The organism is Nocardia noduli (genome assembly GCF_019038455.1).
Lineage (GTDB): Bacteria > Actinomycetota > Actinomycetes > Mycobacteriales > Mycobacteriaceae > Nocardia > Nocardia noduli.
Map to the genome: position 1 here is coordinate 1 of NZ_JAFMPL010000024.1, position 56,960 is coordinate 56,960.

Annotated in this window: 51 protein-coding genes, 2 tRNA genes and 1 other RNA gene (1 of these 54 running past the window's edge); 23 read left to right on the forward strand and 31 right to left on the reverse strand. The window is 66.8% G+C overall.

The window, feature by feature from the left end; genetic code table 11:
- On the reverse strand, nt 1-1,202 hold a 1,202-nt coding region (locus tag JZ792_RS15935; RefSeq protein WP_216911247.1), incomplete at its 3' end, for a DNA polymerase III subunit gamma and tau.
- Nucleotides 1,203-1,648: 446 nt separating this feature from the next.
- Between JZ792_RS15935 and JZ792_RS15940 the strand changes: the two genes are divergently transcribed.
- The 4 genes from JZ792_RS15940 (at nt 1,649) to JZ792_RS15955 (ending at nt 6,837) form a co-directional block, all read left to right on the forward strand.
- Nucleotides 1,649-2,482 carry a hypothetical protein gene (locus JZ792_RS15940; protein ID WP_254189903.1) on the forward strand — a complete coding sequence of 278 codons (834 nt, stop codon included), beginning with the start codon at nt 1,649-1,651 and terminating at the stop codon, nt 2,480-2,482.
- 73 nt (nt 2,483-2,555) lie between these two features.
- A complete protein-coding gene (locus JZ792_RS15945) occupies nt 2,556-4,793 on the forward strand; it encodes an MMPL family transporter (RefSeq protein WP_216911249.1) in 2,238 nt (745 codons plus the stop codon).
- Nucleotides 4,790-5,470, forward strand: coding sequence for a TetR/AcrR family transcriptional regulator (locus tag JZ792_RS15950; protein WP_216911250.1), 681 nt, complete (start codon nt 4,790-4,792; stop codon nt 5,468-5,470). Before JZ792_RS15945 ends, JZ792_RS15950 begins: the two co-directional genes overlap by 4 nt.
- A gap of 89 nt (nt 5,471-5,559) precedes the next feature.
- The gene (locus tag JZ792_RS15955) at nt 5,560-6,837 is read left to right on the forward strand and encodes an ammonium transporter (RefSeq protein WP_216911251.1); all 1,278 of its coding nucleotides are present in this window, start codon (nt 5,560-5,562) and stop codon (nt 6,835-6,837) included.
- Here JZ792_RS15955 and JZ792_RS15960 read toward each other — a convergent pair.
- Nucleotides 6,834-7,442: a TetR/AcrR family transcriptional regulator gene (locus tag JZ792_RS15960; protein WP_216911252.1), complete on the reverse strand. Its 609-nt coding sequence runs from the start codon at nt 7,440-7,442 to the stop codon at nt 6,834-6,836. The two genes, JZ792_RS15955 and JZ792_RS15960, sit on opposite strands and share 4 nt — an antisense overlap.
- Before the next feature lie 63 nt (nt 7,443-7,505).
- On the opposite strand from JZ792_RS15960, the gene JZ792_RS15965 reads away from it, so the two are divergent.
- The gene (locus JZ792_RS15965; RefSeq protein WP_216911253.1) at nt 7,506-8,486 is read left to right on the forward strand and encodes an SDR family NAD(P)-dependent oxidoreductase; all 981 of its coding nucleotides are present in this window, start codon (nt 7,506-7,508) and stop codon (nt 8,484-8,486) included.
- Here JZ792_RS15965 and JZ792_RS15970 read toward each other — a convergent pair.
- Both JZ792_RS15970 and JZ792_RS15975 read right to left on the reverse strand, forming a co-directional pair.
- Nucleotides 8,450-9,256 (reverse strand): acyl-CoA thioesterase domain-containing protein, encoded by an 807-nt coding sequence (locus tag JZ792_RS15970; RefSeq protein ID WP_216911254.1) that lies wholly within the window; start codon nt 9,254-9,256, stop codon nt 8,450-8,452. The genes JZ792_RS15965 and JZ792_RS15970 overlap by 37 nt on opposite strands.
- A 64-nt stretch (nt 9,257-9,320) precedes the next feature.
- Nucleotides 9,321-10,469 carry a neutral zinc metallopeptidase gene (locus tag JZ792_RS15975; RefSeq protein ID WP_308165319.1) on the reverse strand — a complete coding sequence of 383 codons (1,149 nt, stop codon included), beginning with the start codon at nt 10,467-10,469 and terminating at the stop codon, nt 9,321-9,323.
- Nucleotides 10,470-10,625: 156 nt separating this feature from the next.
- Here JZ792_RS15975 and JZ792_RS15980 point away from each other — a divergent pair, with 156 nt between their 5' ends.
- The gene (locus tag JZ792_RS15980; RefSeq protein WP_216911255.1) at nt 10,626-12,257 is read left to right on the forward strand and encodes a DUF2207 family protein; all 1,632 of its coding nucleotides are present in this window, start codon (nt 10,626-10,628) and stop codon (nt 12,255-12,257) included.
- Between the two features lie 54 nt (nt 12,258-12,311).
- Here JZ792_RS15980 and JZ792_RS15985 read toward each other — a convergent pair whose 3' ends face one another.
- From JZ792_RS15985 to JZ792_RS15995, 3 genes are all read right to left on the reverse strand, one after another.
- Nucleotides 12,312-13,580, reverse strand: coding sequence for an ROK family transcriptional regulator (locus tag JZ792_RS15985; protein ID WP_216911256.1), 1,269 nt, complete (start codon nt 13,578-13,580; stop codon nt 12,312-12,314).
- Between the two features lie 449 nt (nt 13,581-14,029).
- Nucleotides 14,030-14,740 (reverse strand): DUF8020 domain-containing protein, encoded by a 711-nt coding sequence (locus tag JZ792_RS15990; RefSeq protein ID WP_216911257.1) that lies wholly within the window; start codon nt 14,738-14,740, stop codon nt 14,030-14,032.
- Nucleotides 14,741-14,854: 114 nt separating this feature from the next.
- On the reverse strand, nt 14,855-15,439 hold the full coding sequence (locus tag JZ792_RS15995) for an HhH-GPD-type base excision DNA repair protein (RefSeq protein WP_216911258.1): 585 nt from the start codon (nt 15,437-15,439) through the stop codon (nt 14,855-14,857).
- Nucleotides 15,440-15,638: 199 nt separating this feature from the next.
- On the opposite strand from JZ792_RS15995, the gene JZ792_RS16000 reads away from it, so the two are divergent.
- On the forward strand, nt 15,639-16,445 hold the full coding sequence (locus JZ792_RS16000; RefSeq protein ID WP_216911259.1) for a methyltransferase domain-containing protein: 807 nt from the start codon (nt 15,639-15,641) through the stop codon (nt 16,443-16,445).
- A 57-nt stretch (nt 16,446-16,502) separates the two neighbouring features.
- On the opposite strand, the gene JZ792_RS16005 is transcribed toward JZ792_RS16000, so the two are convergent.
- Together JZ792_RS16005 and ffs are read right to left on the reverse strand one after the other, a co-directional pair.
- Nucleotides 16,503-17,792 (reverse strand): aspartate aminotransferase type Ic, encoded by a 1,290-nt coding sequence (locus JZ792_RS16005; protein WP_216911260.1) that lies wholly within the window; start codon nt 17,790-17,792, stop codon nt 16,503-16,505.
- A gap of 185 nt (nt 17,793-17,977) precedes the next feature.
- An RNA gene (ffs, locus tag JZ792_RS16010) (signal recognition particle sRNA small type) lies at nt 17,978-18,072 on the reverse strand.
- A 226-nt stretch (nt 18,073-18,298) separates the two neighbouring features.
- Between ffs and JZ792_RS16015 the strand changes: the two genes are divergently transcribed.
- Nucleotides 18,299-18,386: transfer RNA gene (locus tag JZ792_RS16015), tRNA-Ser, on the forward strand.
- Between the two features lie 109 nt (nt 18,387-18,495).
- Here JZ792_RS16015 and JZ792_RS16020 read toward each other — a convergent pair.
- From JZ792_RS16020 to JZ792_RS16030, 3 genes are all read right to left on the reverse strand, one after another.
- Nucleotides 18,496-18,993, reverse strand: a complete 498-nt coding sequence (locus tag JZ792_RS16020; protein ID WP_216911261.1) for a hypothetical protein — start codon at nt 18,991-18,993, stop codon at nt 18,496-18,498.
- A gap of 21 nt (nt 18,994-19,014) precedes the next feature.
- Nucleotides 19,015-19,797, reverse strand: coding sequence for an ArsR/SmtB family transcription factor (locus tag JZ792_RS16025; RefSeq protein WP_216911262.1), 783 nt, complete (start codon nt 19,795-19,797; stop codon nt 19,015-19,017).
- A gap of 161 nt (nt 19,798-19,958) precedes the next feature.
- Nucleotides 19,959-20,276 (reverse strand): hypothetical protein, encoded by a 318-nt coding sequence (locus tag JZ792_RS16030; protein ID WP_109522787.1) that lies wholly within the window; start codon nt 20,274-20,276, stop codon nt 19,959-19,961.
- Between the two features lie 258 nt (nt 20,277-20,534).
- Here JZ792_RS16030 and JZ792_RS16035 point away from each other — a divergent pair, with 258 nt between their 5' ends.
- Nucleotides 20,535-21,377, forward strand: a complete 843-nt coding sequence (locus JZ792_RS16035; RefSeq protein WP_216911263.1) for an ADP-ribosylglycohydrolase family protein — start codon at nt 20,535-20,537, stop codon at nt 21,375-21,377.
- A 96-nt stretch (nt 21,378-21,473) separates the two neighbouring features.
- Here JZ792_RS16035 and JZ792_RS16040 read toward each other — a convergent pair whose 3' ends face one another.
- Complete coding sequence (locus tag JZ792_RS16040; protein ID WP_216911264.1) at nt 21,474-22,919, reverse strand: condensation domain-containing protein; 1,446 nt, start codon at nt 22,917-22,919, stop codon at nt 21,474-21,476.
- A 361-nt stretch (nt 22,920-23,280) separates the two neighbouring features.
- Complete coding sequence (locus JZ792_RS16045) at nt 23,281-23,490, reverse strand: DUF397 domain-containing protein (protein ID WP_216911265.1); 210 nt, start codon at nt 23,488-23,490, stop codon at nt 23,281-23,283.
- A gap of 419 nt (nt 23,491-23,909) precedes the next feature.
- Between JZ792_RS16045 and JZ792_RS16050 the strand changes: the two genes are divergently transcribed.
- Genes JZ792_RS16050 through JZ792_RS16060 form a run of 3 tightly spaced genes read left to right on the forward strand, consistent with a single transcriptional unit; the run spans nt 23,910 to nt 26,150 of the window.
- A complete protein-coding gene (locus tag JZ792_RS16050; RefSeq protein WP_216911266.1) occupies nt 23,910-24,413 on the forward strand; it encodes a DUF309 domain-containing protein in 504 nt (167 codons plus the stop codon).
- Between the two features lie 51 nt (nt 24,414-24,464).
- Complete coding sequence (gluQRS, locus tag JZ792_RS16055) at nt 24,465-25,382, forward strand: tRNA glutamyl-Q(34) synthetase GluQRS (protein WP_216911267.1); 918 nt, start codon at nt 24,465-24,467, stop codon at nt 25,380-25,382.
- Nucleotides 25,383-25,436: 54 nt separating this feature from the next.
- Nucleotides 25,437-26,150 (forward strand): RDD family protein, encoded by a 714-nt coding sequence (locus tag JZ792_RS16060; protein ID WP_216911268.1) that lies wholly within the window; start codon nt 25,437-25,439, stop codon nt 26,148-26,150.
- 69 nt (nt 26,151-26,219) lie between these two features.
- Here JZ792_RS16060 and JZ792_RS16065 read toward each other — a convergent pair whose 3' ends face one another.
- Complete coding sequence (locus JZ792_RS16065; protein ID WP_216911269.1) at nt 26,220-26,747, reverse strand: DUF4190 domain-containing protein; 528 nt, start codon at nt 26,745-26,747, stop codon at nt 26,220-26,222.
- An 85-nt stretch (nt 26,748-26,832) separates the two neighbouring features.
- Here JZ792_RS16065 and JZ792_RS16070 point away from each other — a divergent pair, with 85 nt between their 5' ends.
- Complete coding sequence (locus JZ792_RS16070; protein WP_216911270.1) at nt 26,833-27,585, forward strand: queuosine precursor transporter; 753 nt, start codon at nt 26,833-26,835, stop codon at nt 27,583-27,585.
- Between the two features lie 303 nt (nt 27,586-27,888).
- Here the strand turns inward: JZ792_RS16070 and tgt are convergent, their stop codons facing one another.
- From tgt to JZ792_RS16095, 5 genes are all read right to left on the reverse strand, one after another.
- The gene (gene tgt, locus JZ792_RS16075) at nt 27,889-29,136 is read right to left on the reverse strand and encodes a tRNA guanosine(34) transglycosylase Tgt (RefSeq protein WP_216911271.1); all 1,248 of its coding nucleotides are present in this window, start codon (nt 29,134-29,136) and stop codon (nt 27,889-27,891) included.
- 81 nt (nt 29,137-29,217) lie between these two features.
- The gene (locus JZ792_RS16080) at nt 29,218-31,134 is read right to left on the reverse strand and encodes an ABC transporter ATP-binding protein (RefSeq protein ID WP_216911272.1); all 1,917 of its coding nucleotides are present in this window, start codon (nt 31,132-31,134) and stop codon (nt 29,218-29,220) included.
- Nucleotides 31,131-32,864 (reverse strand): ABC transporter ATP-binding protein, encoded by a 1,734-nt coding sequence (locus JZ792_RS16085; RefSeq protein ID WP_216911273.1) that lies wholly within the window; start codon nt 32,862-32,864, stop codon nt 31,131-31,133. The genes JZ792_RS16080 and JZ792_RS16085 overlap by 4 nt, the downstream gene beginning before the upstream one ends.
- Before the next feature lie 90 nt (nt 32,865-32,954).
- Nucleotides 32,955-33,422: an RrF2 family transcriptional regulator gene (locus tag JZ792_RS16090; RefSeq protein ID WP_216911274.1), complete on the reverse strand. Its 468-nt coding sequence runs from the start codon at nt 33,420-33,422 to the stop codon at nt 32,955-32,957.
- Between the two features lie 98 nt (nt 33,423-33,520).
- Nucleotides 33,521-34,063 (reverse strand): TetR/AcrR family transcriptional regulator, encoded by a 543-nt coding sequence (locus JZ792_RS16095; protein ID WP_308165320.1) that lies wholly within the window; start codon nt 34,061-34,063, stop codon nt 33,521-33,523.
- 252 nt (nt 34,064-34,315) lie between these two features.
- On the opposite strand from JZ792_RS16095, the gene JZ792_RS16100 reads away from it, so the two are divergent.
- Nucleotides 34,316-36,610, forward strand: a complete 2,295-nt coding sequence (locus JZ792_RS16100) for an MMPL family transporter (RefSeq protein WP_216911276.1) — start codon at nt 34,316-34,318, stop codon at nt 36,608-36,610.
- Between the two features lie 212 nt (nt 36,611-36,822).
- Nucleotides 36,823-39,111, forward strand: a complete 2,289-nt coding sequence (locus JZ792_RS16105) for an MMPL family transporter (protein ID WP_216911277.1) — start codon at nt 36,823-36,825, stop codon at nt 39,109-39,111.
- Between the two features lie 27 nt (nt 39,112-39,138).
- On the opposite strand, the gene JZ792_RS16110 is transcribed toward JZ792_RS16105, so the two are convergent.
- The gene (locus JZ792_RS16110; RefSeq protein WP_438804336.1) at nt 39,139-39,387 is read right to left on the reverse strand and encodes a hypothetical protein; all 249 of its coding nucleotides are present in this window, start codon (nt 39,385-39,387) and stop codon (nt 39,139-39,141) included.
- A 442-nt stretch (nt 39,388-39,829) separates the two neighbouring features.
- Nucleotides 39,830-40,045 carry a hypothetical protein gene (locus tag JZ792_RS16115; RefSeq protein ID WP_216911278.1) on the reverse strand — a complete coding sequence of 72 codons (216 nt, stop codon included), beginning with the start codon at nt 40,043-40,045 and terminating at the stop codon, nt 39,830-39,832.
- 129 nt (nt 40,046-40,174) lie between these two features.
- Here JZ792_RS16115 and JZ792_RS42665 point away from each other — a divergent pair, with 129 nt between their 5' ends.
- Nucleotides 40,175-40,510 (forward strand): DUF6191 domain-containing protein, encoded by a 336-nt coding sequence (locus tag JZ792_RS42665; RefSeq protein WP_216911279.1) that lies wholly within the window; start codon nt 40,175-40,177, stop codon nt 40,508-40,510.
- Between the two features lie 394 nt (nt 40,511-40,904).
- Here the strand turns inward: JZ792_RS42665 and JZ792_RS16125 are convergent.
- The 3 genes from JZ792_RS16125 to JZ792_RS16135 all read right to left on the reverse strand — a co-directional run bounded on the left by JZ792_RS16125 (nt 40,905) and on the right by JZ792_RS16135 (nt 42,065).
- A tRNA-Ser gene (locus tag JZ792_RS16125) sits at nt 40,905-40,995 on the reverse strand.
- Between the two features lie 55 nt (nt 40,996-41,050).
- A complete protein-coding gene (locus JZ792_RS16130; RefSeq protein ID WP_254189912.1) occupies nt 41,051-41,485 on the reverse strand; it encodes a nucleoside deaminase in 435 nt (144 codons plus the stop codon).
- Nucleotides 41,486-41,525: 40 nt separating this feature from the next.
- Nucleotides 41,526-42,065, reverse strand: a complete 540-nt coding sequence (locus tag JZ792_RS16135; RefSeq protein WP_216911280.1) for a tRNA adenosine deaminase-associated protein — start codon at nt 42,063-42,065, stop codon at nt 41,526-41,528.
- 58 nt (nt 42,066-42,123) lie between these two features.
- Here JZ792_RS16135 and JZ792_RS16140 point away from each other — a divergent pair, with 58 nt between their 5' ends.
- On the forward strand, nt 42,124-43,074 hold the full coding sequence (locus tag JZ792_RS16140) for a prephenate dehydrogenase (protein ID WP_308165321.1): 951 nt from the start codon (nt 42,124-42,126) through the stop codon (nt 43,072-43,074).
- Nucleotides 43,075-43,081: 7 nt separating this feature from the next.
- Here JZ792_RS16140 and JZ792_RS16145 read toward each other — a convergent pair whose 3' ends face one another.
- From JZ792_RS16145 to JZ792_RS16155, 3 genes are all read right to left on the reverse strand, one after another.
- Nucleotides 43,082-43,678, reverse strand: a complete 597-nt coding sequence (locus tag JZ792_RS16145; protein WP_109522806.1) for a putative glycolipid-binding domain-containing protein — start codon at nt 43,676-43,678, stop codon at nt 43,082-43,084.
- Between the two features lie 110 nt (nt 43,679-43,788).
- Nucleotides 43,789-45,594, reverse strand: coding sequence for an ABC transporter ATP-binding protein (locus JZ792_RS16150; protein WP_254189913.1), 1,806 nt, complete (start codon nt 45,592-45,594; stop codon nt 43,789-43,791).
- Between the two features lie 98 nt (nt 45,595-45,692).
- Nucleotides 45,693-47,591, reverse strand: a complete 1,899-nt coding sequence (locus JZ792_RS16155) for an ABC transporter ATP-binding protein (RefSeq protein ID WP_216911283.1) — start codon at nt 47,589-47,591, stop codon at nt 45,693-45,695.
- 158 nt (nt 47,592-47,749) lie between these two features.
- On the opposite strand from JZ792_RS16155, the gene JZ792_RS16160 reads away from it, so the two are divergent.
- On the forward strand, nt 47,750-48,028 hold the full coding sequence (locus tag JZ792_RS16160) for a putative quinol monooxygenase (protein ID WP_216911284.1): 279 nt from the start codon (nt 47,750-47,752) through the stop codon (nt 48,026-48,028).
- A 223-nt stretch (nt 48,029-48,251) separates the two neighbouring features.
- On the opposite strand, the gene fadD32 is transcribed toward JZ792_RS16160, so the two are convergent.
- The gene (fadD32, locus tag JZ792_RS16165; RefSeq protein ID WP_216911285.1) at nt 48,252-50,171 is read right to left on the reverse strand and encodes a long-chain-fatty-acid--AMP ligase FadD32; all 1,920 of its coding nucleotides are present in this window, start codon (nt 50,169-50,171) and stop codon (nt 48,252-48,254) included.
- Between the two features lie 121 nt (nt 50,172-50,292).
- Entirely contained in the window at nt 50,293-51,543 is a 1,251-nt protein-coding gene (locus tag JZ792_RS16170) for a KasA/KasB family beta-ketoacyl-ACP synthase (RefSeq protein ID WP_216911286.1), read from the reverse strand.
- Nucleotides 51,544-51,853: 310 nt separating this feature from the next.
- On the opposite strand from JZ792_RS16170, the gene JZ792_RS16175 reads away from it, so the two are divergent.
- The 3 genes from JZ792_RS16175 (at nt 51,854) to JZ792_RS16185 (ending at nt 54,363) form a co-directional block, all read left to right on the forward strand.
- Nucleotides 51,854-52,987: a DNA cytosine methyltransferase gene (locus tag JZ792_RS16175; RefSeq protein WP_216911325.1), complete on the forward strand. Its 1,134-nt coding sequence runs from the start codon at nt 51,854-51,856 to the stop codon at nt 52,985-52,987.
- Nucleotides 52,984-53,394, forward strand: a complete 411-nt coding sequence (locus JZ792_RS16180) for a very short patch repair endonuclease (protein WP_216911287.1) — start codon at nt 52,984-52,986, stop codon at nt 53,392-53,394. The genes JZ792_RS16175 and JZ792_RS16180 overlap by 4 nt, the downstream gene beginning before the upstream one ends.
- 270 nt (nt 53,395-53,664) lie before the next feature.
- Nucleotides 53,665-54,363, forward strand: coding sequence for a DUF998 domain-containing protein (locus JZ792_RS16185; RefSeq protein WP_308165322.1), 699 nt, complete (start codon nt 53,665-53,667; stop codon nt 54,361-54,363).
- On the opposite strand, the gene JZ792_RS16190 is transcribed toward JZ792_RS16185, so the two are convergent.
- Nucleotides 54,350-55,981: an esterase-like activity of phytase family protein gene (locus tag JZ792_RS16190; protein WP_308165323.1), complete on the reverse strand. Its 1,632-nt coding sequence runs from the start codon at nt 55,979-55,981 to the stop codon at nt 54,350-54,352. The genes JZ792_RS16185 and JZ792_RS16190 overlap by 14 nt on opposite strands.
- Before the next feature lie 81 nt (nt 55,982-56,062).
- Between JZ792_RS16190 and JZ792_RS16195 the strand changes: the two genes are divergently transcribed.
- Together JZ792_RS16195 and JZ792_RS16200 are read left to right on the forward strand one after the other, a co-directional pair.
- On the forward strand, nt 56,063-56,455 hold the full coding sequence (locus JZ792_RS16195; protein WP_216911289.1) for a RidA family protein: 393 nt from the start codon (nt 56,063-56,065) through the stop codon (nt 56,453-56,455).
- Between the two features lie 39 nt (nt 56,456-56,494).
- Nucleotides 56,495-56,960, forward strand: the 5' portion of a protein-coding gene (locus JZ792_RS16200; protein WP_216911290.1) for a maleylpyruvate isomerase family mycothiol-dependent enzyme. 260 nt of this gene lie beyond the right edge of the window; the window shows 466 of its 726 coding nt (coding positions 1-466); it begins with the start codon at nt 56,495-56,497; the stop codon falls past the right edge of the window.

The window sequence follows — 56,960 nt, forward strand, 5'->3', positions numbered from 1 at the left end:
GGGGCAGAGGCGGCGGGGGCAGAGATGGCGGCGGGAGCGATCGCACCGGTGGCGACACCACGCTCGAGGCGCTCGAGGCGTTGGAGGGTGGCGGATTCGGTGTCGGCGACCGAGGGCAGCAGCATGCGTGCGCACACGATCTCGAGGAGCAGTCGCGGGGCGGTGGCGCCGCGCATCTCGCCGAGCCCCTCGTGCAGCAGTTCGGCGTAGCGGGTCAGGGTGGCGGGGCCGATGCGTTCGGCCTGTTCGTTCATCCGCGCGAGTACGTCGCCGGGGCCGGAGACCAGACCGCGGTCGGTGGCGTCGGGGACCGCGCGCATCAGGATCAGATCCCGGAAGCGTTCCAGCAGATCGACCGCGAATCGACGCGGGTCGTGCCCGGCCTCCATCACCCGGTCCACGGTGCCGAACAGGGCGGCGCCGTCCTCCGAGGCCAGCGCGTGCACCGCGTCGTCGATCAGCGCGACATCGGTGACGCCGAGCAGCGATACCGCGCGCGTATAGGTGACGCCCTCCGGACCCGCTCCTGCCAGCAGTTGGTCGAGCACGCTGAGACTGTCACGCGGCGATCCGCCGCCCGCGCGAATCACCAACGGGTACACCGCGTCTTCGACCGGTACGTTCTCCTGTTCGCAGATGCGCGCGAGCAGTCCGTGCATCGTCGTCGGCGGCAACAGCCGGAACGGATAGTGGTGGGTGCGCGAACGAATCGTCGGCAGCACCTTGTCCGGTTCGGTGGTGGCGAAGATGAAGATCAGATGCGCGGGCGGCTCCTCGACGATCTTGAGCAGCGCGTTGAACCCCGCGGTGCTGACCATGTGCGCCTCGTCGACGATGAATACCCGGTATCGGGATTCCGCCGGCGCGTAGAACGCGCGATCACGCAGTTCGCGGGTGTCGTCGACACCACCGTGGCTGGCGGCGTCGAGTTCGATCACATCGAGATTGCCCGGACCGCCGGGACCGAGCGCGACGCAGGACGAGCAGACGCCGCACGGTGTCGACGTCGGGCCCTCCACGCAGTTGAGGGAACGCGCGAGGATGCGCGCGGAGGAGGTCTTACCGCAGCCGCGCGGGCCGGAGAAGAGGTAGGCATGACTGATCCGCCCGGTGTCGAGCGCGGTACTCAAAGGGTCGGTGACGTGCTCCTGACCCACTACCTCAGCGAACGTTGCCGGTCGGTACTTCCGGTACAGAGCCACGGCCAGAGGTTACCGGCGTGGGCCGACAAAGAACATTCCGCCGACGGCCACGGTGCGACACGGCCGAGCCGGACCCAATGAGTGATATAGATCACATAATTCACGTCGCCTTCTTCGCGCCGCTCGAACCACATTCGCGATGGCTACCCAAGGGCAATCACAAAAGAAGAGGCGACCAGATTCCCGCACAAGCACTCTCGTCGGCGGATAAACAGAGCTAGACATACTCACGCCCCGTTTTCGGGCGTCGAAATGGATGTAACGAATCCATCACCATCAGTGACATCCATGCAAGCTGCTGGCTACCGTGGTTATCGGCAACTTCGGTAGCCAAACCTTCATCAGGTTGGTGGCCCCGGTCGGTCCCTCATCCCGACCGGGGCACAACCTGGAATCCCATGATCCTCGGGCGTCATCGCCGAACTCCCACCGACTTCCCCGGAGGAATGTTCCACGTGCCGTCTTGTGACGACATCGCCACCGCACTGCTCTCCAGCACCGACTTCGCGGGCGACCCGATCGCGGTCGACCTGCTGAGCCGGGCCATCAGTCCGCGGGATTTCGCGCTGAAACGCGATTCACTGCCGGTGGCCGCGACCGCCGACCCGGCGACCGCCTCGGCGATTCTGGAACTACTCGAACGCGGCCAGGTACCGACGATGGCCGCCATCCGCACCCTGACCGCACAGAACGAGATGCGCCACGAGGCCGAACGGATCGAACGCCTCGGCCGCCGCGCCCAGCGCAGCATCGATGAATTCGGTCGCACCCTCGCCCGCCTGGCGCACGAGCACTGGACCGAACACGGCACCGGCCCGATCCGGCGCGACATCCTCAATTCCGAACCGGTCATGGCGCTGATCCAGGAGCGAATCGGCGAAGTTCCGCCGAGCGCGGTCAAACACCTGTGGTTGATCGAACGCGCCCAGCGCGCGGGATGGATCGCCTCGAATGCCAATCCGCAGTCGCTGTGCGCGGGGCGGCGATTCCATGCCGCGAAGTACGGCAATCGGGTCTCACTGCGACCGGTGAACTCCATCGGCACGCTGGTCGCGGGTTTCCTCGCCGAATACCGCGAGGGCCACGGACGTTCGCCGCGCTGGTCGGCGGTCGCTCACGAACTGCGCGACGACCGGGCCCGCCGCGTGTTCTTCGACACCGCCGACGCGACGACCCAGCAGTTGTGGCTCTGTACGGCCGAATGGGTCGACATCGTCGACGGAATGCCCGTTCCGGGCCGACGCGGTCAGCGCGCACTGGCCAAACAGGCGCGCCGCTGACCCGATCGAGCTCTCGACTTTCGTAGGTTAACAGCGTTACTCTAACGTCGTTAACCTACGGAGGGGATCTCGGATGCTGACCAGAATCGCCCATCTCGCCACCGGAAGACCGCGCACCGTACTCGCCGCGGCCCTGGCCTTCGCGCTGTTCTGCGGCATCTTCGGCGCCACCGCGGCGGGCCATCTCAAATCCGGCGGATTCACCTCCGACGACGCCGAATCGTCCCGGGTCACCCGGTTGCTCGCCGACGATTTCGACGGCGCCGCCCCCAATTTCGTCCTGTTGGTCGAATCCGACGCGGGCGCCGACGACCCCGTCACCCGCGCGGCGGGGCTGTCCCTGGTCGACACCTTGCAGTCGCGATCGGACGTGCGTGGCACCCGGTCCTACTGGACCGCACCGCCGACGCTCGCCTCGGCGCTGCGCGGCACCGACGGCAAGAGCGCGCTGATCGTGGCCTATCTGGTCGGCGACGAAACCGAAATCCAGCGGGTCGCGGGCGACCTCGCCGACGAGCTCACCGGAACCACGGACGGCGTCACGGTCAGACAGGGCGGAATCGCCGCGATCTACCACGACGTCAACACCCAGACCACCCGCGATCTCGCGGTCGCCGAATCCGTGGCGATACCGCTGTCGATGATCGTGCTCGTCCTGGTCTTCGGCAGTCTCGTCGCGGCCTCCCTGCCGCTGATCATCGGCCTGTTCGCCATCGCGGTCACGCTGGCGATCCTGCGCCTGTTCACCGTCTTCACCGATGTCTCGATCTACGCGCTGAACCTGACCACCGCGATGGGCCTGGCACTGGCCATCGACTACGCCCTGTTCATCGTCAGCAGATATCGCGAGGAACTCGGCAACGGCCTCGAACCCGTCGCCGCCACCATCCGGGCCGTGCAGACCGCCGGTCGCACGGTGCTGTTCTCGGCGCTGACCGTCGCGCTGTCGATGGCGGTGCTGAGCGTGTTCAACCTCTACTTCCTCAAATCCTTCGCCTATACCGGCGTCGCGGTCGTCGCCGCGGCCGCCGCCGCGTCGATCCTGGTGCTGCCCGCCGCGCTCGTGCTGCTCGGGCACCGGGTCAACGCCGTCGACCTGCGCGTACCGCTGCGGCGCCTGTTCGGCCGCGATCCGCACCCCGGCCCGATCACCCCCGAGCAGAGCGGCTGGTACCGCCTGGTCCATTGGGTCATGCGCCACGCGGTGCCGGTGTCGGTCGTCATCATCGCGATCCTGCTCGCCCTCGGATCACCGTTCCTCTCGGTGAAATTCGGCTACCCCGACGACCGGGTGCTGCCGACCAGCGCGCCCGCCCACCAAGTCGGTGACACCCTGCGCGAGGAATTCCCGCAGGCCGATCCGGGAGCCGTCACCACCGTCGTACTCGACGACTACCGGGGTGACACCGCCGCGATCGGCGCCTACGCCGCCCGGCTGTCCGCCATCGACGACGTGCCCGCGGTGCTCTCCGCGGCCGGTGTGTACGTCAACGGTCAGCGCGTCGCCCCGGCCCCGCCCGGCATGTCCAACGACACCGGCACCTACCTCAGCGTCTCCACTCGCCTCGATCCCTACTCCCCCGGCGGACAGGACCAACTGAACGAGATCCGCGCCGTCGACGCGCCCGCGCCCGCCCTCTACGGCGGCGCGGCCGCGGTCAACGCCGACTCGCTCGCCGCGCTCGGCGCGCGAATGCCGTTGGCGCTGGCGCTGATCGCGTTGACGACATTCGTGGTGCTGTTCCTGTTCACCGGCAGCGTGGTGCTGCCGATCAAGGCGCTGCTGCTCAACACCCTGTCGCTGGCCGCGGCCTTCGGCGCGATGGTGTGGATCTTCCAGGACGGACATCTGTCGGGTCTGCTCGGCTTCACACCGGTCGGGCACATGGTGCCGACCATGCCGATCCTGATGTTCTGTCTCGCGTTCGGCCTGTCGATGGACTACGAGGTCTTCCTGTTGTCGCGCATCCGTGAGGAATGGCTGCTCACCCACGACAACACCCGCGCGGTCGCCATCGGCGTCGCCAGGACCGGACGCATTTTCACCGCCGCGGCCGTGCTGATGGCTATCGTCATGGGCGCGATGATTACTTCCAAAGTGGCGTTCATGCAGCTGATGGGGCTGGGTCTGACCCTGACCATCCTGGCCGACGCGACCATCATCCGAGGTCTGCTCGCCCCCGCCCTGATGCGACTGCTCGGCCCGCTCAACTGGTGGGCCCCGAAACCGCTGGTGCGTCTGCACACTCGCATCGGCCTGTCGGAGGAGGTAGAGCCCGACCGCGAACCGGTCGCCGCCGCACGCCTATGACCGCATCACCTCGTCCACGTTCACCTCGCGGTTCCGGAGCTCGACTCCGTGCCGAAATCCTCGACGCCACAGCCGAATTGCTCGCCAACGCCGGGCATTCCGAGGCGGTGTCGATCCGGGATGTCGGCAGGATGGTCGGCATCAGCGCGCCGTCGATCTACCGGCATTTCGCCGACAAGGACGAATTGATCGAAGCGGTGGTCGCCCGCGCCTTCGAAGATCTGTCCGGCGCGATGCACGCGGCGAGCGATCCCGCGCTGTCCGCCATGAGCAGGTTACGAGCCCAGGGCATGGCCTATGTCCGCTACGCGCTGGAACATCCGGCGCAGTACCGGGTCGCCACCGCGCCCACGACCGAGAGCGGCGCGGTGGACCGGGTACTGAGCAGCGGCGCGTTCCGACTGTTCGCGACGACGGTGCGCGAATGCATGGACGAAGGCGTCATGACCCCGGGCGACCCGACGCCCATCGTCCTCGAACTCTGGGCCGCCGCGCACGGTATCGCCTCCCTGTTGATCGCCAAACCGTTCCTGCCGTGGGGTGAGGTGGAGGCGAGCGCGGACCGGGTGCTGTCGGCGGCCTGTGTCGGACACGCGGTGCTCGACATGATCGGGGACGCACCGGGGCCGGACGAGATCACCGACTGGCTGGACCGGCTCAGGCGTGATCCGCCCTGAGTCCCGCTCGCGGCGGACCTGTCCGGCTCGGTGGCCGTGCGGATTCGGTAACTTCCTTGCAACGCCCCGAGGTGTCAGAAGGAGTCTCCATGCCACCGACCATCGATCCCGCGGCCACCGCCTGGTTGCTCGTGAGCACGGCGCTGGTGCTGCTGATGACTCCCGCGCTGGCCATCTTCTACGGCGGCATGGTGCGCTCCACCGGTGTGCTGAACATGCTGATGATGAGTTTCATCTCGATACCGCTGGTCACCGTCGTCTGGCTGCTGCTCGGCTACAGCCTCGCCTTCGGCGACGACGCGGGCGGCGGCCTGATCGGCGATCTCTCGCACGCGGGCATGGTGGGCATCGACCCGAACACCGTGCACGAGACCGCGCACGGCGGGGTGCCGGAACTGCTGTTCGCGACCTTCCAACTGACCTTCGCCGTGCTGACCGTCGCGCTGGTCAGCGGCGCCATCGCGGACCGGGCGAAATTCGCCGGGTGGATGGTGTTCGTCCCGCTCTGGACGCTGGTGGTCTACGTGCCGATCGCGCACTGGGTGTGGGGTCCCGACGGCTGGCTGATGTCGTTCGGCGCACTCGATTACGCGGGCGGTCTGGTCGTCGAGGTCGCGTCGGGCTCCTCCGCGCTCGCGCTGGCCCTGGTGCTCGGCCCGCGCGTCGGCTTCAAGATCGACGCGATGCGTCCGCACAATCTGCCCTTCGTCCTGCTCGGCGCGGGCCTGCTGTGGTTCGGCTGGTTCGGATTCAACGCCGGATCGGCACTGGCCGCCGACGGCATCGCCGCGGCCGTCTTCCTGAACACCCTCGTCGCGGGCTGTCTCGGCATGCTCGGCTGGCTCGCGGTGGAACAGGTCCGCGACGGACGTCCGACCACCTTCGGCGCGGCCTCGGGCGTGGTGGCGGGTCTGGTCGCGATCACGCCGTCCTGCGGTTCGGTCAACACCCTCGGCGCCGTCGTCGTCGGCACCGCGGCGGGTGTGGTGTGCTCGTTCGCGGTCGGCTGGAAACACAAGGCGGGCTACGACGATTCGCTCGACGTGGTCGGTGTGCACTTCATGGGCGGCGTGGTCGGCACCGTGCTGATCGGCCTGTTGGCCGCCGAGGTGATGACCGGCGGCGTCGAAGGACTCTTCTTCGGCGGCGGCCCCGCTCAGCTGGGCAAACAGGTTGTCGCCGTACTCGCGGTCGCGGCCTACGCCTTCGGGGTCACCTACGCGCTCGGCTCCGGCGTCGCCAAGGTCGTCGGCTTCCGCGTCAGCAGGGAGGACGAGACCTCCGGCATCGATTTCGCGCTGCACGCCGAAACCGCGTACGCCGAAGGCGTGCACGGACACTCGCCCCGGCGCTTGGACGAGAGCTAGCCCGTCGCCCGCGCCTCGACGCAGGCGACGGCGGCGTCGAGCGCCGCTTCCAGGGGCTCGGGTGCGCGCTGCGCCCTCGAGACGAGCATGCCGCCCTCGTACGCGGTGACCACGACCAGGGCCAAGCGGTCGATGTCGGTGTCGGACAGCAGTTCTCCCGCATCGCGCATGGCGGTCAGGCCCGTGGCGACGGCGGCGGTCAGACGGCGCAATCCGGCGGCCACCAGTTCGAGGAGTTCCGGATCGGAATCCGGGATGTCCTCGGCGAACGACGCCAACGGGCAACCGACGCGGCACCCGGTCGCGCGCGCCGCGTCGACCACCGCGTCCCGCCAGGCGCGCAGATCCCGCAGCGAACGCATCTCGAGCAGCCGGGTGTTGGCGAGCACGATCTCGGTACTGGCCTGGATGACGGCCGCCAGCAGATCCCGTTTGTTGTCGAAGTAGTGGTAGAGCTGGGAGGCACTGACTTCGGACTCGTGCTGGATCGCCTCCATCGTCGTGCCGTGCGCACCGTTCGCGAGGATCAGGCGGGTGGCGGTATCGACGATTCTGGTGCGGGTACGCAGTCCTTTGGCGGTCAGTGTGTCGACGGATGCTGGCATCGGCTTCTCCGGACTCGATTTTTTGGTATTGGCATTCCATTCTGGACTCCCACAATGAGAGCAATGGACACAACGAACCGATCGGCGGTCCCACCGGCCTCGACCGCCTTGGTGACCGGCGCGACCGGCGGTATCGGATTCTCGGTCGCCCACTCCCTGGCACGCCTCGGCTGGACCGTCCTGGTGCACGGGCGTAGCGCGGAGCGTGCGCGGGAGGCCACCACGCGGATGGGCGACGTGCCGGGTCGTCTCGTTCCACTCGACGCCGACCTAGAAACGCGGGCGGGGGTCGCTCGCCTGGTCGAACAGGTGCACGGTGCCGCCCCGGCCGGTCTCGATGTCCTCGTGAACAACGCCGGTGCCGCCTTCGATCGGCACCGGCTCACCCCGGACGGTGTCGAACGGACGGTAGCGGTCAACCATCTGGCGGTCGCCGAACTCACCCGGGATCTCGGACCACTGTTGGAATCGGCTCGCGGACGGTCGGATTCCCCCGCACGCGTGATCATGATGACCTCGTACCTGGAAGCTCGGGCCCGCCCACCGGAGGACTGGTCGTATCCGAGCGAATGGACGCAGCTGCGCGCGTACTCGGCGAGCAAACTCCTCAACCTCGCCTACACCTACGCGCTGGCCGAGCGGTGGGGCGAGCGCGCACGGGTGTACGCGGTGGATCCCGGTGCCGTGCGTACCGGATTCCAGCGCAGCGCGGGCGGTGCGCTGCGGGTGATCGGCCTCGTCGGCGCGCCGGTGATGACATCCCCGCGGCGGTGCGCGCGCACGGTGGTCGCGGTCGCCACGCGACCGGTCGCGTACCCCGGCGGCAGCTATATCCGCGCGGTCCGCGCCGTGGATACCGGACGGGTGACGTTGTCATCGGCCCGTTCCCGCGATCGCGCCTATCAGCGCGATGTGTACGACGCGACCCACCGCTACCTCGGCACCGGGGCCGTACCTCCGGTCACCGCCACGGGATCACCACGGGAGGCCCGGAGCGTCGACGTGGATCAGCCCGCGCGCTCGGACACCCGGAACTGCGAGTAGTCGATCTGACGTCGGGCGTTCGACAACGTGCTCACCACGCAGGTTCCGAGTTGGCCCGCGCGATCGTAGAGGGTCGCGGTGCCGATCGAGATCCCGTCGGCGGCAATGGTGTTGTCGGCGCGCAGCCCGAGTTCGAAGCCGGTGGGCAGCCGCGAGAGGGTCAGGGTCATATCGGCGTTGATATAACCCGCGCCCTCCGAACCCCAGTGACAGATGTGATTGGTGGTGTCGCCCACCATCGCCGCGTGCTGGAACGGTGTCAGCGGCTCGTCCTCGACGAGTGCGGGCATGGCGTGCCAGGAGATCTTGCGGTCGGCGTTCTGGTTCACGGTGAAATCGCCGCTCCAGTCCCGATCGCCGCTCTTGAACAGCGGTGGCGCCCCGTTCGGGGATACGCATCCGGGCGGCGGCATGGGCAGATCCGGCGTCGGACTCCACACCCGGCCCGGTGGCTCGGTCCCGGTGGCGAGGAATACCGCCGTCGCGCGGACCCTCGTCTTGCCGCCCTGGGCGATGGACGCGTCCGCGACGGCGATCCTTGTACCCCTGCGCACGATGTCGCTGTCGACCTCGAGCGGCACATTGCTCACCGGACTGAACAGGTCGACGGTCAACCGGGCCGGAACGAATCCGGCCGGACAGTGCGTCTCCAGTCGCCGTGCCAGCACACCGCACACGCCGGGACCGCTCAGCTGATCAGCGGACCAGTGGCTGATCGCGAGCTCCCGCGCGACCAGTCGGTGCCCGTCCCGCGCGAAGAAACAGACCATCGCCAACGCCTCACACTCGAATCGACCGAAGTGCAACACGTTACAGGTCAGCGGCGGGCCGGGCTCATTCGACCGAATCCGCCGACGCGGTGAACGTATTGCACCGCGAGGTCAGATTCCTCTCCAATCCGAGTTCGAACCAGTCGCCGCTGTTCTCGGGGGTGCCGTGATCGCGGGAATCGGAGGGCGCGTCACCGCGGCCGTTGGCATCGCGTTTGGCGATGGTGATCTGCGAGTTGGTCAGCGAGCCCGCATCGGCCGACGAGCCGACGTACATGCCGTTGAAGCACTGGGCCTGCAATTCGACGCGGCGCGAGAGTTCGAGACCACGGTCGCTTCGGGTACCGGCGTCGACCCGTTCGGCATTGGCCTTGCGCAGGATTCCCGACATGGCCTGCACGTGATGTCCGTACTCGTGCGCGAACACCGACAGGTATACGACCCAGTTGTCCTTGAACAGATCCGTCTGCAACTGACTGATCGGCATGTAGATGGTCTTGTTCGCCGGGCAGTAGAACGCGGCGAAATTCGTGGTGGAACCGGTGCAGGGGGTGGTGATGCCGGTGGTGTTCGCACTGACGTTCACCGTCGGCGGCTCGAACGGCAGATCCGCCTCGGCGAGTACCGGTTTCCACGCGGACTCCAGGCAGTCGGCGGCGCTGTCGAAGAATTTGCGTGCCGTCTCGACCTGGGTGCCCCACGCCGAATAGCTGCAACGGGCCGGAACCAGGGTCGCGTCGGTATCGGTGAGCAGCGGATTGTTCGCGGTCTCCGCCGACGCCGAGGTGCCGTCGGACGGAAAGGTCAGACTCGGGTCGGGACCGGCGGACGGATCGTCGACGACGCTGCGCGCGGCGTTGAGCACCAAACCGCCCGCCACCAGCACGATCACCACCACCAGCAGTGCCAACAGGCCGCCGCCACCACGTTTACGCGGACGCTGCGGCGCACGGCCCGGCGGTCCGTAGGGCATGGGCGCAGGCATTCCCTGGCGATATCCGGACGGCGGATACCCCTGCGGCGAACCGTAACCCGGCTGCGGACCGTATCCGGGCCGGTTGGCGGGCTGCCCGTATCCGGGCTGCTGGCCGTATCCCGGCTGCGGTCGGTAACCGGGCTGCTGACCGTATCCGGGCGGTGTGCCGTATCCCGGTGGCGGCCCCGGCCGCCCGCCGGGTGGAACCGGTCCGGATCCGTACGGTGGTTGCGTCACTCCCCCGTACCCCCTCGTCTCGATTGGTCACCGACAGTGTTGGTATCAGCAGCGCGCGTCAGGCCCCCGTGTGGTGACGCTGCGCTGCTGCCGCCGGGCCCGTCGCTCGCGCCGTGCCGCTGACGAAGGATAGCAACTTGTCTAGAGTAGGCAGCCATGCTGACATTTCGGGGGGCCGCCGCGAGCGCGCTTGTTCTCGCAGGCCTTGGAATGGCGGCGGCCGTACCCGCATCCGCCCAGCCCGCCGCTTCGGGTGTCACGATCACCGCGGATCTGACCCTGAACCGCGAGGGTGTCCTCGATGTGGTGGAGACCGTGAATGTGCCCGAGGGCGGCCACTTCACGATGGCGCTGCCGCTGCGCCTCCAGGTGAGCGACGATGTCGAGCGGGTCTTCCAGGTCACCGATGTCGATACCACCGGCGCGGGCACCGCGACCGTCGCCGGTGACCGGTTCACCATCGACGCCGACCCCGGCGAATCGACCTTCACCTACTCCCTGCACAACACCGTCAGGGACGCGCCCGGCACCCAGGTCTTCCGCTGGATCGGGGTGATGAGCACCGATATCGCCTCGATCAGCGCCTCGGTGATCGCCCCGAGTTTCGAGATGGGCATCGTCGACTGCAAACTCGGCCCGCCGGGCAATATCCGGCCGTGCGCCGACGTCCGCGTCGAGGCGACCGGGGCGCTGTATCTCGAACAGACGGACCTGCGCAAGGGCGACACCATCGACCTCACGCTGCAACTTCCGCCGGGGACCGTACCGGCCAACGCCGATATCCGCGTGGACGAACCCGGCCCCTTCGCCCTGACCGGTCCGGTGTGGCTCGCGTTCGGCGTCCTGCTTGCCGTCCTCGCCGGATTGGCCGCGGTGGTGCTGCGCGCCCGGCGCGAGAACGCCTCGGCCGGATCCGGATCCGATGTCGCCGACCCGCTGGAACGCGACGGCGACCAGGTGCGATTCATCTCGCCCGACGCCATCCTGCCCGGCGAGGCCGGTCTACTGCTCGACGAGCACGCCGATCCGATCGATATCGCCGCCACCGTGGTGGATCTCGCGGTACGCCGCTATATCTGGGTCACCCCGATCAGCGCGGCCACCGGCACCCCGGGAGGTAACGACTGGCGGATCACCAGGGTGAACGCCACCGACGACCAACTGCGCGACTACGAGAAGGCCGTCTACGGCGCGCTGCTGCCCGACGGCGTCGACGCGGTCACCGTCAGTGAACTGCGTGCGCCGGACCGGGTTTCGGTGGACGCCATCCGCGCGGCGATGATCGCCGACGCCGTCGAGCGCGGGGCCTTCGCCGATCGCTCCGGTCCCGGCCTGGCGCGCCTGATCGGCGGCGGGCTGATCGTGGCCGGTATCGCCGCGACGCTCGGCCTCGCCTTCTCCGCCGGGCACGCCCTGGTCGGCGTCGCCATCGCCATCGGCGGTGCCGCGGTCTTCCTGCTGCCCGCCTATCTGCCCGTGCGCACCGGCTACGGCCGCGAACTCACCGGCCGGGTGCGGGCCTTGCAGCGCGGACTCGAGGCGACTCGGCGCGAACAGATTCCGGACAGCGACCAGGAGACCGTGTTCTCCCGCGCGCTGCCGTTCACGGTCGTCAACGGGCGCGCCGACAATTGGATCCGCGTCTTCCGCGACCTCAATCCGGCGGCCGACTCCCAGCCCGGCCTGTACTGGTTCGGTGGTTTCGAGCGCGACGCGAATCTGCAACGTTTCGCCGGACATTTCCCGTACTTCATCACCGCGATGGAAGGTCTCTTCGGCCGCGGCTGACCCGAAACGACAACGGCCGGGTCCGATCGGACCCGGCCGTTGCTGTAGGCGGTATCAGTCGTTGAGCGACAGTCGGCGCATCGCGGCGAGCGGATCGGCGTAGATGGCGCTCACCGACGTGACGACCGCGGCGAATTCCTGCACCTTGCCGCCGAATCCGCTGATCCGGATATCGGTCGGCGGCAGGGTCGAACCCTGCCGGAACGCACTCGCCACGTGGGCGACGGCGGGTCGGTAACCAGTGAACGCCTGTCCACCGAGGATGACCCGATCCGGATTGAGCATGTCCCTGACCATCGCGACCGTGTGCCCGAGCATCGTCGCCCGCTCGGCGAGCAACTCACGCGCGGATTCCGAACCGGCCTCGGCCGCCCGGTACAGATCGGAGATGGTCGATCCGGCGGTTCCGTTGTACGCGGGGATGATTCCGCGGCCGACGGCCCGTGCGTGCAGCGCCCGGTCACCGACGGTGACCTCCAAGCAGCCGCGACGGCCGCAGGTGCAATCGACATTCGAGCCGGTGGGCAGATGCGCGATGGAACCGGGGCCGTTACTCGGCGTATGCACCCGGCCGTCCAGAGTCACCGCGATTCCGGCGGTTTCACGCACGTAGAAATACAGGCTGCTACCGCGTTCCTGACCTTCGCGCGGTTCCGGCGTCGGCAGCAGCAGTTCGGACGCGGCCATCGCCTCGACGTGCGGGGCCACCGAAACCGGCAGTTCCAGCACCTCGCCGAGGACGGCGCCGACGGGCGCGCCGTGCCATTCCAGTTTGGGGTGATCGACCACACCGGTCAGCGGATCGACCCGGCCGCCGATGGCGACACCGGCCCACAGTGGTTTACGCCGGTGCCAGCGTTGCAGGAAGGCCTTGGCGCTGCGGGCGACGGTGGTGGTCGCGAACTCCTGGCCGGTCTGCGGGGTGGCGATGGCGAGGCCGCCGAGGATCCGGCCGCGCAGATCGGCCGCGACGATCTTGGTGACGGCGGCGCCGATGTGGATTCCGAGGGTCAGGTACGCCTCGTGATCGATCTCGAAGGGCACCCGGGGACGCCCCACCGCTCCGGAAGCGGTCAGGTCAGGTCGCTCGCGCAGCAGTCCGGCGGCCAGCAGCGCGGAAACTTGACGATTGACGGTGGCGATACTCAGACCCGTTGTGCGCGCGGCATTGTCGCGGGAGACCGGGCCACCGGTCGCGGCCCGCAGCACGGCCGCGGCGGGGTTGTCGGCGATACGGAGTTCGGGGGCGATGACTGGACGCTGGACACGGACACGACCGGTGGCGGCCCGCGAGGCGGGACGCTCCAGGATGGGGAGGGCCATATGAAGATTCCTTGCTGAAGTCCCGAAATCGAAACGGGACGTGCCTACACCTACGGCGACGAGGCAGCCGGGAGCTGAAAGAGGGTGCTCAGCTCAGCTGCAGCGGAAGGAACAACACAGTTCGCGAGTCAACGGCAACCGCAGGCCCAGCGCGGCGGTCACGTAGGTGACCCGCGGGGCGGTGGGGCGGTTGCTGGACATAAAAAAACGGTAACACCCGGTTGGTCGGTATACCAACACAATGGCAGATTTCAGTGTGGAAGCCCACATGATCTCCGCAGGTCACGGCGATATCCCACGGCGTGTCACGGAAGCGACACGGCGGGCGTCCGCCGGTTAGCGACCGGGTAGGCCGGTACGAAGCACAAACGAAACGGACGTCACCCGCCGCCTTTCGACAGCGGGTGACGTCCGTGTGTTCCGAACCGGGAAGAGTCTCCCCGGTCAGATCACTTCGCCGGCGCCGGGGCCGGAGCGTTGATCGTGGTGAAGTACTGGACCGCCGCGGCGATCGCGACCGGCGCGGTGATGAGGATCTGGCCGATCAGGGTGCCGAGGAAGCCGACCGTGCTGGCGCCGACGAGGCAGCCGACCGCGGCGGCGGGGATGAACGGACCGAACAGCCCGACGATGGTCGCCGCGGCGAAGGTCCCCGCCGTGAGTGCGCCGACCACGCAGCCGATGCCGCCGCCCGCGATGCCGCCGACGAGGGTGCCGATGGTCGCGCCCGCCGCGATGCTGCTGGTCAGACGGGTCCAGGCCGCGACCTCACGGTCGTACTCGTTCTTCCAGGGCGCCTTGTCCTCGTAGGGCAGCGCGACCGGCTTGTACACGGCCTGGGCCGCGTCGAGCTGCGGGGTCAGGGTCGCGGTATTTCCCGCGATCTGGGCGGCGATCGGGAATTCGAACTCGTCGACCCGGAACTTCAGTTCGGTGCCCGCGACGACGGTGCCGTCGGCGGCCTTGATCTTCAGGGTGTCGTTTTCCACGACGATGGAGCCCGCGTCGGTGGTGACGATCGACTGGGTGTCGGTGGCTCGCGCCGTGAAATTGATGGAGGCGGGTTCGGCCGCCTCGGGTGCCGCGCCCGCGGTCCCCGCGGCGACACCGGTCGCCACCGTAAGCAATGCGGCCACAACGGCCAGTTTCCTCATCCGCATGATCGTGCAATCCCTCATCTCGGTCCAGCTTTCGAGGGAAAGCATCACCGAGAATTCCCGAGTAGACGAGGAAAAAACGCAGCACGATTCGAACCCGCAAACGTGCGGGAAACCCTATTTTCCTGCCGTTTCCTTCGCGGCCGCCTTCATCTGCTTTTTGAAAGCGCGAACCTCGAGCAACGACTCACCGTCGACGATGTCGGCCGCCGAACGACGTGATCCCTCCTCCGAATACGCGCCCGCGGCCTTCTCCCACCCCGCGGGCCGCACCCCGAGCTGTTTCCCCAACAGGGCCAAGAAGATTCGCGCCTTCTGATCGCCGTAGCCCGGCAGCGCCTTGAGTCGGCGCAGCACCTCTTTGCCGTCCGGATCGCCCTCGGTCCAGATCGCCTCGGTCCTGCCGCCGTAATTCTCGACGACATACCGGGCAAGTTCCTGAGTCCGGCGCGCCATGGAACGACCGTAACGATGGATGGCGGGCGGTGTCGCACACAACTCTTCGAAAACCTCGGGGTCGGCGTCGGCGATCTTATCGATCGCGAAACCGTCCATCCGGTCGGCGATTTTCTTGGGGCCGCGGAATGCGTGTTCGAGCGGGAATTGCTGATCCAGCAGCATTCCGGTCAGCAGCGCGAAGGGATCCGTGGAGAGCAGTTCGTCCGCTTCCGGTTCCTGCGCGAGACACAGTTCGACGGTCACCGTGGATCCTTTCGCCGTTTGCCACTCGGACTACATCCGATCATCGCACCGCGGCCGCGCGAGCGGATCATCCACCTCGCACCGCCCACTTCCGGAACGTGACACAGCTCACACCCCTGCCGTGCGGGGCGATGCGCCCCCCGGTAGGCTACCGGCCATGCCCCAGACGACGGCGATAACCAGGGACGGACGCGGGCCCATGGATACTTACTCCCCCCGACCGGATCGCTTCGACAGCGCGGGCCAGGACCAATTCGTCGACGTCCGCGACCTACAGGCCGCCCTGCCCGCCATCCGGCGCTTGCGCACCTGGGCCCACGAGGCGCTCGCCCTGCGACTCGGTGAAGCCGCCGTCGACATCGGCTCCGGCACCGGCTCCGAAGTTCTCGCGTTCGCCGAAGCCGTCGGACCGAGCGGCACCGCCATCGGCGTCGAACCCGATCCCAATCTGCTCGCCTCCGCCGAGCGGCGGGCCGAACAGGCGGGCTCGTCGGCGAAATTCCATTCCGGCGACGCCTACGGCATACCGTTCGGCGCCGAGACATTCGACGCCGCGCTGTGCGAGCGGGTGTTCCAGCATCTGACCGCGCCGGGACGCGCGGCGAACGAGATCGCCCGCGTGCTGCGGCCGGGCGGCCGTACCGTCGTGGTCGATGTCGACTGGGGCACCGCGATCGTGCACCCGGGCGAACTGTCCGTAGTACGCCAGGTCGTCGATACCCTGGCCGCCGCGACCACCAATCCGCGCTCGGGCCGCAGGCTCCCGGGACTGCTCACCAGGGCGGGCCTTGTCATCGATGACATCGGCTCACACGCACTGGTCCAGGAGCGCACCGTCGGCGCGGGCTCGCTGGTCACCAGGATTTCCGCCATGGCGGTGGCGCGCGGTGCGATCACCGAGACCCAGCGCGATCAATTGCTCGCCGACCTGCGCCGCGGCGCCGAGAACGGCGATATCCACCTCTCGGTCACCATGTTCGCGGTACTGGCCCACAAGCCGCGCTGATCCCGTTCGAAAACGGCGGGCCCCACCGGATTCCGGTGGGGCCCGCCGTTTCCTCCGTTATTCCGCCAGCGCTTTCTCGGTCGCGGCGAGCAGCACACAGGTCGCGAGGCCGTCCATGGCCTTCTCCAGTTCGGGCAGCTTCGGGAAGCTCGGCGCGATCCGGATATTCTTGTCTTCGGTGTCGTTCCGGTACGGGAAGGCCGAACCGGCTGCGGTGAGCGCGATTCCGGCGTCCTTGGCCAGCGCGATCACGCGAGCGGCGGTGCCCTCCAGCACGTCGAGGCTGATGAAATAGCCACCCTTCGGCTCCGTCCAGGACGCCACCTTCGACGCGCCGAGCCGGTCCTCCAGGATCTTGCGCACCAGCGCGAATTTGGGTTCGAGGATCTCGCGATGCTTCTGCATATGCGCCCGCACCCCCTCGGCGTCACCGAAGAAACGCAGGTGCCGCAGCTGATTGATCTTGTCGGGACCGATACTGCTCTTGGCCGCGTGCCCCAGGTACCAGTCCAGATTCGCGGTCGACGCACCGAGGAAGCTGACACCCGATCCGGCGAAGGTGATCTTCGAGGTGGAGGCGAAGACGATGGGGCGGTTCGGGTTTCCGGCCGCCGCCGCGTGTCCGAGAACGTCGATGACGGGCTCGGCGGTATCGGTCAGTGGGTGCACCGCGTAGGCGTTGTCCCAGAACAACCGGAAGTCCGGCGCCGCGGCGCGCATCGAAACGAGTTCACGGACAACGGCTTCGGAGTAGACCGTGCCGGTCGGATTGGCGTAGTTGGGCACCGCCCACAGGCCTTTGATCTGCGGGTCGGCGGCGACCAGCTCGGCGATGGCGTGGGTGTCGGGCCCGTCGTTGCGCATCGGGATCGGGATCATCTCGAAACCGAGCGCCTCGGTGATGGCGAAATGCCGGTCGTATCCGGGGCTCGGGCACAACCATTTGATCGTCGATTCCTCGACCCAGCGCCGCTCGGAATCATTGGTGCCGTACAGCATCGCGTAGGTGATCACGTCGTGCATCAGTTGCAGGCTCGCGTTGTTGCCCGCGATCAGGTTCTCCACCGGAATGTTCAGCAGTTCGCCGAAGATCGCGCGCAACTCCGGGAGACCGTGCTGCCCACCGTAATTACGGCAGTCGACCCCGCTGCCGTCGCGGTAGTCGCCCGGACCCGGTAGCGATAACAGCCCCGCCGAAAGATCCAGTTGTTCGGGCGAGGGTTTACCCCTCGTCAGGTCCAGCGTGAGCTTTTCGGCCTGGAGCGTCACGTAATTCGCGGTCTGGGTCTCGTGTTCGGACACGAGCTCCTCGTGGCTCATCACACCGATTTGCGTTTGCCGGGGCATCCTGAAAGGCCTTTCGAAGCAGCGTAAGGGGGTGTTTCGACGTCCTGGCCGAAGCCTGTGGCGACCGTCGGCGGACCGCTGTTCACGTTACCCGGCCGTCGCTCCGAAGTGGGGGGCATATGCGGGCCGAATCCGATCCACCCCGGCCCGAACTTCACGGGAGGGAATCGGCCGAGTGCCGGAAATTAAGGGGACCCCGCGCACCCGGCAGAGCCCGTTGACCCTTGCTGCCTTCCGGCCCTGGGGGAGTTCACAGGATGCGCGCCGCGCGGGATCCGTCGGCAAGTGTAGCCGGTTGTCGATCGCCCGTACGAATCCGGGGCATACCGAATCTGTCCGCACTGGTCAGAGCGACGCGGTTCCGAAACCTGGGCGAACCGACCGGCTCCGAAACGTCGGTTCCCGGACGAACCGACGGCGGCGGGCCCACCGATCCCACCGCCGACGATCATGCGCCCGACCCCCGGTTTGGCATGTCGAGGGGTGGAGCCGCTATGCTGCTCCACGGAGGATTCGCCTAGTGGCCTATGGCGCTCGCCTGGAACGCGGGTTGGGTTAACGCCCTCAGGGGTTCAAATCCCCTATCCTCCGCCACGAGAACGGCCGGGGTGGATACGTACACACGTATCCACCCCGGCCGTTCCGCTTCGATAGCGCCGCTCACCGGAGGGAAGTCGGTCGCTTCGACTCTCCGCGCCGAACGTCAGGCCGTGACCACCGCCGGTTCCGGGAGCAGGGCCATGAGCTGTTTCGTATGACCGGGTAGTTCCACTTCCGTCAGACCGGTGATGATGTCGCGCAGCGGAACGGGACGGTCGAGCAGCAGCGTGGTGCCCGACAGCAGTCGGGTCGATACGGGGATGTCGAGTTCGGTCTCGCTCAGCGACGAGCCGACCAGTGCGCACATGGCGTCCGCTTGGCCGCTGATCCGGGCGCGTAGCCCGGCGGAGCCACCGGCGAGGGTGATGGCGCGGTCGATGGTCCAGTGGTCGAGCGTGAGGCGGGTGTCGTAGACGGTGTGGGATCCGGCGGTGACCGCGGCGACCACGCCGATGGTCGTGGCGTCCACGAGGGTGACGTGCGCCAGGATCTGGTCGGCGTTCCATTCGCCGGGCGGCGGCGAGGTGGCGGTGTCCGCGACGGTGTCGGCGGCGTCGAGCAGCGCGTCGTAGGCCGCGCGCAGTGCTGTGGTGTCGAACATGTCGGCTTCCTTCCGTGATCGTCAGGCGTGCGAGTCGGTCATCTCCCACGGCGCCTGCGGGAGGACGTGCCCGGTCTCCAGCAGCGATTTGAGGTTGGCGAGCACCGCGGGCCAGCCCTGCGAGATACCGTCGCGCATATCGGTGTTCGGGAACTTCTCGTGGGTCACGGTGAGCCGGACGATGTCGCGGTGCGGTTCGACCAGGAAGGTGACCACCGACGGTTCCCTCGTCTTCTCCGCGTCCGGGACATCGTCGAAGGTGACGACGAGACGGGCGGGCGGTTCGGCTTCGAGCACCGTGCCGAAGACGTCGACCTTGTCCGATCCGTCGACGCGGCGGTGCTCCCACTCCGAGCCCGGCTGCCAGTCCGACACGTTCGCGTGCCCCCAGTACCGCGCCGTCAGATCGGCATCGGTCAGGGCCTGCCACACCTGTTCCGCACTGGCCTTTATATAGGTGACGTAGACATAGCTCGGTATGGATGCACTGGTCATGGCGTACTCCTCTGCCTGATTCTTGATGGCGTTGATCATCTGTAAGCGGGGGCGGTCGAATATCGCGATCCAGCGCTGTTCGATGTCGTGGATCGGCACCGGATTGAGGTAGTGCAGCCGTTCGCGGCCGCGCCGCACGACGGTGACGAGACCGGCGCGCACGAGGATGTCGAGATGCTGCGTCACCGACTGCCGCGCCATATCCACGCTGTCGCACAATTCGCGCAGGGTCTGCCCGTTGTGTTCGCGCAGCCGATCGAGCAGTCGCCGCCGAGTCGAATCGGCCAGCGCCTTGAAAACCGAGTCCATCTCTGTCGCCTCGCCACTCACCGCACAATTATGCAGGCATTTACCTGCCTATTGCAACAGCCGCGTTCCACCGGAGCGGACGGTTAGAGGGACCGGGCACGAAAGAGGGCTCCGATCGGATGTACCGATCGGAGCCCTCTACCAGGCGAAATCAGAGCGTGTCAGAGGCACTCACCGTTGGCGACGGTGCCGCGGACCCACACGCCGAAGCCCGCGTCCCTGGTGCACTCGGTGCCGTCGGGCAGGTTGACCTGGACGTAGCGGCCGTCGGGCATCAGGCACCCCGCCTTGCCCGCGAACTGGCCGGGAACATTGAAGTAGTTCTGCGGGTAGGTACCGCCGATGGCCGCGCAGGCTGCTTCCACCTGTGCACGCAACTGCGCCTCGTTCTGCTCGGCCGCGGCTACACCTCCCGCGAAGACCGTCATCGCAGTAGCCGCCAACGCCGCGAAACCAGCGGCCAGAACTCGAACACCCATACCGGAAACTCCTTGTTGTCCAACGCCGTTGTGATCGAAATTCACAGTAGATGGCTCGGTTGTGATTAGCCAAGTACGCGATCTTGTCGTTGATAGGACAAAGGCGGGACGCAATGTCCTCTCGCAGGTCACGGCGGAGAAAACGGTACGCGATATCAATTCGCGGTGCGCCCCGATAGAAATCCCTTCGCGCGAATGGTCGCGCGATGGCATGCTGACAGGGTTCGGGGTGGTGAGGTGCGATGCGATGGGGGAAACATGCTGGTCGAGTTGGCGGTCGGTGACGCGTACGGTGCCGGTTTCGAGTACGCGGAAGCGGCTTTCGTCGCCGAGCACAACACCCTCGCCGGATATGTCCAGCATCCGACGCATCTCGGCATCCGACCCGGCGCCTACACCGACGACACCCAGATGACGCTGGCGGTCGCGGAGTTGCTCGTGTCGGGGAAGCCCTGGGACCGTGCGCATCTGGCCGAGTATTTCGTGCGCGCCTACCGCAGGGACCCACGCGACGGCTACGCCGGACGGTTCCAGCAATTCCTCGACACCGTCGACACCGGGGCCGATTTCCTCGCCCGCATCGAACCGGCCAGCGACAAGAGCGGCGCGGCGATGCGCGCGGGCCCGATCGGTCTGCTGCCGACAGTCGAGGACGTCCTGCACTACGCACGGGAACAGGCGCGCCTCACCCACGACACCCCGGACGGGATCGCCGCCGCCCAGGCCGCGGCCCTCGCGGTGCACTACTGCCACCACGGGATCGGCCCGGTCACGGAATTGCCCGGCTGGATCGGGTCGCGACTCGGCGCTTCGTGGGCGCGACCGTGGCGGGGGAAGGTCGGCTCGAAAGGCTGGATGAGCGTGCGCGCGGCGCTCACCACGCTCTCGACCAGCACGAGTCTGCGTGAGGCGTTACGCGGCGCGGTGGCCTGGACCGGCGACGTCGACACGGTCGCGACGATCGCGCTGGCCGCCGGATCTCGCACTCCCGAATTCGCCCACGACCTGCCGGAGATCCTCACCGACGACCTGGAGAACGGCGCGTTCGGACGAGACTATCTGCGCGACTTGAACTCTCGCCTGCTCGCGGCGTACTCCTGAGAGTGAGGACGCATCCGAGCGGGTTGTGCGGGCGCTCGGGAAACCGGTGCCGTCGGAGACCGCGCCGCGCACGAGCGTGATCCCCCGGGGTGCTCGTCAGCGCGGTTCGATGGCCGACACCCGGTTCAACGCGACCCGCAGGAGTTCGGTGTAGACGTCGATATCGGGGAGCACCGCCGCGTCGGCGTGCACCGAGATCGTCACCGTATCGCCGAGGCCGTGAATCCCGTGGGTCAGGTGCATCACCGAACCGATCGCGGGAAATCCGCCGGTGAACCGCACGGGACCGCCGAAGTGGAGATCGGCCGCGCCCCGGTGCACGCTGGAGACGACGGTATGGCCCGCGATGGAGTCGGGAGTGTCGAGCGGATAACTCTCGGTGTCGCGCCGCAGAACCCGCGCCGGCGTCACCGCCGTCACCCGCTCCTGCGCTCCCAACAGCGGATGACCCGCGCGAATCCGGCGTTCGGCCAATTCGTCGGCGATACGGTCGGCACGGTGGGACAGATCCGGTTCGTCCACGTGGAGATCGACGCCCAGGCCGCGATAGTTGTTGCGCACGTGTGCGCCGGCGGGCATCGCCATGGGCACCTGTGCGCCGAGCCGATCCATCGATTCGCCGCGGAGGCTGAGGTATTCGGTGAGTGCGACCGATACCGCGGTAAGGGCCAGTACCGTCACGGTACGTCCGGTGAGCCGCATGTCGTCACCGTCGGTCACGATCACGCGCACCGCGTGCCGCGAAATACCCTCGGCCGCAGATCGGTTCAGCGGGGTGGGCGTGAACCCCGACGGGGGCGCGGGTACCGCGCCTGCGGCGGTCAATCGTGCCAATTCCCGCTGGGCCCGGTAGGCGCGCACACCGCGCGTCACTGTCTGCGCCACGTGTACGGGTGTAGCGATCAATCCGACCACGGCGTCGACGGGTTCGCTGCTCCCGACTCCGCGAAGAAAGCCCACCGCACGGTTCCCGAGCGCGCGAGCCTGCCCGAATACCGAATCCCGGGATGAATCGGCATCCGAGTCCGATTCCGCCATGACCGCTTCCGCGCCGACCCCGGGCGACGCGAACAGCGCACGCGCGACCGCGGAAGCACGTCGTCCGTCCACCAGGGCGTGCGACATCTGTAACAGCACGACCGTCGCCGGTTCGGATTCGACTCCCGGCGCGGGTGCGCCTTCCACCACGCGAAATACGTGAACGCGCCACGGCCGGACCGCGGCATCCACCGAGGTGTCGAGTAGTTCCCCGACGGCGTCCAGCAGATGCGGCCAGTCCGGGCGGGGCAGGTGGTGTTCGACGAATTGGTCGTCGCGGAAATCGCACGGCACCCAGGCCGGGTAGTCGAGATCACCGCGAACCGCGCGCAGCCGCACGCGCAGGTCGGCGATCTCGGCGCTGCGGGTTTCGACGAGCGCGCGCAGCACCGAGGTCGGCACGCCCTCGTCGGCGAAACTGAAGAGCAGGAACAGATCGTTGCGGGTACGCGCGGACAGCCAGAACATCGTCGCGTCCTGCGCGGCGACCCTGTTCACCCGCATACCGCGCCGCCCGCGGCCGACAGGGTGCCGTGAGACGCGGATCCGAGTCCCCCGGCGCGTTTTCTCACAGCTCCGATACCACCGCTGTCCGACCGCTCACTCACGGATCCGACCATATCGACCGAATGCCGCCGCGGTGCGTAGGTGATGGCCTTCGAGGCCGAAATCCGGGGTGGATGGGGTCCCGAGAAGAGGGGAAAGTCCGCGCGTCGATGCGCGGACGTCACGAGCGGGGGTGGCAGGTGCCACACGATTTCGCCGCAGGCGATGAAAAGTGGTGCGGAACAGTAGGTTCGCAGACGCGACGACCCCGAGTTTGTGCCTACCCGGGGCCATGCTTACCGTTCCGACGCCCGAGGACTCAGGAACGCCCGAACGCCCCGACCGAAACCTCTGTTAGGAATGCGTCCCATTCACCCGGAGCGAATGCCAGCACCGGGCCGTTGCCATTATCTTTGGTGTCACGAACTGCTACTTTGCCGTTGCCGAGAACCGCGACTTCCACGCAGTTCCCATCGGGGCCGCTGTATGTGCTCTTGTGCCACACAGCACCCGTCAAATCAACCTCCACGGCACTAGCTCCTTTGCTGCGTCGAGAACGAGAATTCATTGGACATCGTTCTAACTAGCACCGGAATCCAGCGAGGAAGCGCCGAATCCCCGTGGTGCGCCTAGCGTTAGCGCGCTGCTTTCACGGTGCGTCGTATCGCACTGTCGTTCGAGGTGGAATACACCCCCGGGGTCGTCCCCGCGCGGTAAACACTAGCAGCTCCGCTCATAGTTTGCCGACCTCCGGATTATTCGATCACCATTTTTGCCAATCTTGCGAAGATATGATGTTGCGGGAACATTGCCAGCACCGAACTGGGAAACAAGTGGACCTCGGATGACTAACTTCCGAATGGGCGTGATTGGTCCGTGATGCGCCAATTGGTCCACCGCCGATCCACATCCGCGACACGGCCGACACGAAGCGTGGATCATGGAGACATGCTGGAACGCCCCCGCGACGAGGCAGGTCGCGCCCGTAACCCCCGTCCTCGTGATCGATTCGGACGTCCACTACCGCACGGTAGTGTCGGAATTCCCCGAATTCCGGACGACCTGAATCTGCCACCCCAGCAAACTCTTACCTTCGCCCAGCAACTGCTGGACGACGGTTTGGCATTCAACGCACACGAGGTATTAGAGGCCGCGTGGAAGAACCAGCCGTTCGCCGAAAGGATGCTGTGGCAAGGGTTGGCCCAATACGCGGTCGCTCTGACACACATCCAACGGGGCAATCCGAAGGGTGCGCGTACCCTGCTCGGCCGTGCGGTAACCCGTCTGGAGAGCTACGAGCCAGGTGATAGCCCGGCATCCACCGACGCCGCGGGCTCCTACGGGGTGGATCGGCGAGGGCTGATAGCGCACGCGAACGCACTGTTGCGAGCACTCGAGGCGGGAACCCCGATCACGCCCGACGAGTTGAAGCCTCGACTGTGCGGCCGATGACCCGCACTACCATGGCGATCGTGTCCGCGCGCTCCGAGACAGATCCGACCCGTGGCTGAGCGGGCCGCGGGTAGATACGCCCCGAGCCCCTCCGGTGACCTGCACCTGGGCAATCTCCGCACCGCCCTGCTGGCCTGGCTGTTCGCGCGATCGACCGGAAGACGTTTCCTGATGCGCGTCGAGGATCTCGATCGCGTGCGCCCCGGCGCCGAGCAGCGCCAGCTCGCCGATCTCGCCGCGCTCGGCGTGGACTGGGACGGACCGGTGGTGCGACAGAGCGAACGTCTCGACCTGTACGACCAGGCCATCGACCGACTCCGCGCACAGGGCCGCACCTACGAATGTTTCTGCACCCGCAAGGAAATACAGCAGGCCGCGACCGCCCCGCACGGTCCGATGGGCTCCTACCCCGGCACCTGCCGCACCCTCACGACCGCCGACCGCGCCCGGCTGCGCGCCGAAGGCAGGCCCGCCGCGCTCCGATTGCGCGCCGACATCACCGAATACGAGATCGTCGACGAATTGCACGGCGTCTATCGCGGCCCGGTCGACGATGTGGTGCTCCGTCGCGGTGACGGCCTGCCCGCCTACAACCTGGCGGTCGTCGTCGACGACGCCGACCAGCACATCGACCAAGTGGTGCGCGGTGACGACCTGCTGCCGTCGACCCCGCGGCAGGCGTACCTGGCCGCGCTGCTCGGGCTGCCCGTCCCGCGCTACGCGCACGTCCCGCTCGTACTCAACACGGCCGGGCAGAGATTGGCCAAAAGGGACGGTTCGGTCACGCTCGCGGACCGAACAGCCCTCGGCGACACCGTCGAAGACGTGGTCAGCGCGTTATCATGCTCGCTGGGCTATAGCGCTCGTACACCGGCGCACCTGCTCCGACAATTCGATCCCGCCGTGCTGCCACGTCGGCCGTCGACCTTCGATGAGAATGGGTTGTTGCAACCCGACGGATGTCCGTAACGTACCCAGTCGACCGATCTATTGATCTACTGATCACAACGAGGACTAAACACTATGACAAGCGGTGGCTACGACCCCAACCAGAATCCGCAGGGCGGCCAGCCGTACGGCGAACCGTATCCGCAAGGTGGACAGCAGTACCCGCAGCAGGGCTACGGCCAGCAGCCCCCGCAGTACGGCCAGCAGCCCCCGCAATACGGGCAGCAGCCGCCGCAGTACGGGCAGCAGCCTTACGGTCAGCAGCAGCCGCAGTACGGGCAGGACCCGTACGGCCAGCCGCAGCAGCAGTACGGGCAGGACCCCTACCAGCAGCAGGGCTACGGCCCGCAGGGCGGAGGATCCGGTGTCGGGGCCGATATCGGCGTCCGCATCGGCGCGCGCGTCATCGATCATCTGATCGTGGCCATCCCGGTCGTGATCATCGTTTCCGTCCTCTTCGGTCTCGGCACCGGAGGACAGATCATCAACGGCGTGCTGTCGACCGTCGCGCTGCTGGGCTACTTCGTCGGTATGGAGACCAGCCAGGGCACCACCCTCGGCAAGAAGCTGCTCGGCCTGAAGGTCGTCGCCCCCGGCGGCGCGCCCAAGCTCACCCCCGAGGTCTCGCTCAAGCGCAACCTCTACGTCGCGGCGCAGATCATTCCGTGCGTCGGCAGCTTGATCTCGCTCGGCCTGGCGATCTACATCATCATCACCACCTCGCAGGATCCGAACAAGCAGGGCTGGCACGACAAGTTCGCCGGCGGCACCCAGGTCGTCAAGGCCTGATATCGCGCACACGAACCGAACAGGGGCGCCCCACGACGGGAGCGCCCCTGTTTCATGTCCGGCGACCGGCTAGGTCGAATTGTTGGCCAGCAGAATGACGAAGTAGATCGCCACCGAGACGATGCCGCCGACACCGACCCAGATACCGGCCAGCGCCATACCGCGACCTTCCTGCGGACGCTCCTTCAGCTGATTCAGCGCGAGCACGCCGAGAATGATGCCGACTATCGACCCGACGGCGCAGGTGCAGAACCCGAGCAGCGAAGCGACGAGCGCGCCGATCGCCAAACCGTTGGTGCCCTGCGCGACCGGCCCGCCATAGGGCTGATACCCGGACGGATAGCCGTAATTCGGCTGCTGCGGATACGGTTGCGCGGGCGACTGCTGATAGGGCTGCTGCTGGTATTGCGGCTGCGACGGCTGCTGATACGGCGGCGGTTGCTGCTGCGGTTGCTGAGGGTATTGCGGAGCCGAGGGATACCCGGACGGTTCGGAGGTCGGGTACTGCGGGACCGAACTCTGCGCGCCGGACTCCGGCGACACACCTTCGCCGCCGTACTGTTTCCACCACTCGTCGGAATCGCCGGGATTCGTCATGGCTACAGACTAATGGGCGAGGACAACCTGTAGCACAGTCGAAGCCGACCTTCGACCGGACACGGCAGGCTCAGAACCTGGTTTGATGAGACCCGTGAGTGACTCGATCAAGACCGAAGAACACGAGGGGTCTGGACACCCCGCCGACCATGCGGCATTCGCCCAGGTCGCGCGGGGGTATTACACACCCATCGTCGTACTGTTCACCGCTACCCTCATCATCTCCAATATCTGCGCCACCAAAGGCGTGGAGTTCCTGGGCGACAAATCGGTGTCGCTCGGTCCGCTCCAGATCCTGCCGATCGCGACCGACGGCGCGTTCTTCCTCTTCCCCCTCGCCTACATCCTCGGCGACGTCCTCAGCGAGGTCTACGGCTTCCGCGCCACCCGCCGCGCCGTCTACTACGGCTTCGCCGCCCTGCTGCTGACCGTCGCCTGTTTCGCCATCGCCATCCGCCTGCCCGCCGCCGGTTTCTACGAGAACCAGGAAGCGTTCCGCACCGTCATCGGCACCACGCCGCGACTCGTCGTCGCGGGCCTCGCCGGATATTTCGTCGGCCAACTCCTGAATTCCGCCACCCTGGTACTGATCAAGGAACGGACAAAGGAAAAATACCTGTGGGCCAGGCTGATCGGCTCCACCGTCATCGGCGAATTCGCCGACACCCTCATCTTCTGCTCCATCGCCGCCGCCGCCATCGGCATCGACACCTGGGAACAGTTCGTCAACTACGTGATCATCGGGTTCCTGTGGAAGACGCTCTGCGAGATCATCGTCATGCCGATCACGTACCGGGTCATCGCGCTACTGAAGAAGCACGAACCCAGCTACGGCTGAAATTTTGGCGGCCCGGGGGCCGCGGGTTCGCGGCCCTTCTTGTCTCGCGTCCGAGCGGTCGAGACTCGCGACTGCGTCGCATTGTCTCGACCGCTCGGACGCGAGACGGCCGCGAACGGGCGCTCGTAAGGCTCGCGCCGTGGGGGTGGGGTGGGTGTGAGTGGTTGCTTATGGGCTCGCCCGGGGCTGAGTCAGGACGGCTCGAGGTCGGCGGGCACCAGTACGCCCTGCTCGCCGGGCTGACGACGTCCGTCGAAATCCTGCGAGGACTTCGGCACCGTGCGGGTTCACATGCATGGGTCGCTAGTTCTTGGCGCTGTTCCAGAGGCCGAGGGTCTCCGTCTTGAAAGCGTCGAAGTAACCGCCGTCGATGCTGGCGCGGATCTGGTCGACCAGGCGAATCGTGAAGCGCTCGTTGTGGATCGTGCACAGGGTCGCGGCCAGGATCTCCTTGGCTTTGAACAGGTGGTGCAGGTAGGCGCGGGTGTAGTTGGCGCAGGTGTAGCAGTCGCAGGTGTCGTCGATGGGGGTGAAATCGCGGCGGAAGCGGGCGGTGTTGATGTTGAACCGGCCGCGTGCCACGTAGATGGCGGCGTTGCGCGCGACGCGGGACGGGTTGACGCAGTCGAAGGTGTCGGCGCCGTTCTCCACGGCGACGAAGATGTCCTCGGGCTCGCTGATGCCGAGCATATGCCTCGGCTTCTCCTCGGGCAGTTCGTCGCAGCACCAGCCGACGATGGTGCCGAGGTTGTGTTTCTCGAGTGCGCCGCCGATGCCGAAACCGTCGAAGGATGTGCCCGCTTCGCCGCGGATCGCGTCCAACTCCCGGCAGGCCTTGCGGCGCAGATCCTCGTACTGCGCGCCCTGGATCACGGCGAACAGCGCCTGGTACGGGTGCTGGGCGCGCGCGGTGGTCAGCCGCTCGTGCTCGTCGATGCACCGCTGCGCCCACTCGTGCGTGCGTTGCAGTGATTTCTCCTGGTAGCCACGGGTATTGAGCAGCGTGGTCAGTTCGTCGAAGGCGAACATGATGTCGGCGCCGAGCTGATGCTGGATCCCCATCGAGACCTCGGGGGTGAAGCGGTGTTTCGACCCGTCCAGATGGGAGCGGAAGGTGACGCCGTCGTCGTCGACGGTCGCGAGCCGTTCCTTGCCCTTGGCGATCACGTCGTCGCTGCGGACGTCGACGGCCTCCATCGCGAGCACCTTCTTGAATCCGACCCCGAGCGACATCACCTGGAATCCGCCGCTGTCGGTGAAGGTCGGCCCCGGCCAGTTCATGAATTTCCCGAGCCCGCCCGCGTCGTCCACGATGTCGGAACCCGGTTGCAGGTAGAGGTGGTAGGCGTTCGCGAGCAGGGCCTGCGCGCCGATCTCCTTCATGGTCTCCGGCAGCACCGACTTGACCGTCGCCTTGGTGCCGACGGGGATGAACGCGGGCGTCGCGATGGAGCCGTGCGGCGTTTCGATCACGCCGGTTCGCCCGTGCCGCCCGTCGAGCCGGGTACCGACGGTGAAGGAGAACGATTCGGGTGCAGACACGACGACCATCCTCCCAGCGCACTCCCGCACACCGCGCCGCAGGGCCGGTGGCACCCGCGGCGATCGGTGTGTTCGGCGGATCGGGCGGCTCTAGGCCTCCGAGGCCGCGGCCGCGAACTGGGAGTTGTACAGGCGGTAGTACGCGCCGCGTTCGGCGAGCAGACGCTCGTGGTTGCCGTGTTCGACGATGCGCCCGGATTCCATGACGACGATCAGATCGGCGTCGCGGATGGTCGAGAGCCGGTGCGCGATGACGAAACTGGTGCGGTCGCGGCGCAGCGCCGCGGTCGCGTGCTGCACCAGCAGTTCGGTGCGGGTGTCGACCGAACTCGTCGCCTCGTCCAGGATCAGGATGGACGGTTTGGCGAGGAACGCGCGGGCGATCGTGATCAGCTGCTTCTCACCGGCGCTGACCCCGGAACCCTCCTCGTCGATGACGGTGTCGTAACCGTCGGGCAGCGCGTGCACGAACCGGTCGACGTAGGCGGCGCGCGCGGCGGCGAGGATGTCCTCGTCGCTCGCGTCCGGATCGCCGTAGGCGATGTTCTCCCGGATGGTGCCCTTGAACAGCCAGGTGTCCTGCAACACCATGCCGATCCTGGAACGCAGGTGGTCGCGGGTCATCTCGGTGATGTCGACATCGTCGATGGTGATGGTGCCCGCGTCGAGTTCGTAGAACCGCATCAGCAGGTTGACCAGCGTGGTCTTACCCGCGCCGGTCGGTCCGACGATGGCGACGACGTGACCGGGTTCGGCCACCAGCGACAGCCGCTCGATCACCGGCTTCTCCGGTTCGTAGCGGAACGACACCGCCTCGAATTCGACCCGGCCCCGATCGACCGGGCGCGCGTTCTCCACCGCCGGATCGGGGGACTGCTCTTCCGCGTCCAGGATTTCGAAGATCCGCTCGGCCGAGGCGACACCGGATTGCAGCAGGTTGGCCATCGCGCCGATCTGGGTCAGCGGCTGACTGAACTGCCTGGAGTACTGGATGAAGGCCTGCACCTCGCCGAGCGAGATATGCCCCGTCGCCACCCGCAGTCCGCCGACCAGCGCGACCAGCACGAAATTGATGTTCCCGAGGAACATGATCGCGGGCATGATCAGGCCGGAGATGAACTGCGCCTTGAAACTCGCGTCGTAGAGCTCCTGGTTCCGCTTGTCGAATTCCTCGCCGACCTCGCGGTTGCGACCGAACGCGGTGACCACCTCGTGCCCGGTGTAGGCCTCCTCGACCTGGGCGTTCACCATGCCGGTGTATTTCCACTGGTTCACGAAATGCGGTTTGGAGCGTTTGGCGATCTGCGCGGTGACCACCACCGCCGCGGGCACCGTGAGCAGGGCGATCACGGCGAGCAGCGGCGAGATCCAGAACATCATGATCAGGATGCCGATCACCGAGAACAGCGACGTCAGCAACTGACTCATGGTCTGCTGCAAGGTCTGCGAGACATTGTCGACATCGTTGGTGACCCGGCTCAGCACGTCACCGCGCGGCGAGGAATCGAAGTAGCGCAACGGAAGCCGGTGGATCTTGTCCTCGACCTCGCCGCGCAGCCGCTTGACGGTGGTGTTGATGACGATATTGAGCAGATATCCCTGCAACCAGCTGAAGACGGCCGCGCCGATGTAGAGCGCGAGCACCAGCATCAGCACCCGTCCGACGGCGGAGAAGTCCACTCCGACACCGGGAACGACATCCATGGCGCCGAGCATGTCGGCCAGGGTGCCCTCGCCGCGCGCACGCAGCGTTTCGACCACCTCGTCCTTGCTCATCCCGGTGTACGGGGTGAGTTGTTTGCCGACCAGGCCGTCGAAGACGATGTTGGTCGCCTTGCCGAGGATGTAGGGGCCGAGGGTGTTGAGCACCACCGAGGCGATCACCAGCGTGACGATCAGTCCGACGTAGAACTTCTCGGGCGCGAGTCTGCGCAGTAGTCGTTTCAGCGAGGGGCCGAACGATTTCGGCTTGGTCTCGGGCGCACCGGGCCCGGCACCGGGCCTCATCGAACCTCCTCCGCGCTCAGCTGGGATTCGACGATCTCCCGGTATTCGGGACAGTCACGGAGCAATTGTTCGTGCGTGCCGATGCCCGCCATCTCACCGTCCTCGAGAACCACGATCCGGTCGGCGTCGCGGATGGTCGAAATTCGTTGCGCCACGATGATCACCGAGGCGTCTTCGGTTTCCGGCCGCAACGCCTCGCGCAGCCTGGCATCGGTCGCCACGTCGAGCGCGGAGAACGAGTCGTCGAACAGGTAGATCCGCGGCCTGCGCACCAGCGCCCGCGCGATGGCCAGACGCTGACGCTGTCCACCCGAGACGGTGGTGCCGCCCTGGGCGACAGGGGTGTCGAGGCCCTGCGGCATCTCGCGGACGAAATCGGCGGCCTGCGCGATCTCGAGCGCGCGCCACAGTTCCTCGTCGGTGGCATCGGGTTTGCCGTAGCGCAGATTGGTCGCCACCGTGCCGGAGAACAGGTAGGCCTTCTGCGGAACGAGGCCGATCTGGTTGCGCAGCAGTTCGAGATCGGCCTGCCGCACGTCGGTGCCGCCGATGATCACCGAGCCGTCGGTGACGTCGACGAGTCGCGGAATCAGATTGAGCAGCGTGGTCTTGCCCGCACCCGTGGATCCGACGATCGCGGTGGTCCTACCCGGCTCCACCCGGAACGAGATGCCCGTCAGCACCGGTTTCTCCGCGCCGGGGAAACTGAATTCGGCGGCGGCGAATTCGATCGCGCCGGGATCGCCCGCGAAGATTTGCGGCTTCGACGGCGGCACCACCGAGGTCTCCGTCTCCAGCACCTCGCCGAGCCGGTCGGCCGAAACCGCCGCGCGCGGGGCCATCATGGCCAGGAACGAGGCCATCATGACGGCCATCAGGATCTGCATGATGTAGGACAGCATCGCGGTGAGCGAACCGATCTGCATCGTGCCGTCTTCGATCAGGTGACCGCCGAACCAGATCACCCCGACCGCCGTCACATTGCTGATCAGCATGACCGTGGGGAACATCAGCGCCATCAACCGGCCCACCCGCAGCGATGTCTCGGTGAGATCGCTGTTGGCCACCCCGAAGCGCCAGGTCTCCTGCCGTTCCCTGACGAAGGCGCGAACCACCCTGATACCGGTGATCTGCTCGCGCAGCACCCGGTTCACCTCGTCGATGCGGAACTGCATCTCGCGGAAGCCCGGCACCATCCTGGCGACGATGAAACCCATCGAGAGCCCGAGCGCGGGAACGGCTATCAGCAGCAGCCACGACAGATCGAAATCTTCGCGAAGCGCCATGAAGATACCGCCGACGCACATGATCGGCGCCATCACCAGAATCGTGGCCGACATGACGATCAGCAGCTGAACCTGCTGAATATCGTTGGTATTGCGGGTGATCAGCGACGGTGCGCCGAACATTCCGACCTCGCGGGCGGAGAAGGTGCCGACTCGGTGCAGCAGGGCGCCGCGCAGGTCGCGACCCGCGCCCATCGCGGCCTGCGCACCCAGGTACACCGAGAACGCCGACGCCACGATCTGCACCGCGCTGACCGCGAGCATCCAGAGGCCGGTCGTCCAGATGTAGCCGATATCACCTTTGGTGACGCCGCCGTCGATGAGATCGGCGTTGAGGCTCGGCAGGAAAAGCATCGCGATCACCGAGATCAGCTGTAGGACGACGACCCCGGCCAGCTGAGCGCGATAGGGATTCAGATATGTACGAAGCACGCTGATCAACATGATGAAGGCAGGCTACCGGGTGTGGGTGAAATACGTCTCGAACTTTCCTGACCAGCGTCGATGTCCGATTTCGGAGGATTCATCCACCGCTCACCGTCGCGCCCACGCACCCGCGTCCTCGGTGAGCGCGTCGACGAACGCGGGCAGTTCGTCGAGGGCGATCTCCGCGATCGAGACGTTCTCCAGCACCGAGCGGATATTGACGCGCAGCGCGATCCATACCCGCTGCAACGGCCGCGCCGCTCCCCCGTATTCGACATCCTCGGGCCGCTGCCCGCGCACCGAGGCCAGTGGACCTTCGATCGCCCGGATGACATCGGCGATCGAGATCTGCGCGGCGGGCCTGGCCAGCCAGTAGCCGCCGTCCGGACCGCGCCTGCTGATCACCAGTTCGGCCCTGCGCAGTTCACCGAGAATCGTTTCGAGCACCTTGGGCGGGATCCGCTGCGCGGACGCGATGGCATCGGCTTTGAGCGCCACATTGCCGCTGTGCTGTGCCGCACGGGCGATTTCGAGCAGGGTTCGCACCGCGTAGTCGATCTTCGCGGTGATGTGCACGGGATTACTCCTGGACGCTGAGCGGTCGTCGAAAACTGTTCGGCCGGACGATCCGCTCGAATCTACGCCGAACCGTTCCGGCGGCGGGCATGCGGACGCTACCCCGATCCGACACCGGTCAACACCGAGGTCGCCGCGTCGAGCAGAGTGGCGGCGACGGTGGCGTCGTCCGCGGCGGGAACGAATTCCTTCGACGTCAGCGCCACCCCGAGTACCTCGAGCGCGGCACAGGCCCGCAGTTGCATCTCGGGAGTCGCGGACGGTCCGGCCAACCAGGTACGCAGTATCCGGTTGGCGTTCATCAGATCCGGATACCGGTCGGCCATCGCGTTGAGGATCGCCACGGTGTCGCGAATACACAGCGCGCCGGCGTCGCGATTGCGGATCATCCCGCGCAGGTAGGTGCGAAGGACCGCGCGAATCCCCTCGGCATCGTGGGGTACCGCGTCTATGTCCTCCACCACATCCCGCATGTGGTCGACGATCGGATCGATGATCGAGAGAAGTAGGTCAAGTTTCGACGGGTAGTGGTAGTAGAGCGAAGCCTTTGTGATTCCTACCGCATCTGCGACCTCGCGAAGGCTGGTCTGCTCGAAACCTTTGCTGCCGAAAAGCTTCACCGCGGCATCGCGAATCGCCACTTTGGTACTTCTACCAGCGACGACGCTTTCCGATACTGCACGGACGACCATCCGATGATCCTCTCACCACTACTGCGGGCAGCCAACGGCCCCACTGAAATCGAGGTTGTATCTCCGCTTAGCCGATGGGTAGTCTACCTACCGCACGGTAGGCAGGAAGCGTCACATTGGAGGCGGGGACGACCAGGGCCCCGCGAGTGCTGTCTACGCGCCACGATCCAGCACGTCCCAGTCACCGCTAGGAGTTCACTCGTGTCCGTATACCTCTATAGATGGGGAAAGCTCGCTTTCCGCCGGAAATGGATAGTGCTACCGGTCTGGCTTGTGCTGTTCGTTCTGATCGGCGGCCTGGGCTCGCAGCTCAGCAAGCCGATGACGAACGACTTCAGTATGCCCGCCCTTCCGTCGGAGCGCGCCAACGAGATTCTCGACAAACACTTCCCCGGCGCCTCGGAAGCGTTCAAGTTCGATGCCGTCACCGGCACGTATGTGATCGCCGCGCCCGAGGGCCAGAAACTGACCGACCCGGCGAACCGTGCGGCGCTCGATGCGTTCATCGCCAAGCTCGGCCAGCTCGACATCGTGGATCACGCGAAACCGCTGACCAACCCGGTCGAGACCGCCGACAAGATGGGCTGTCTGACCAACCCGGATCCGTCGCAGTGCAGTGGCGCACCGCTCAACGTGCTCAACAAGACCGAACCGGCGTCCGTGGCGTTCATGAGCGTGCCGTTCAGCATCCCCACCTTCACCGATATCACCGACGAGCAGCGTGAGGCCGCCTACGACGTCGCCGCCGACGCGCGCAACGCCGGACTCACCGTCGAGATGAGCGGCTCGATCGCCCAGACCAACGAGGGTCCGACCGGCAAGGCCGAGATGATCGGCATGGGCGTCGCGCTGATCGTCATGATCATCGCCTTCGGCGCGATCGTGGCCGCGTTCATCCCGATCGTCACCGCGATCGTCGGTCTCGGCGCCGCCATGTCGCTGATCATGCTCGGTACCTCCATCACCGATGTGCCCAGTTTCACCACGTTCCTGGCCTCGATGATCGGTATCGCGCTCTCGATCGACTACGCGCTGTTCATCGTCTCGCGCTACAAACACGAACTCGCCGTGCAGGATTCACCGGAGGAAGCGGCGGGTATCGCGCTCGGCACCGCCGGTTCCGCGGTGGTGTTCGCCGGTCTGACCGTCATCATCGCGCTCGCCGGACTCGGCATCATCGGCGTGCGGTTCATGACGTTCATGGGGCTCGGTGGCGCCCTCGCCGCCGCGCTCGCGGTGCTCGCGGCCATCACCCTGATGCCCGCGCTGCTCGGCGCGTTCGGCCGGTTCCTGTTCACGCCGAAGCTGCCGCTGGTCGCCCAGCACGATCCCGAGGACGACACGCAGGTCACCAACGGCATGCGCCTGGGTCGCCTGATCGGCAAGGCCCCGTGGGCCGCGCTGATCCTGAGTGTCGCGGTACTCGGCGCGCTCGCCGCGCCCGCCGCGGGTCTGAACCTGGGTCTGCCCGGTGAGGACAGCCAGCCGAAGACGACCACCATCCGCAAGGCCTACGAACTTCGCACCGAGGGGTTCGGCGAAGGCAGCAACGGTGTGCTCAATATCGCCGCCGACCTCAGCGGTGTCCCCGCGGACAAGCGCGAAGAGGCGGTCGAGGCGCTGCGGAGCAAACTGGCCTCGTATCCGAATATGGATTACGTGACCGCGCCGCAGTGGAGCGAGGACAAGCAGGGCGCACTGCTCGACGGCGTGCCCAAATTCGGTCCGAACAACCAGGACACCAAGGATCTGGTGTCCGACGCCAGGGACGCGGAGGCCGAATTCGAGGCCACCTACGGCATGGCGTACGGCGTCACCGGCAGCACCGCCATCGCGGCCGATATCGACCACGTGCTGCTCAGCAAGATCGCGCCCTACCTCGCGATCGTCGCCGGCGCGGCGTTCGTTCTGCTGATCCTGGTGTTCCGCTCGATTCTGGTACCGCTGACCGCGGCGCTGGGCTTCCTGCTGTCCATGGCCGCCACCTTCGGCGCGACCGTGCTCATCTTCCAGGAGGGCGCGCTCGGGCTCATCGATGATCCACGTCCGCTGATCAGCTTCCTCCCGATCATGTTGATCGGTCTGGTCTTCGGCCTCGCGATGGACTACCAGGTCTTCCTGGTCACCCGCATGCGTGAGGAATACGTGCACGGCAAGTCCGCGAAGGACGCGATGGTCTCCGGCTACCACCACGGCGCCAGGGTCGTCACGTCGGCCGCGATCATCATGATCTCGGTCTTCGCGTCCTTCCTGCTGGAATCGGACGCGATCGCCAAGCAGATGGGCTTCGCGCTCGCTGTCGGCGTGCTGCTCGACGCCTTCCTCGTCCGCATGGTGCTGATCCCCGCGCTCTTGACCATCATGGGCAAGTGGTCGTGGTGGATGCCGAAGTGGCTGGATCGGATCGTGCCCGAGATCGACGTCGAGGGCTCGAAACTGATCGAACTCCAGAAGAAGACGGTGGACATCACCAAGGAACCCGTCCGTGTGAGCTGATCACGCGCTCGGTCGACGATCCTTCGGCCCCGTACCCCTTCCCCGGGGTACGGGGCCGAAGTCGTATCGGCATGTGATCTTGAACTCGAGCCCGGCGCGCAGCAGACTCGGGAGTAGTTCGACTCTTCAGCTCGGTGCTTCGCCGATGCACGGCGGTCGGTGGAGAAATTCGTGATCCGGATCGACCCCCCGACCATCGCGAGGAGAACGCTGTGTCCGTCTATCTGTATCGGTGGGGAAGGTTCGCCTTCCGGCACAAGTGGATCGTGCTGCCGATCTGGGCGGTGCTCTTCGTCGTCCTCGGCGTGCTCGGCACCCAGCTGAAACAACCGATGACCGATGACTTCAGCCTGCCGAACCTGCCCTCCGAACGGGCGACCGAAATCCTCGACGAACATTTCCCCGGCATGTCCGAGGCATTCGAATTCGACGCGGTCACCGGCACTTACGTCGTCGGGGCACCCGAGGGCGAGAAACTCACCGACCCGGCCAACCGGGCCGCGGTGGCCGCGCTGATCGGGCAGATCGATCAACTCGACATCGTCGATCACGGCACGCCGATCGTCGACCCGATCACCGCGACCGAGGAGATGGGCTGCCTGGTCCCGAATCCCGATCCGAGCACGTGCGCCGGCGCACCGCTGAACGTGCTCAACAAGACCGAACCGCAGACCGTCGCCTATTTCAGCGTGCCGTTCACCATCGCGAACTTCAGCGATATCACCGCCGAGGATCGTCACGCCGCCTACGACGTCGCCACGCCCGCCCGCGACGCCGGGCTCACCGTGGAGATGAGCGGCACCATCGCGATGGATCAGGAGGGGCCGAGCGGACAGTCGGAGATGATCGGCATGGCGGTCGCGCTGGTCGTGATGATCGTGGCGTTCGGCGCGATCGTCGCCGCGTTCGTCCCGATCGTCACCGCGCTCGTCGGCCTGAGCGCGGCGACCTCGCTGATCTTCCTCGGCACCTCGTTCCTCTCGATCCCGAGTTTCACCACCTTCCTCGCCACCATGATCGGCATCGCGCTCTCGATCGACTACGCGCTGTTCATCGTCTCGCGCTACAAACACGAACTCGCGGTGCGGGAACTACCGGAAGAGGCGGCGGGCACCGCGCTCGGCACCGCCGGTTCCGCGGTGGTGTTCGCCGGTCTGACCGTCATCATCGCGCTGGTCGGTCTGGCCGTGGTCGGCGTGCGATTCCTGACGTTCATGGGTTTGGGCGGCGCGGTCGCCGCCGCGTTCGCCGTACTCACCGCGATCACCCTGATGCCCGCGCTGCTCGGCGCGTTCGGCCGGTTCCTGTTCACACCGAAACTGCCGATCGTCGCCAAGCACGATCCCGAGGACGACGACCAAATCACGAACGGTATGCGGGTCGCGCGGTTCATCGGCCGGTTCCCGGTGCTGACGCTGGTGCTGAGCATCGTGGTGCTCGGCCTGCTCGCCGCGCCCGCGGTGAATCTCAACCTCGGTCTGCCGGGTGAGGACAGCATGCCCAAGACCTCCACGGTGCGTAAGGCCTACGAATTGCGCACCGAGGGCTTCGGCGAGGGCAGCAACGGCGTCCTCCAGGTCGCGGTGGATCTGAGCGATGTCGCGCCGGAAACCAGACCGGAAGCGCTTGCCGCACTGCGCGATACCCTCGCGTCCTATTCGGGCATGGAATACGTGACGCAACCGACGACGAGTCGGAACGGGCAGGGCGCGCTACTCGACGGAGTGCCGAAGGCCGGGCCCAACAACCAGGAGACCAAGGATCTGGTGCGCGACGCCCGCGACGCCGAGAATCGACTGCGTGACCGGTACGGCATGACGTACGGCATCACCGGCACCACCGCCATCTACGCCGACATCGACCACGTGTTGCTCAGCAAGATCGTCCCCTACCTGGCGATCGTCGCGGGCGCGGCGTTCATCCTGCTGATCCTCGTATTCCGGTCCATCCTGGTGCCGCTGACGGCGGCGCTGGGCTTCCTGCTGTCCATGGCGGCCACCTTCGGCGCGACCGTGCTCATCTTCCAGGACGGCGCGCTCGGGCTGATCGAGGACGAACACGCGATCGTCAGTTTCCTGCCGATCATGTTGATCGGCTTGGTGTTCGGACTCGCCATGGACTACCAGGTATTCCTGGTGACCCGCATGCGCGAGGAATACGTGCACGGCAAACCGCCGAGGCAGGCCATGATCTCCGGTTACCACCACGGGGCGAGGGTCGTCACCTCGGCCGCGATCATCATGATCTCGGTCTTCGGTTCCTTCACCCTCGAAACCGACGCCACCGCCAAACAAATGGGTTTCGCCCTGGCCGCGGGCGTGCTGCTCGACGCCTTCCTCGTCCGGATGGTGCTGATCCCCTCGCTGCTCGCGCTGATGGGCACGTGGTCGTGGTGGATGCCGCGGTGGCTGGACCGGATCGTGCCCGACATCGACGTGGAAGGCGCGAAACTGCACGCCCTGCGGACCGATTCGACGGTCACCGAATCCACGTCGGCCTGATCGCGGCCGGACGACGGGCACAAACCCCTAGTCGCTGGGTTGCGGCAGATCGCCGCATTCGGAGAGTTTCGGATTCAGGCCCACGTAGTTGAGCGGACCCGCGGCGGCCGTGAGCGCGATGGTGCCGAAACCCGCGCAGTTGATCGGGCCGATGACGAAGTAGTTCCGCTGGCCGGCGGCGATCATGCCGACGGCCAACCAGATCAGGACCAGAAGACTCCCGACTCGCATGCCGAACTCGTGGGACGGTCGGCCGTAGGTCGCACGCTCGCGCATAGTCATCGCATCCTTCCGCACTCGCGTAAGGGCCGGAAACTCGTACAACCCTCCGCTACCTGCTTTCATGCCCCACGAAGCATCCCTTCACCGCTACAGCAATATTTTCGGTGGGTTCCGGTAATTTCGTGGCATCTTTTTCTTGCTCGGGGGCATATGCAATGTTTCTTGTGAAACATCGCTCTACGCTGCGCGGTAACTCAAATTGTCCGGCCCGAATCAGCTCCCGGCACTTTTCGGAGCGCGATCGGTATACAAGATCATCCGGTTCGCAAACACATCGCGATCTCCCCGCAACCTTTCGACCGACGGAATGTGCATCCGTCCAGCGAATCCAGTTCGCTTCCGCGGCAACGACACCCGCACCGTCCCCGGCCTGCACGTATCCCCCGGACACGAGAACGGGCCGGATGCTCGCGCACCCGGCCCGTTCTCCGATCCACTACGGACTCGGCTGCGGCACGTTGCAGTCATCGACCTTCGGATTCACCCCCATGTAGTTCAGGGGCCCCGCGATGGTGGTCACCACGATGGTGCCGAAACCTGCGCAGTTCACCGGCCCACTGTCGAAGTAATCGCGCTGCGCCGCGGCGATGACGCCGATGAGCAACCAGACAAGGACAATCAGTCCACCGATTCTCGAATAACTGTCACGCATTGTTCCAACGCGGCTCCGTCGGTGACGCCTCGAACGTCACACCTGTCCGCGCTCCTTACTCCCGCACATACCCCGTTCCGGACAAAACATCCGCGGGAACATCGCATTCGTTCCGTTCGTTCAGCGGGGGTGACAGGACTACTGGCGTGGATGATCCCCGGCTGGGTGCTGCTGCTGGTAGCGGTGGCCGTCTTCGAGACCCTCACGCGCAAGCGCCGCCGACGCCGCACCCCCGTCGCCGCCACCTTCACCGATGAATTCACCGCGCTGTTCTACCCGACCAAACGCATGGAACTCGACCACCGCGAATCGATTTCGATGCTCCGCGACGATCACACCCGGGCGGCCCCACCCCCGGTCACGGTGGATCTCACCCGCAGCATCGTCACCCTGGAGCCGACCTCTGCCGACGCCTCGCACACGAGGCGGCAGAGCCGAGTCGATCCGACCGCACCACCCACATAGCCCGAGCGAGCAGCGGTTACGCGGCACCTGCGGTGTCGTCCGGAACGGCAGCATCGGTGACGCCGGGCGGCAACCACGGCCGTCGCGGGATAGCCACGGGCCGCCGCCAGCCGATACGACAGCTGCACGTACTGCTTCAAGGCATTCGCGAACTCGCTGTAGGCGGCCAGCCGTCTGTCGTCCCACCGTGCGCCTTGACTACGTCGCCACTTCGCCCGTTCGGTGAACGTCGTCGCGGCGAAGGTCGAACCCGCGCCGAGGACCACCGCTGCGAGCGTAAGCAACTGCTGTACAACCGGATTCACCATTCGATTCTGCGGCAACGAGAGCCTGCCCACCGCATGATCGCAATAAATAAAAAAGCCCCCCACCTGCCGAAACAGGTGTGGGGCTCTGGCGGTGGCGGAGGGATTTGAACCCTCGGAGGGGGGTTACCCCTCACACGCTTTCGAGGCGTGCTCCTTAGGCCGCTCGGACACGCCACCGCCGAGAACAATACCGGAAGGGGGCTGGATCGCTAAATCGCCTGGAACGGGGCGGTCAGCGACGCTGCTGGAAGAAGGTGTCGAGGAGGGCGGCGCATTCGGGTTCGAGGATTCCGCCCCTGACGTCGGGGCGGTGATTGAGGCGACGGTCACGCACGACGTCCCACAGCGAGCCGACCGCGCCGGTCTTGGGTTCCCAGGCGCCGAAGACGACCCGGCCGACGCGGGCGAGGACCAGGGCGCCCGCGCACATCGTGCACGGTTCGAGGGTGACGGCCAGGGTCGCGCCCTCCAGTCGCCAACTGTCGCCGAAGACGGCGGCCGCGCGGCGCAGCGCCAGTACCTCGGCGTGGGCGGTGGGGTCGCCGAGCGCTTCGCGCGCGTTCGCGGCGCGCGCGAGTTCGCGGCCTTCCGCGTCGAAGACGACCGCGCCCACCGGGACATCGCGGGGGTCGGCCGCCGCCGCGGCCGCGATGGCGGCACGGACCATCGCGGTATCCGAAATGATCGGGTTCTGCGGCAGATTCACGTCACCGAGGCAGTTTGTCCAGCACCGCGGATAGTTCGTTGGCGAAACCGAGTCGCTGGGCGATCATGCCGAGCTGTTCGTCCGGGTACAGGTCGGTCTCGGCGAGGATGACGCTCAGCACCGGCTCGGGCAGGCCGAGATCGGCGAGCACACCGAGGTCGCCTTCTTCCCAGGGTTCGATATCGTCGAGTTCGTCCGGTTCGATATCGGGAATCTCGACATTGAGCGCTTCGAGGATGTCGGCGGCGATGTCGTATTCGATCGCCGCGGTGGCATCCGATACCAGCAGCCTGGTTCCGCTCGGCGCCGGACGCAGGACGACGAAGAATTCGTCGTCGATGTCCAGCAAGCCGAACACCGCGCCCGAGCTGCGCAATGCTTTGAGTTCGTCCTCCGCCACGGACAAATTGGTGAGCGCTTCCGAGCTCAGCGGACTACACCGCCATTTGCCGTCTTCGCGGACCACCGCCACTGCGAACCCTTCCACGTCGTCGTAATCTTCCGACGTCGCCCTGTTAGTGCCCGAGCGCTGTGCTGCCATGGCCGCAACGGTAGTCTGCCTGACCCGAAATGTTGAAGTCGTATGCCAATCTGTTCCGGTGACTTCCGACCAGAAAGCGCCGGTTTGCGTCCTCGGAGCAGGTTTGATCGGCGGTTCGCTGTTGCGGGCCGCCGCCGACGCCGGATATCGAGCCTGGGGATACAACCGATCCGAGGCCGGAGTCACGGCCGCGGTCGCCGACGGTTTCGACGTCTCCGGTGATCTGCCCGCCACCCTGACCCGTGCCGCCGAGGCGGACGCGCTGATCGTCATCGCGGTCCCGATGCCCGCGGTGGACCACCTGCTCGGGGCGATCACCACCTTCGCCCCGGACTGCGCGCTCACCGATGTCGTCAGCGTGAAGGGGCCGGTGGCCGACGCGGTGCGCGCGCACGGTCTCTCCCGCCGCTACGTGGGCGGGCACCCCATGGCAGGCACTTCCGAATCCGGCTGGGCCGCGACGGATTCCGACCTGTTCGAGGCCGCCGTGTGGGCGGTCGGGGTCGATCCGGGCACGCACGCGCTGACGTGGACGCGGGTGACGCGGTTGGCGCTGGACTGCGGCGCGGTGGTGGTGCCGGTGACATCCGAGGACCACGACCGCGCGGTCGCCAGGATCTCGCACCTGCCGCACGTCCTGGCCGAGGCGCTCGCGGTCGCGGGCGCGAGCGGCGGACCGCTCGCGCTCGGCTTGGCCGCCGGATCCTTCCGCGACGGCACGCGGGTCGCGGCCACCGCGCCCGACCTGGTCCGGGCGATCTGCGAGCCGAATCGCGACGCCCTGTTGAGCGTGCTCGACGACACGCTCACGGTGCTCGGCGCGGCCCGCGACAGTCTGCGCGCCGACGGCTCGCTGGCCGATCTGATCGCGGCCGGACACGACGGCCGCACGGCCTACGAGGACAACGAACGCTGGGAGATCACCGATATCCGCCCCGGCGACCACGACTGGCTGGAACGGATGCGCGAGGCGGGCAGGCGCGGCGGGGTGTACACCGCGCGGGCGTGAACCCGGCTCAGATGCGTTCGGCGAGGCCGGGATAGTCGAGCAGGAACCCTTCCGCGTCCACGGTGACGGTCGCGCTCGATACCGGCGACAGCACGCTGATGCCGTCGACTCCGCTGCTGTAGGTGAGACTCGCCTCCTGCACGAGCAGGTCGGGCAGCCGCACGTAGACGACGGGAACCTGCACGTCGTCGGCCCGGTGTTGCAGGCCGAACCGACGAATCGGGAGGGTGTTGAAGAACGGGCTGAGCACGACGTCGACGTCGAGCGCACCGGCGAAGGTCGAGCGCACATGGCTGCCGCCCGCGTCGACGAGCCAGTAGCTCTCCTCGTCCCGGGCGATCGACGCGTGACGTTCCCCCGCCGCGGTGGTGGTGCGGAGGGATAGTCGCTTGGTGGCGCCGTTCTCGTCGGTGACCAGGTCGTAGGACGCACTGAACGCGGGATGATCCGCGCAATCGCCACCGATCATGCGGCCGGCGGCGCGGATGCGATTGCCGTTCATGGTCACGCGCACCGACTCCATCCGCGTGGCATTGTGGGACCGCCACGTGAGAATCGCCGGCCACCGGGATGCGCTCTCGGAGCCAGGGGCTGGATTGGTCACCTATCTACCGTAAGCGACAAACCCCCGGCAACCGCATCGCACCGGCGTCTGCCCTCGTCACACCGCGAATCTCGGCCCCCTTTCTGCCGCGTGGATCACAGCTCGACACGTCACACCAGCGACTCCCGCCACGCCGCGTGCAGCCCGGCGAACCGGCCGTCGCCCGCGATGAGCTGGGCCGGTGCGCCGTCCTCGACGATCCTGCCCTGTTCGAGAACGAGCACCCGGTCGGCGATGGCGACGGTCGAGAGCCGGTGGGCGATGATGACGGCGGTGCGTTCGCGCAGCACCGTCTCCAACGCCTGCTGCACCTGACGCTCACCCGGGATATCCAGGCTCGAGGTGGCCTCGTCGAGCACGATCACGGCGGGGTCGGCCAGGAAGACCCTGGCGAAGGCGACGAGCTGGCGCTGCCCCGCGGAGAGCCTGCCGCCGCGTTTGCGCACATCGGTGTCGAAACCGTCGGGCAGGGCCGCGACGAAATCGTGCAGCCCGACCGCGCGGGCCGCCGAGTACACCTGCTCGTCGGTGGCGTCCGGCCTGCCGAGCCGAATGTTGTCGGCCACCGATCCGGAGAACAGATAGGCCTCCTGCGTCACCATGACCACGTGCCGTCGCAGATCCGCGTCGGAGAGCGCGCGCAGGTCGACACCGTCGAGGGTGACCGTGCCGCCGGACGGATCGTAGAACCGCGTCAGCAGTTTCGCGAGCGTCGATTTCCCCGCGCCGGTCGCGCCGACCAGGGCGATCACCTGGCCCGCCGGAATATCGAGTGAGAATTCCGGGAGCACCGCGCGCACCCGCCCGCCGCCGTCGCGGTCCGGTTCCGCGCCGGGCAGCGTCCCGTAGCCGAACCAGACGTGATCCATCCGCACCGCGCCCGCCGCCTGCGCCAGCGGTGTCGGATCGGCGGGTTCCGGCACCGAAGGACGTTCCTCCAGCACCCCGGAGATCTTCTCCAGCGCGGCGGCGGCGGACTGGTAGGAGTTGAAGACCTGCGCGAGTTCGTCCAGCGGACCGTAGAACTCGTTGAGGTAGAGCAGGTAGGCCGCGAGCACACCGACCGCGAGATTGCCCTCGATCACCTGCCAGGCGCCGACCACGATGACGATCACCGTCGTCAGATTGCCGAGCAGCCTGGTGAGTCCGGCGTAATCGCCCATGCCGCGCATGGCGACGATGGTCGATGACGCGAATTCCCCGTCCTCGACGGCGAGAACCGATTCGTTGCGCTGTTCGCGCCGGAACGTCTGCACCGCGCGCATACCGCCCATCGATTCGACGAACTGCACGACGACCCTGGCGATGGCGACACGCGTGCGCCGGTATCCGGCCCGCTGCCTGCGCTGCGCCCAGCGGGTGACGAGCGCGAGCGGTACGAAGCCGACGAGCACGATCGCGGCGAGCAACTGGTCCAGGTAGATCAGGATGGCGGCGATCGTGATCACCGAGAGGATCGCGCTCAACGCCTGGTCGAGTGCGCCTTTCAACAATTCCTGGAGGGTTTCGATATCGCCGGTCAGGCGGGTGACCACCTTGCCCGAGGTGTACTTCTCGTGGAAGGACACGCTCAACCACTGGGTGTGCGCGAACAGCCGCACCCGCAGATCGAAAAGCACGCTCTGGCTCAGCCGCCCCGATACGCGGAGGAAGAAATACGTGGTGAGCACGCCGATGCCGACCGTGGACAGATAGCCGGTCACCGTCCACGCCAGCGGCGCCCAGTCACCTTCGGCTCCCCGGGCGATTCCGGTGTCCAGACCGTGCGCGATGAACAGCGGCGCCGAGACCATGGCCGCGTTGTCGACGACGATGAGCGCCAGGGCAAGCACCGCCAGCGAACGGTAGGGGCGCGCCAGACTCATCAGCAGTCGCCGGGATCGTCCGGCCAGCACCAGGTTTCCGGCCTCGGTCATCTCGCGGTCCTCGCCCGCGATCCCCCGCCAGTCGGCTGTGTCGTCCTCGGCCGGATCGCGAGGGGCTTTCCCGTCCTGTCGCGCGGTATCGCTCGTGCTCACGCGTCCGCCTCCGATCGAGTACTCGACTGCGCGCGGACCGCCGCGTCCACGGGATCGGATGTGCCGCCCATCAATTCCCGGTAGTGGGCGCTGGTGCGCAACAACTGTTCGTGGGTGCCCTCGGCGGTGATGCGACCGTCGGCCAGCACCGCCACCCGATCGGCGAGCGACGCGGTCGACGGACGGTGCGCGACCAGCAGGGTCGTCGCCCCGGCGAGCACGGTGCGCAGCCGTTCCTGCACCCGCTCCTCGGTTTCCACGTCCAATGCCGACAGCGGGTCGTCGAGCACCATGATTCTCGTTCGCTGACTCGCGCTCTCGCTGGTCAGGACCGCGCGGGCCAGGGCGAGACGCTGACGTTGTCCGCCGGAAAGGCTCAGGCCCTGCTCGCCGATCCTGGTGTCGAGCCCCCACGGCAGGTCGTTCACGAAGTCGGTGGCCTGCGCGACATCGAGCGCGCGAAGCACATCGGCGTCGGTGGCCTCGGGATCGCCGAGCGCGACATTTTCGCGCACGCTCGCCGAGAACAACACCGGATCCTCGAACGCGACCGTCACCAGCGAACGCAGATCCGCCAACCGCATCGACGCGACATCGATACCGTCGATGGTGACGGCACCGCTCGACACGTCGTATAGACGCGGAATCAGGTTGAGCAGCGCCGTCTTCCCGCTGCCCGTCGCCCCGACCAGCGCCACCGTCTCACCGGGACGCACCCGGAGCGTGACATCGCGCAGTACCCGGTCCTCCGGTTCGCGAGCGCCGTCCCCGGTGCGCGGAAAGGCGAAACCCACCTTGTCCAGCCGCAATTCACCGGCGATCCGCTCGGGCAGCCGAACCGGATCGACCGGATCGGCGATATCCACCGGCGTATCGATGATCTCCCAGTAGCGATCGGCCGCGGTGCGCGCGTCGTTCAGTTCGGCGAGCAGGAACCCCGTCCAGATGAAGGGCCACTGGAGGAAGGTCGCGAGGGTGATGCCCGCGACCAGGGTGCCCAGAGTCATGGTGCCGTGCGCCACCGCGTACCCGCCGTATCCGAGCGCGAACGCGATGGCCAGCTGCGGCAGACCGCGCATCGCCGACCACAGCACCGAGTCCAGCTGGACCTTGAGCAGTTCGGTCTGTCGCAGCTTCCGCGACTGAGCGGTGAACCGGGTGCCGAAGTACGCGCCGCGCCCGAACGCCTTGAGCACCCGCACGCCCTGCGCGGATTCCTGCGCCGTCGTCGCCAGGTCACCCGATTGGTCCTGCGAGCGACGCGAAGCCACCTCGTAGCGACGGACGAACCGAAAACAGATGGCGGACACCGGGATCGAGATCAGGGTGAAAATCAGGCCGACCTGCCAGCTCAGCGCGATCAGCGTCAGCAGACCCACCGGAATGACGACGATATGGATACACATGAACGGCCCGGCGAACGCGACGAAGCGGCGCATCGTGGCCAGATCGTCGACGGCGCGCGAGAGCAATTGCCCGGATTCCCAGGCGTCGTGCCTGCCGATCGCCAAGGACTGCAACTTGCGATAGATCTTGGCGCGCATGGTGATCTCGAATTCGGTGGCGGGCACGGCGATCAGCCATCGCCTGCCCCAGATCCCCACGGCTTCCAGCACACCGAGCACGCCGACCAGCGCGACCGGACCCGCGATGGCGGGGAAATCTCGATGCGCGATCGGCCCGTCGATGATCCGGGCGATCATCAGGGGGATCACGATGGCCGTCAGCGTCGACAGCACCGCGAGCACGGTCGCCCACACCAGAACCGTGCGATGCGGACGCAGATACGGCCAGAAACGCCGCAGTGAGTGCAGGCGGCCCGACGCTGGGACGGCGGGCCGCTCGGGTAAATCGGTGTCCGGTTCAGTGGACTGCAACCGCGTTGCGACAGACAATGGTCCCCCTGCTGATTCCTGGTTCGTCACATGGAAGAACGAGGCGCCCGGCGAAACTCGCACAGGAGCCCGACTTTCCAGGATGGCATCAGCGGCCACACCGACCAAGCGGTTTTGGGTGCATCGGTAACCCAGCGAACAGGCAATACACTGCGAAGGTGCTCATCGTCGCCGGACATCTGAAGGTCATCGACCGTGATCGATATCTCGAGCAATGCCGCGAGGTGGTCGAGCTGGCCCGCGCGGCGCCCGGCTGTCTCGACTTCGGCATCGGCCCCGATCTGGTCGATCCGGACCGCGTGAACGTCTTCGAACGTTGGGTCGGCCGGGCCGAGGTCGACGCGTTCCGTGGCGCGGGCACGTCGGGTGATCTGGACGGGCAGATCGTCGGCGCGGATGTCAGGGAGTTCACTGCCGACGGAGAGACCCGGCTGTAGGTGGCGGTTGCGGAATGGTTGGCACCGGCCGCAGCGGACAGAGTCGACGCGCACCGACAGGATTGCGCATTCTGGCTGAGCGATTGTCCGCTGAGGCCGGTATCGGCGTGACACGAACTCTCGGAGACACAACAGCCCGGTGGGCGGAAGACCCGCTCACCGGGCCGCATGCGAACCCGCTCCCGTGAAATCCCCCGTCGCACAACCGATGCGACGCCGGGAACTACCGCACCCCGGCGCGCTCCACCTCCACCGTGTCGGGAAACGCCTGCTGCTGGTACCCGCCGCGCAGGGTGCCTTCGAGATAGGCGGCCCGGCAGGCGCGTCGCGCGATCTTTCCGCTCGATGTCCGCGGAATCGATCCGGCGGGGACGAGAAGCAGATCGCGCACCGTGACACCGTGACGCTGGGCGATGGCGGCGCGCACGATATCGGCGACCGGCTCCGGATCGATCTTGCCCGCGCCGGTGCCACGTTCGGCGACCACAACCAGCTGTTCGGAGGTGTCCTCGGCGTCGAAGCGCAGGCCCGAATGCGAGCCCTGGGCGAAGACTTCGGCGGGCAGCTGGTTGGCGGGCACCGAGAAGGCGGCGACGAACCCCGGCCGCAGTGCCGAATTCGCCTCCTGCGCCGAGAATTCCAGATCCTGCGGGTAGTGGTTGCGCCCGTCGACGATCACCAGATCCTTCACCCGGCCGGTGATGTAGAGCTCGCCGTCGAGGTAGGCGCCGTAATCGCCGGTGCGCATCCATTTGGCGCCGGGGTCGGTGCCCTCGGCGTGACTGTTCTCGGGCAGCCGACAGATCAGCGTGTTGTGGAAGGTTTCCGCGCTCTCCTCGGCGCGCCCCCAGTACCCGATGCCCATATTGTCGCCGTGCAGCCAGATCTCCCCGACCGCGCCGTCGGGTTGTTCGGCGCCGTGCTCGGTATCGACGATGACCGCCCACTGCGAGTGCGCCACATATCCGCAGGACACCTGGGCGATGGCGTTCTCGACGCCCTGGTCGACCTCGACCATGCGGCCCGCGTTCAATTCCGCGCGGTCCACGTGGACGACTCGCGCCTCGTCGGAACTCTTCGTCGCGGAGACGAACAGCGTCGCCTCGGCCATGCCGTAGCAGGGTTTGATCGCGCTCCTCGGCAGCCCGTAGGGGGCGAAGGCGTCGTTGAATTTGTTGATCGACGACATCGACACCGGCTCGCTGCCGTTGATCAACCCGATCACATTCGACAGATCGAGTTCGTCGCCGTTCTTCGGGAGCCCACGCGCCGCGGCGTGTTCGAACGCGAAATTGGGTGCGGCGGCGAATGTTCCGGCTCCGTCGGATACCGCGGCCAGTTCCTTGATCCACCGGTAGGGACGCCGGACGAAGGCGCTCGGCGACATGATCGTGATGTAGCCGCCGCCGATGGTCGGCAGGATCACGCACAGCAGTCCCATGTCGTGGAACAGCGGCAACCAGGTGACCCCGCGAGAATTCTCGGTGACACCGATGGCATCGATCATCTGGAGCAGATTGGTGCCGACCGCGCGGTGGGTGATCTCGACACCGGCCGGTGACCGGGTCGATCCCGACGTGTATTGCAGGTAGGCCACGTCGTCGATCTTGATATCCGGACGGAACCACTGCGCGCCGACACTGTCGGGAATCGCGTCGACGGCGATGATGCGCGGGCGCTGCGACGCGGGCAGGTGCCGGAAGAACTCGCGAACTCCCGCCGCCGCCGTGGAAACGGTCAGGATCGCCGCCGGGGAGCAATCGTCGAGAACGGTGCGCAGTCGATCGGTATGTCCCTGCTCGTCCGGGTCGAACAGCGGGACCGCGATATTGCCCGCGTAGACCGCGGCGAAGATCGAGATGACGTAATCCAGGCCCTGCGGGGCCAGGATCGCCACCCGGTCCCCCGGACTCGTGACCTGTTGCAGCCGAGCCGCCACCGCGCGCAGCCGGATTCCGAACTCTCGCCAGGTCAGATCCTGGTATTCACCGTCGACTTCCCGGGAGTAGTCGATGTAGCGGTACGCGAGACCCTCCCCGTTCTGCGTACTGTGCTTGTCCACGAAATCGATGAGGGTCTGGTCACCCGGAATCTTGATCTTGCCCTTTTGGTCCACGTAATCGTCAAAGGTCTCGCCGATCATTCGCCATATCCTTTATCCAACGCACGCGCGAGGCGTGCAGTGACACCGAACACAGAACGACACTGGAGCGCCGGGAAGATTAGCAGGTCCGAGACCGGCCTTCATACCCTCCCGGCATCACTCAGTACCTGCCGAAGGCCAACGCGACGTTGTGACCGCCGAAGCCGAAGGAGTTGTTCACCGCGTAATCGATCTGCCCCGGCCGCGCCTGACCTCGCACGATATCGAGATCGATCTCGGGATCCTGGTTGTCGAGATTCAAGGTGGGCGGGACCACGCCGTCGCGGATGCTCAGCACGGTGAGCACCGATTCCAGCGCGCCGACCGCGCCGATCGAATGGCCGAGCGCCGACTTGGGCGCGTAGACCGACGCGTGATTGCCGATGGCCTTGGCGATCGCCCTGGCCTCGGCGGTGTCGCCGATCGGGGTGGCGGTGGCGTGTGCGTTGATATGACCGATATCGTGCCTGGTCAGCCCGGCGGTCTCGATGGCCCTCGTCATGGCGCGCGCGGCCCCCGTCCCTTCCGGATCGGGGGCGACCAGGTGGAAGCCGTCGGAGGTGACGCCCGCGCCCATCAGCCTGGCGTGGATGGTCGCGCCGCGCGCCTTGGCGTGTTCCTCGGTCTCGATGACCATCATCGCGCCCGCCTCGCCGAAGACGAAGCCGTCGCGATCGACGTCGAACGGGCGGGACGCGGATTTCGGGTCGTCGTTGCGCATGCTCATCGCGCGCATCATGGTGAACGCCGCGATGGCGATCGCCTGGATCGACCCCTCGACCCCGCCGGCGACGACCATGTCGGCATCACCCATCACGATCATCTTCCACGCGTTGGCGATGGCCTCAGAACCCGATGAACAGGCCGAAACCGGTGTAGCCACGCCACCTTTCGCGCCGAGGTCGACCGAAACGCACGCCGCGGCGCCATTGGGCATGATCGCCTGCACGGTCAGCGGCGACACCTTGCGGTATCCGCCGTTGGCCAGTTTGTCCCGCGCGTCGATGATGGCCTCGGCGCCGCCGAGTCCGGTGCCGATCGAGACGCCGAGCCGTTCGGTGTCCACCTCGGGACTGCCCGCGTTGCGCCACACCTCACGGCCGAGCACCGTCGCCATCTGCTCCACATAGGCCAACCTGCGGGTTTCCGCCGGGGTCAGGCTCGCGGCGGGCGGCACCTTCAGATGTCCGCCGATGCGCACCGGCAGCTCGAACTGGTCGATGAAGGAGTCCTCCAGGATGTCGATGCCGCTTTCGCCGTTGAGCAGTCCCTTCCAGGTCGAGTCGACATCGCCCGCGATGGACGTCGTCGCCGCAAGGCTCGTGACGACCACGCTGGGAAAATCCCCGCGGGTGGTGGACGGAATCTGCATTCGATGGCTCGCTTTCCTGGCTTCGCTTGGATGGATCCGGGAACTGCGCGTCGACGCGATGAGCGCGTCGGGAGTCAAACCGTCGGGACAACCACAGAGCAAGGCGAGAGAAACCGCCCCTACCGTCGAGAAGCCGCATTCGAAATACGGCCGATTGGCATTATCGGGGAGGCAGAGCTGATCCGCAGCATGACACGCGAACTCGGTTCGCGCCACCCCAGGGCGGTATTCACGACCGCCGTGACTCGAGTAGTCTCGGCTCCCATCGTGGGTTCGCGAGACGCAGAAGGGGTTGACGGTGACGGGGCGGATGGTCGGGTTGTTCGCCGGGATCGGCGGACTCGAACTCGGCCTGGCACACCACGGCTGGCACACCGAACTGCTCTGCGAGATCGATCCGGGCGCCCGCGCGGTGCTCACCCACCACTTTCCCGACGTCGAACTGCATACCGATGTCACCAGGCTGCGCGCGATCCCGGCCCGAACCGAGCTGGTCGCGGCCGGTTTCCCGTGCCAGGACCTGTCGCAGGCCGGACGCACCGCCGGCATCACCGGGCCGAGGTCCGGACTGGTCGACGAGGTGTTCCGCCTGGTGCGCCGCAAACGCGGACCACGCTGGCTGCTGATCGAGAACGTCCCCTTCATGCTGCAACTGGGCCGGGGGGCTGCGATGCGGCACATCACGATCGCGCTGGAGGAGCTCGGTTACACCTGGGCCTACCGGGTGGTCGACGCGAGGGCGTTCGGGCTGCCACAGCGCAGGCAGCGGGTCCTGATGCTGGCCTCACGCACCGAGGACCCACGGCCGGTACTGTTCGGCGCGGACGCCGGAGCGCTGGAAATCGGTGACCAGGAACAGGATCCGTGCGGCTTCTACTGGACCGAGGGTGTGCGCGGGCTCGGCTGGGCGGTCAACGCGGTGCCGACGCTCAAAGGCGGTTCCGCGCTCGGCATCGCGAGCCCGCCAGCGGTGCGGCTGCCGTCGGGCGAACTGGTCACCCCCGGCATCGCCGACACCGAACGACTCCAGGGTTTCGCCCCCGGCTGGACCGCGCCCGCGGTCACCGCGGCCGGTGTGCGCCAGGGCCACCGCTGGAAGCTGGTCGGTAACGCGGTGAGTGTCAGGATGGCCGACTGGGTCGGCTCGCGCCTGGCCGCGCCGGACGGAACGACGCCGGAATATCTGCCGCTCGCCCCGGGAGCGCCGTGGCCGGTGGCGGCGTGGGGGCACAACGGGGTCACCCAGCGGGCCGTGGTCTCGACCTGGCCGGTGCACGAACCGTACGAGGACCTGAAGAATTTCCTGACCGATTCCCGGCTGCTCTCGGCACGGGCGACGGCGGGATTCCTGCGTCGCACCGGAATGGGCAGGCTGCGGTTCCCGCCGGGATTCCTCGACGACGTGGAAAGCCATCTCGACCGGATGGGCGGCTGGGCGGCATGACCGAACGTCCGCCCACCGATGCCGCCACCAGCGCGCGGATGTCACGGCAACGACGGACCGGCACCAAGCCCGAACTGGCATTACGTCGCGAACTGCACCGGCGCGGCCTGCGCTATTTCGTGGACCGCGCGCCGCTGGCCGGTCAACGCCGCCGGGCCGATGTGGTCTTCCCGAGGCTGCGGGTCGCGGTCTACGTCGACGGTTGTTTCTGGCACCGCTGCCCCGAGCACGCCACCGATCCGAAGAACAACGCGCAGTGGTGGGCGGCGAAATTGGCCGGAAACGTCACCCGAGATCGAGCGACCGACGCGGAATTGACGGCGGCGGGCTGGCATGTCGTGCGTATCTGGGAACACGAAGACGCCGCGGCGGCCGCGGACCGGGTACAGACCGCGCTGGAGAATTGAACGTCACCGGTGGCGTACTCGAACAAGATGACGTGGCGCGTGTGCCGCCAGATAGCCGGACGCCGCTATCGCCGCCATCATGGCGAAGCCGGTGACGGCTGTCGCGAATCCGATCATGAGACCTCCTCGGTTGCGTACTCTCCACCCTCGGTGGCCAACCTGATAGGACGCTGTGTTTCCGATGGTAATGCCGTACGAACCGATAACTCGGCAAGGAATCGCGGTCGGGTGGTCTGCCGTCGCGAACGTGCCGCGGCGGACAATGTACGAGTGACCGACAACCCGGGGATCGCGGAACGACGAGCACGTGCGGGGTCGTGGTTCATCGCGGCCGCGATCGCTGTCGCCGGACTTTGTTATTCCTCGTGGGTGCTCGAATTCGCGTTACCCATCGATGTGGATTCGGTGAATACCTTCCTCAGCGAACTCGACGCCGAAGGTAAGCCGTATCGAGAAATATTCTCGACCGCCGATAAAATCGTCGGCGCGTTGCTCGTTCCCGCCGCGATCGGCGGACTGCTGCTCTTTCCCCGGCGCGCGCTGACCACCGTCGGCTGGATCGCGCTGCTGTGCTTCGGCGCGTCGACCATCGCCGACGTGCTGATGCCGCTGCACGACTGCGCCCCGGGCGAGGACTGCGGCGGCGGCCTGTTCCCCCAACTGCATCAGCCCCACGCGCTGACGAGCACGCTCGCCGTCACCTCGATCGCGGTCGCGGTCTTCGCGTTCACCGTGGCCGCCTACCGCTACCACCGCTGGCGGATCCTGCGGGAGGCGGGCGTGGTGATCCTGGTGGTCGGTGCGTCGGCGACCGTGTGGATGCTGGTCGCCGACAACCTGACCGGCGATTACGCCCTCGGTATCGCCCAGCGCATCCAGGTCGGATGCATGTCGCTGTGGCTGATCACGCTGGCGGCAGCGGTCGTACTGGAGGCGCGGGAGTGGACCGAACCGGTCAGCCGACGCTGATCCGGACCGTGTGCCCGCCGACCGCCGCGGGCAGTCTCGTGGTGTCGACGACGAGGATCTCCCCGGTGTCCTGCCTGCCGTTCGGCAGCGTCTTGGGCTTCAGCCCGAACGGCGGCTGCGCTCCCGAACTACCGGCGAGCCCGAAATCGCTGTCGTTGGCGATGTAGAGGGTCTTACCACCGTCCAGCGTCGCGACGCCCTCGATCTTGTCGTGACCGAAGAACCTTCCTTGCGCGTCCAACGCGGTGACCAGAGCACTCAGATCGAGTGCGGCGGATTTCGCGACGGGCGTGATACCCGCGCCGCGCAGAGCGGCCACCCCGTCGCTCGTCGACTGTCCACTGCTCGTCGACTGTCCACTGCTCGTCGACTGTCCACCGCTCGTCGACACTGCACCGACCAGCGTCTCCAACGGTTTGTCCGCCACGAGCAGGCCGCCGCGGGCCGGATCGTATCGGGTGCCCGGCACCGAGGAGCGCGGGCCGATATCGGTGGCGCCGGAGATATCCACGGTCCAGATCTTCTTGTTCGAATTCGGGGCGATATTGCCGTCGCGTTCGTCGACCAGGAATGTGGTCGCGTTCAGCGCGGTGATCTCCGATACCGCGACCTTGGTCTGCGCGGGATTCTCCAGGGGGTAGACGAATTCGGAGAGCGCCTTGGTTTTCAGGTCGACGGTGACGATGCGCGTCATCGGGACGTCCTTCGCCGAGCCCGCAAGCCCCGGGGTATTCAGACCGCTCTGCACGATGCCGACCAGCGTGCCGCCGTCAGGGGTGACCGTGAGTCCTTCCATTCCCTGATTCGGGGTACGCAGCGCGATCTCGGCGGGTAACCCTTTCCCCGGAGACAGCCGCTCGATCTCGGTGCCCTTCGCGTCGAAATGCACCAGGAAAGGCCCGTATTCGTCCGACACCCAGAACGTGCCGTCGGCAAGGGCGACCAACCCTTCGGGATCGATACCGTGATCGGTGGCGGGAAGAATTCGCCCGTCGAGATCACGAATTGTTTCCCCGGTACTCGCGGAGGTATCGACCTGTCCGTTGAACGGAATACCGCTCGGCGTCCGCAGGTCGATGGTCGACACCAGCACCGCACGGGTGCCATCCAGCCGGAACCGGCCGATCTTCGGCACGAAATCCGCCACCGGCGCGAGCTTTTCGTTCTTGCCGGGACCGTCGACGTTCGGGCCGCGATCGGTGAGGCCGTAGAACTCGTTCGCGCTGCCGGGCACCGGCGTCCACGCCGAACCGAAACCGCTGCCCTGCACCTGGGTGCCGCCGTATTCGCCGAGCACCGGAATATCGGTGGTGTACAGGCGGACAGCGTCGGACGTCGTCACCCGGAATTGATCGGTGCCCTCGAAACCCTCGACGGGCGTATACCGGAAATCGCCATCGGGCTGTCGGGTCAGGCTGCCGTGCTCGGGTTCGAGTTCGACGCCGAGGACCGCGCCCGCGCCGGTCGCCGTCGTCAGCTCGTCCAGTGTGAACACCAGCGGCTTATCCCGTGCCGTCCGGAAATCGGGGTCCTCGCCGCCGCCGCAGCCGGTGGCGAGCAGACCCGCGCACAGCAGCGCGGCGGTGAGGACGGTGCGAGGACCGGAGAGAGCTATCACCAGCAATGCCTACCGCGCGCATTCGACGCCGAGTCGAAAAACAAGTGAACGATCGGCAACCGGTCGTGCCATGCTCGGATCATGGTTGAACGCCTGAGGATCTCGTCCGAATCCGAGTTCGAGGACGTCGTCGGCTATTCGCGAGCGGTACGCGTCGGCGATTTCGTCGCGGTCAGCGGAACCACCGCCGCCGCACCCGGCGGCACCGCCGTCGGCGGGGACGATATCGCCGAACAGACCCGTGAAGCGCTGCGCCGCATCGCCGGTGCGCTCGTCGAAGCCGGGGCGAATCTCGACGACGTGGTCCGTACCCGCATCTTCGTCACCGATATCGCCCGCTGGCCGGAGGTCGCGCGAGCGCACCGCGAGATCTTCGGCACGATCCGGCCCGCGGCGTCGATGTATCAGGTCAGCGCGTTCATCACACCGGCCCTGCTGGTCGAGATCGAAGCGGACGCGATCGTCGGCGAATAACCGCCGAACGGTTCGCGCACGCGGACTAGGGTCGCAGGGGTGACCACGCCCGAACCCGCCGCTCCACTCGCGCTGATCGATCAGGTCGCCGAGGCCACCGCTCGCCTGGTCGACAGCGTGAAGGCCATGGGGGGCGACGCGGTCGGCGAACCGTCGCTGCTGCCCGGATGGACCAGGGGCCACGTGCTCGCCCATTTCGCCCGCAATGCCGACAGCTTGGTCAACCTGCTGCTGTGGGCGCAGACCGGCGTCGAGATCCCCCAGTACGCAAGCCAGTTCATCCGCGATTTCGATATCGAGGCCGGTGCGCCACGCCCGCTCACCGAACAGCTCATCGATATCGAAGCCTCCGCGACCCGCTTGGCGGCGCTGGCGCGCACCCTGCCCGACACCGCGTGGGCGACCACCGTGCGCATTCGCGGCGGGCGCGAGATCCACGCCACCGATATCCCGTGGATGCGGCTCCAGGAGGTGGAGATCCACCACGTCGACCTCGGCGTCGCCT

What these genes read in the sequence shown, in the direction of transcription:
- JZ792_RS16050 (WP_216911266.1), top strand. Translation starts at nt 23,910, where the DNA reads ATGCTGGAACGCCCCCGCGACGAGGCAGGTCGCGCCCGTAACCCCCGT.
- JZ792_RS16195 (WP_216911289.1), top strand. Translation starts at nt 56,063, where the DNA reads ATGGTTGAACGCCTGAGGATCTCGTCCGAATCCGAGTTCGAGGACGTC.
- JZ792_RS15940 (WP_254189903.1), top strand. Translation starts at nt 1,649, where the DNA reads ATGTTCCACGTGCCGTCTTGTGACGACATCGCCACCGCACTGCTCTCC.
- JZ792_RS15955 (WP_216911251.1), top strand. Translation starts at nt 5,560, where the DNA reads ATGCCACCGACCATCGATCCCGCGGCCACCGCCTGGTTGCTCGTGAGC.
- JZ792_RS15965 (WP_216911253.1), top strand. Translation starts at nt 7,506, where the DNA reads ATGGACACAACGAACCGATCGGCGGTCCCACCGGCCTCGACCGCCTTG.
- JZ792_RS16025 (WP_216911262.1), bottom strand. Translation starts at nt 19,797, where the DNA reads ATGGACTCGGTTTTCAAGGCGCTGGCCGATTCGACTCGGCGGCGACTG.
- JZ792_RS16000 (WP_216911259.1), top strand. Translation starts at nt 15,639, where the DNA reads ATGGATACTTACTCCCCCCGACCGGATCGCTTCGACAGCGCGGGCCAG.
- fadD32 (WP_216911285.1), bottom strand. Translation starts at nt 50,171, where the DNA reads ATGATCGGCGAGACCTTTGACGATTACGTGGACCAAAAGGGCAAGATC.
- JZ792_RS16080 (WP_216911272.1), bottom strand. Translation starts at nt 31,134, where the DNA reads ATGAGGCCCGGTGCCGGGCCCGGTGCGCCCGAGACCAAGCCGAAATCG.
- JZ792_RS16060 (WP_216911268.1), top strand. Translation starts at nt 25,437, where the DNA reads ATGACAAGCGGTGGCTACGACCCCAACCAGAATCCGCAGGGCGGCCAG.
- JZ792_RS16170 (WP_216911286.1), bottom strand. Translation starts at nt 51,543, where the DNA reads ATGCAGATTCCGTCCACCACCCGCGGGGATTTTCCCAGCGTGGTCGTC.
- JZ792_RS16175 (WP_216911325.1), top strand. Translation starts at nt 51,854, where the DNA reads ATGGTCGGGTTGTTCGCCGGGATCGGCGGACTCGAACTCGGCCTGGCA.
- JZ792_RS15960 (WP_216911252.1), bottom strand. Translation starts at nt 7,442, where the DNA reads ATGCCAGCATCCGTCGACACACTGACCGCCAAAGGACTGCGTACCCGC.
- JZ792_RS16035 (WP_216911263.1), top strand. Translation starts at nt 20,535, where the DNA reads ATGCTGGTCGAGTTGGCGGTCGGTGACGCGTACGGTGCCGGTTTCGAG.
- JZ792_RS16005 (WP_216911260.1), bottom strand. Translation starts at nt 17,792, where the DNA reads ATGCCCCGGCAAACGCAAATCGGTGTGATGAGCCACGAGGAGCTCGTG.
- JZ792_RS15980 (WP_216911255.1), top strand. Translation starts at nt 10,626, where the DNA reads ATGCTGACATTTCGGGGGGCCGCCGCGAGCGCGCTTGTTCTCGCAGGC.
- JZ792_RS15950 (WP_216911250.1), top strand. Translation starts at nt 4,790, where the DNA reads ATGACCGCATCACCTCGTCCACGTTCACCTCGCGGTTCCGGAGCTCGA.
- JZ792_RS16180 (WP_216911287.1), top strand. Translation starts at nt 52,984, where the DNA reads ATGACCGAACGTCCGCCCACCGATGCCGCCACCAGCGCGCGGATGTCA.
- JZ792_RS16150 (WP_254189913.1), bottom strand. Translation starts at nt 45,594, where the DNA reads ATGACCGAGGCCGGAAACCTGGTGCTGGCCGGACGATCCCGGCGACTG.
- JZ792_RS16040 (WP_216911264.1), bottom strand. Translation starts at nt 22,919, where the DNA reads ATGCGGGTGAACAGGGTCGCCGCGCAGGACGCGACGATGTTCTGGCTG.
- tgt (WP_216911271.1), bottom strand. Translation starts at nt 29,136, where the DNA reads ATGGTCGTCGTGTCTGCACCCGAATCGTTCTCCTTCACCGTCGGTACC.
- JZ792_RS16020 (WP_216911261.1), bottom strand. Translation starts at nt 18,993, where the DNA reads ATGTTCGACACCACAGCACTGCGCGCGGCCTACGACGCGCTGCTCGAC.
- JZ792_RS16030 (WP_109522787.1), bottom strand. Translation starts at nt 20,276, where the DNA reads ATGGGTGTTCGAGTTCTGGCCGCTGGTTTCGCGGCGTTGGCGGCTACT.
- JZ792_RS16065 (WP_216911269.1), bottom strand. Translation starts at nt 26,747, where the DNA reads ATGACGAATCCCGGCGATTCCGACGAGTGGTGGAAACAGTACGGCGGC.
- JZ792_RS16110 (WP_438804336.1), bottom strand. Translation starts at nt 39,387, where the DNA reads ATGCGCGAGCGTGCGACCTACGGCCGACCGTCCCACGAGTTCGGCATG.
- JZ792_RS15970 (WP_216911254.1), bottom strand. Translation starts at nt 9,256, where the DNA reads ATGGTCTGTTTCTTCGCGCGGGACGGGCACCGACTGGTCGCGCGGGAG.
- JZ792_RS15990 (WP_216911257.1), bottom strand. Translation starts at nt 14,740, where the DNA reads ATGCGGATGAGGAAACTGGCCGTTGTGGCCGCATTGCTTACGGTGGCG.
- JZ792_RS15945 (WP_216911249.1), top strand. Translation starts at nt 2,556, where the DNA reads ATGCTGACCAGAATCGCCCATCTCGCCACCGGAAGACCGCGCACCGTA.
- JZ792_RS16085 (WP_216911273.1), bottom strand. Translation starts at nt 32,864, where the DNA reads ATGTTGATCAGCGTGCTTCGTACATATCTGAATCCCTATCGCGCTCAG.
- JZ792_RS16115 (WP_216911278.1), bottom strand. Translation starts at nt 40,045, where the DNA reads ATGCGTGACAGTTATTCGAGAATCGGTGGACTGATTGTCCTTGTCTGG.
- JZ792_RS16070 (WP_216911270.1), top strand. Translation starts at nt 26,833, where the DNA reads ATGAGACCCGTGAGTGACTCGATCAAGACCGAAGAACACGAGGGGTCT.
- JZ792_RS16135 (WP_216911280.1), bottom strand. Translation starts at nt 42,065, where the DNA reads ATGGCAGCACAGCGCTCGGGCACTAACAGGGCGACGTCGGAAGATTAC.
- JZ792_RS15985 (WP_216911256.1), bottom strand. Translation starts at nt 13,580, where the DNA reads ATGGCCCTCCCCATCCTGGAGCGTCCCGCCTCGCGGGCCGCCACCGGT.
- JZ792_RS16130 (WP_254189912.1), bottom strand. Translation starts at nt 41,485, where the DNA reads ATGGTCCGTGCCGCCATCGCGGCCGCGGCGGCGGCCGACCCCCGCGAT.